Here is a 56694-nt window from a genome sequence, read left to right on the forward strand (position 1 = left end):
TCGTAATGCTCCCGCGCGGCACGGATCGTGGTCGGCAGGGTGCGTTCCTGCAGCGTCACCCGCTTCACCCCCGGCCGTTGCGTGAACGGCCCGAGGACCCGGTCGAACTGCTCGGCCAGGTCGAACCGCTCCGGCAGGTCGTGCATCAGGAACCCCTGCACCTCAAGCTCCGTAATCACGCTCACGGACCGGTCATGCGGGTTGTACGCCGCGGCCGTCCCGTTGCTGTCCCACAGCTGGATCGACGCGCGAGTCCCCGGCAGGTTCAACGTCCCGGTCAGTCGCGGCTGTTCGGGGCGGAAGGTCTGGGTGGTGGCGCCGGCGGTGTGGCGGACCTGCTTCATGAGCCACAGCCCCGCCATCCGTGGGGTGGAGACGCCGTGGATGCTGGTGAGCGCGGTGATCCCAAAAAGTAGGTACAGCGGGGCGCCGTAGAGGAGGCCGAGCGGCCCGAACCGGTTCACGAAGATCAGCACGACGAGGGCGGCGGCGGTGAGGAAGGCGATCTGGGATCCGTCCATGCCCATGACGACGCCTTGCCGGGACCGGCGCGGCAACCGCACCGGACGAAGGTAATCAGGTGTGGTGCTCATGACGGGCTCCCCTCAGCTCGAGGCGGTTGCGGTGACGGTGACGACGGCGGCCTCATCGTCTGAGACCCCTGGGTGGACGGCGTCGACGGCCGGCCACCGCCCGGGGCAGGCGTACGGCCCTGCGCGGGAGCGGCAGCACCCCGGGGCGCGGTCGCCTGCCCGGACCGCGCGGACGCCGGCTTGCCAGCGGGTCCGCTCGACGACGGTCCGGTGCCGGGCGGGCGGATGCCAGATGGGAGGCCCCCGAGGCGGGTGGGGATGGCGGCGACCCCGCGGGCACCGTTCGCGGCCATCCGGCCACCGTGGGAACCGAGCCGGGAGCCGATGCTGTCGGCGGCAGCCGCGCCCGTGAAGCTGAACAGCCCGAAGATCGCGAACGGCGCAAACGCCACCAGCACCAGACCGATCAGCAGCGGCCACGACTGCGGATTCCAGATCGTCTTCACCGACGCAAGACCCTGCACGATGAGCGTGACGAACCCGATCGTGAGCGGCGCGGTCAGCAGCAGCACCATCACCGCGGACAGGTATCCGACGACCCACTGCGGGCCGATGCGGCGCACCGGGAACAGCATCCACGCGACCGGGCCGACCATGATGAGCGCGGCCAGGGCGATGTTGCGGAACGCGAACACCAACATCAGTAAGAACATCCCCAGCATCAGCAGCCCGTGGATCAGGAACGCGAAGAAGTAGTTCGCCTGCCCGCCCGCCCACATCACCGACTGCAACGTCGAATACAACGACGCCGGCCCGTCGCCGTTGAGGATGTACCAGGTCATGTCATCGACCGCGTTCAACAGATGCCCGGTCAGCCACAACGTGAGCGGCACCGCCGGGATCGCGATAAACGTCCGCACCAGCGCGCCAACCAGCTCATCCCGGTCGCCGGAGACGACGGCGGCGGCGATCGCCCACACCATCGCCCCGAACGTGATGATCAGGATCGCCCACTGCCAGAACGACCACTGATCCACCGCCGCCGACCACAACAACGTCGACGTGTCGAACCGCATGTTGTCCGCCACCAGGAACATCACCCCGGTCGCCGTCAACGCCATCCCCCGCCCCGCGTTCTCAAACGTGAGGCACACCGCATCGCCGAGACTGCACCCGTACTTCACGGTGAGCGCTCGGCCGCCGTCTGCCTGGATTGCTTGGATGTGTCCCTCATAAGTTGTGCAGACGGTTGCGCTCGTCCCACTCATCGACACCCCCATGAAGCACTGTTGCGGTGTGACCTCGTTCGGATCCGTGGGAGTGCAGGTGACTTGTCCGCTGGCGGTCTGGCAGTCGACTGGCGCTGCCGGGGCCGACCACGGTTCTCCTGTCACGCTGGCCATCGACACTGGTGCCGCAGCCTCGACCACGGCCGCATTCGCGGCAGTGCCGGATCCGAGCAAGATCGCGAGGCCGGTGACGACGCCGAGACGGAGCACCCACCGGAGGTTCATCAGAATCCGAAGTCGAAGTTCACGAACCAGGCGAACAGCCCAGATGCGGCGCCGAGCACGGCGGCGGCGATGAAGATCCACAGGATGTTCTCGCCCGCCCACGTCCGCACCCGATCGTTCGCCAGGCCGCGGAACGCCAGCGCAGCGCCCGCGATGATCAACATGATCAGCACCACCAGCATCGCGCCGGCCAGGATGTAGGACGCGACGACCTGGAAGCCTTGGAAGAACGGGGCGGAGAAGTCCGGTTGGATGTCGGGAACGTCGACATCACCCGGAACGATATGTGTGCGCATGGGGATACTCCTTGCTAGTTGCTACTTCAGCTGCAGGCCGTGGCCGGCCATGAACGGCTCCGGATCTACCGGAGTTCCGGACTTCTGAACTTCGAAATGCAGATGGCAGCCGAACGACTTGCCGGTGTTGCCCTCCGCCCCCAGCGGTGTCCCCGCGGCGACCTCGTCGCCGACCGACACGCGCAGTGATCCCCATTGCATGTGCCCGTAGAGCGTGACGAGCTCGCCACCGTGATCGATGCGGACCGCGTTCCCGTAGCCCTGCCACGACCCCGCGGTGATCACACGACCTGGTCCTGCCGCGTAGATGGTGGCGCCGCAGCCCTGCGCCATGTCGTAGCCCTGGTGGTTCGTGGAGCAGTAGCTGCAGCCTTGCACCGGGTTGTATCCGAATCCGCGGCCCTTCGAATACCCGCCGGCCAGCGGGAAGCCCCACTCCCCGCTCGCTGCGGGGGCGGCGTCGACCTTCGCCGGGATCGTGGTGGCGGCATTGCCGGCCAGAGCGAAGGGGACCGCAACGAGCGGGGTCAGGAGCAGCACGACGACGACGGTGGTGAGGAGGAGGGCCCCTGTCAGGATCTTCCGGCCAGTCCTCGAGTTGAGGGCGGCGGCGGCGATCACCGGGGCTCCCATGTCAGGGCTCCAACGGCTCCGTGAAGTAGCGGACCACCTTGCAATCGCCCGCCTGCTGCGCGGAATCCGGTGTCGGCACCGACCCCGGACCGCACAGCACCTGCACGCTGACCCGCACCTGCTCTTCGTACGACGTTTCCCCGCCGCTGCCGTCGGATCGGGTGAACGTCAACGTCACATCCGACGTGCCGATCGACATGTCAGCCGACGTGTCGTCCGTCACTGGCACGTACACGACCTCACCCGTGGTCGTTGCGACCACACGCCCGTCTTCACTTGCGAGAGAGCCCCACTCCTCTTCGGGGAGAACCACGCCGGTCCGGAACTCGACTTGGGACGCCTCCATCGCGGCTTGCTGGTCTGCTTCCGAGGTGTAGCGGGTGTCGGGGGTGAACCAGGTGTCGAGGTAGTCGAGCCATTCTTCTCGGGTGCTCTTCGTGGTGTCGAATGTCGCCGCAGCTTCGAGGGCGGCGCGGATGTACAGCTCGCGGTCCGTCGCGATCGGCTCCGGAAGCCAGCCTTGATCCACGACCGACGCGTCGACGACGTCACGCGTCGACGGCGGCGTGGTCGACGTTGGGTCGCTCGACGGGGGTGAGCCGCTTCCGGTCGGACCGGGCGCGGGCTGTGCGAGGAGCGAACTGACAACGATCGCCACGAGACCGGCGATGAGGACGAGGCCGCCGACGATGGCCCACACGAGTCCGCGGCGTCCTGACGTCCGGTTCGTCGTCACCAGTCAGCCCTCCTGATCATTCAGGACGGCAACCGTGCGCGGACGGGACGCGCTGGGGGACGGTCGCCGTGCACGCAGTCTACGCACGACCCCGCTACCGGCGGTCTCCAGAATCAGGAGATTGTGTATAACTCCGCGCATAGATGCACTTGGGGAGGAGTGGGCTCGCAGGGTAGCACCAGCGCCGAATTTTAGACCTGCCATCAGGCCGATGTCTGTCCGCCGTTCGGGGGACACGACGCGTTCAATCGACCGTCTGGCTGATCGAATGGGTGCGTGGTGTCCGAACATGAGCCATACGGTATAACGAGATGGTTTAGAAGTAAACAACTAAACGGGATGGATTGCTGGACCGACACCTGGTCGGCGCGGCACAATGGCGTCATGCCCCGACTCGCGCAACCCGCCGGTTCCGAAGAGGCCGAAGAACCCATCGCGCTCTTGGGCAACCTCGTCAAGGCCGCGATCCTGCGCTATGTGCGTGCCAACCCGGACACCACGATGAAGCCGATCTGCGACGCCCTGGCACTCGGCCCCACCACCATCCATCCCCGGCTTGTCGAGCTGGAGACCGCGGGACTCGTCATCGCCGACCCTCCGATGAGCGAGGGCCAATCTCGCGGTGGAGTGTGGGTGAGGTACCGGGTCAACAACGAAGCGGTCACTGACCTGTACCTTCGTCTGGGGACGGCGATTGGCGAGTTCTAAGACCAAAGCGTGAGGTCGCGAGTTCAGGCCCGCTGCTGTTGCAGACGAAGACCCCGGATTTCCGGGGTCTGTCGTTGGTGGGTGGGGTGCCCAGGCGCGACAGCTTGCGCACTTCGTGCCGTCCTGCGTGCCTCATCGTTGCTCCCGGGCGTATCGAGGCCCTGTCTGCGTGTCTTGGGTCGCACCAGTGAGGGCTGGAGGGTCCGCGTCGCCGGCCCTCCAGTCCTCGTGTGAGCAGTTACGCGCCGTAGATGACGCCGATTGCTGGGCGCTGAGTAGCTCGCCTCCGACAGTGCCGGACGAGGTCACCGTTATCGTGCCGACGGCGAGTGAAGAGACACGCGTGGCGAGTGCGTGGCTCGTGCCCTTGCCCGTTTCGACCGGTCCGGCCGACTTCGACCCAAAGTCCGACTGAATCGTGAGCGTGATCGGCGCCGAGGCTTCGTTCCTCACGGTGACGGTGAGGGTCGCTTTGCCTCCGCCTATGACGATGATGGCACCGGCGATGGAGGGGCGAGGATCTGTGGGGGCAATGGAGGGGGTGTTGGTGACGCCGATGTACCTGCGGCTCGATATCGCGGATCGCGAGATATGGGCGGTCGCGCCGCCGCTTCTCACGATTCAGGATCGATCAGGAGGTTTGTGATTCTCGCGGTCGCGATCCTTCCCGCCTGGCCGTGGGTGATCGCGACCTCAAACGTCGCGATACGGCTGCCCGCGTAAAGGGGGGTGGCGCGTGCGTCAAGTGTTCCGTCACGCGCGCCCCGGTGGTGGGTGATACTCAGATCGACGCCGACGCAGACTTTGCCATACCGGCTCGCGTGGATCATCGCCGCCCAGGAGCCCGTTGCCTCTGCGAGCGCTGCACTGGCACCGCCGTGGAGGCGACCCAGCGACTGCGTGTTGCCAGAGACGGGCATCCTGGTGACAACCTCTTCGAGAGATTGGGACACGACTTCAATCCCGAGTTTCAGGTCGAGTTCACCGAGGGTGATGGTCCAAAGCTGATGGGACATGAGAGCAGACCCTACTGGTCTTCGATCGTCGCAACCTGCGGTTCGCGTATCGCGTGTGCATCGAAGTCCTCGAATATGAGCGAGGTTCTTGACGACTTCACGCCGGGCACACCCTGGACCTGTTCCAGGATGACCCTCCGTAGATCTCGGTTGTCGCGCGCTCGCACGAGCACCATCACATCGAACTCGCCGCCAACGAGGGCGACGTGTTCCACCTCGGGCAGGTCGACCAAACGTCGTCTGATGTCCTGCCATTGCGACTGGTCCACCGAGAGTGCAACGTAGGCCGAGGAATGGTTGCCCTCAAGGACGGGATCAGTGCGCACTCCGTACCCCACGATCACGTGAGCATCAGTCATCCGTTTGACGCGTGCGTACGCACTTGCGCGGGACACGTTGACCTCGTGCGCGAGAGCGGCGATGGAAGTCCTTGCATCTCGCCTCAAGATCAGAAGGATGGCGCGATCGACGGTGTCCAGGCTGATGGACATTTCTTGACCCCTTCGCGTGCGTTGATCTGGACACTATGCCATCTGTTCCGCACTAGTAGCGAGATTTGTCTTGGTTTTCGTCTTCGATAGCAGCGATGGTCTACGTCTCGCGCACGCTGGATGGAGTACGTCTAGCGCAAAAACGGGAGACCAAGTGACGACGATCAACGAAGATCTGCTGCCGCGGGCCACGCCCGTCCAGCTCATCGACGCCAAGGGCAAGAAGAAGGCTGGCCGCGGCTACGCCCTGCCCGACGCGGACGCGCTTGTGGCCGCGTACGGAGAGCTCGTCCGCGGACGCCGCATCAACGAACAGTGCAACGCCCTGGTCCGTCAGGGGCGGCTGGCGGTTTACCCGTCGTCGCACGGTCAGGAAGCCTGTCAGGTCGCTGCTGCTCTCGTCCTCGGAGAAGAGGACTGGCTGTTCCCCACCTATCGCGACTCGGTCACCGTCATCTCGAGGGGCGTTTCTCCGGCCGAGACGCTTGTGCTGCTGAAAGGGGATTGGCATTCGGGGTATGACCCCTACGAGCACAAGGTGGCACCGCAGGCGACACCCTTGGCAACTCAGCTGCTGCACGGGGTCGGCGTGGCTCACGCATCGAAGATGAGGGGCGAGGACGGCATCGTCTTGGCGATGTGTGGCGACGGCGCTACCAGCGAAGGCGACTTCCACGAGGCGCTTAACTTCGCTGCCGTCTTCAAGTTGCCCGTGGTTTTCTTCGTCCAGAACAACGAGTTCGCGATCTCGGTCCCGCTGGCCCGTCAGACCGCCGCTCCGTCGCTTGCGCACAAAGCCATCGGCTACGGCATCCAAGGCGAGCGGGTCGATGGAAACGACCTCGCTGCTCTGCTAGCTGTTCTGGGTGAAGCGGTGCAGCGGGCTCGCAACGGCGAAGGGCCCACGCTCGTCGAGGCACACACGTACCGAATGCAGGCCCACACCAACGCCGACGACGACACTCGGTACCGAGAGCGCGACGAGGTCAAGGCGTGGCTCGCCCGCGACCCCATCCTGCGCATGGAGGCCTACCTGCGTGGCGAGGGTCTTCTGACGGCGGAGGTCGAGGAAGAGTTCACCAAGGTCGCTGAGGAGACGGCGGCCGCACTCCGGGACGCCATGAACGCGGAAAGCATCCCAGACCCCCACGACTTGTTCGAGTACGTATACGCCGAACCGACCCCGCAGCTCGTCGCCCAGCGCCAGATCGTGCTGGACGAGCTTGCCAGACAGGAGGCGTGAGATGACGCTAACCGACACTGCGCCCGCAGAGACGCTGGCCCCGGCCCCCGTGACGATGACCATGGCCGGTGCCCTGAACCGAGCACTCGCCGACGAGCTTGAGCTGGATCCGTCGGTTGTGATCTTCGGCGAGGACGTGGGAGCCCTGGGCGGTGTCTTCCGGATCACCGACGGACTCACAGCCCGATTCGGCGAGGACCGCTGCTTCGACACTCCGCTTGCCGAGTCGGGCATCATCGGGACCGCGGTGGGTATGGCCATGAACGGCATGCGGCCCGTAGTCGAGATGCAGTTCGACGCGTTCGCCTACCCCGCGTTCGAACAGGTAGTCAGCCATGTCGCCAAGCTCGCCAACCGAACGAAGGGTCGCGTCCGCCTGCCTATCGTGATCCGCATCCCGTTCGGAGGTGGAATCGGAGGTGTTGAGCATCACTGCGATTCGTCCGAGGCGTATTACGCACACACTGCCGGGCTGACTGTCGTGGCTCCATCGAACCCTCAGGACGCATACAGCCTGCTGCGTGCTGCCGTCCGGTCCCCTGACCCCGTCGTCTTCCTTGAGCCCAAGAAGCTGTATTGGTCGAAGGGCGAAGTCGACACAACTCGCATCGACGACCTCCGCACCGCGCGGATCGCGCGCCCGGGCACCGACGTCACGATCCTCACCTACGGATCGTCGGTGTCGATTGCCCTCGACGCCGCCGCTGTAGCGGAAGGAGAAGGCAGGAGCGTTCAGGTCGTTGACATCCGCTCGCTCGCACCGTGCGACGACGAGACGATCATGCGCGCCGTGCAGTCGACCGGGAGAGCAGTCGTCGTGTCGGAGGCTCCCGGCTACGTCTCGGTCGCGTCGGAACTCGCCGCGCGAGTGTCCGAGCACTGCTTCGAGTTCCTAGAGGCGCCCGTGCGGCGGGTCACCGGCTTCGACGTGCCTTTCGCCCCGCCGAAGCTCGAGCACTTCTACCTCCCCGACGTCGACAGGATTCTCGACGCGATCGACACGCTCAATTGGGAGGACGACTGATGGCGACCGCTACCGCACGGGTCTTCCGCCTGCCCGACCTCGGTGAGGGACTAACGGAGGCTGAACTCGTTTCGTGGCTCGTGAACGTCGGCGACACAATCGCCCTGGACCAGGCCATCGCCGAGGTGGAAACTGCCAAGAGCGTGGTCGAGCTACCGTCCCCATTCCCCGGGGTTGTCGTCGCGCTCCACGGAGCTCCGGGCGACACCATCGCTGTCGGCCAGCCTGTGATCGAGGTCGACGACGGCTCCGGACCCGCCGCTCCCGCCGCGTCTCAGGGACCCGCAACGACCACGGCTGAGACCGAGCCTGCCGCGAAAGTTGAGATCGAAGCGTATAGGGAAGAGGAGCAGGCCGGCTCCGGCAACGTCCTCATCGGCTACGGCACGTCCGCGGGAGCGGGCGCCGTCCGTCGGCGCGCACGGGCCCCGAAGCACAACGCTCGTCCCGTGAACGGCCAATCGCCTCCTGCGCCAACACCCGTCTCGGAGGAAGCGGCGAAGCTACCCACTGCCAAGCCGCGCATCCCCGTCCGGTCTCCGCTGCTGCGCCGACTGGCTCGCGATCTCGGTGTCGACTTGGGATCCATCGAACCCACGAGCGCCGATGGAGTGCTTACACGCGGCGACATCCTGCGCGTTGCGACGGCTGATGCGCCCGCTCTGAGCAGGGGTGTAGCGCCATCCGCTGCTCGTCAGAGCGCTTCCGAGCCAGCGGTCGGCGAACTGCCCGCTGAAGCGGGGCGGGAACGGATGTCAATGCTTCGACGGGCCGTCAGCGCCAAGATGTCCCGCAGTCGTTCGGAGATTCCCGAAGCCACCGTCTGGGTAGACGTCGACGCAACCGACCTGTGGACGATGCGCGCGCTCATGGTGGGGGAGACGGGCCAGAAGCCACCGTCGTTCACCGCGCTGCTCGCTCGATTCACGCTTCTCGCTCTCGCCGACTACCCGCTGCTCGCATCGCGCCTCACGGAAGATGCCCAGGAGATCATCCGGTACGACGGTGTCAACCTCGGAGTCGCCGCCGACACCGACCGAGGTCTGGTTGTGCCGGTGATCCCGGCAGCTGGCCGCATGACCGTCGCTGAACTCGATGCGCAGCTGAAGGCTCTCGCGGGGGAGGCGAAAGCAGGTCAACTTCCGCCAGAACGGCTCCGCGGCTCCACCTTCACCCTCAACAACTACGGGTCACTGGGTGTGGATGGCTCAGCGGCCGTGATCAACCACCCCGAGGTCGCAATTCTCGGAGTGGGGCGCATGATCGAGCGACCCTGGGTCGTCGACGGAGCGATTGTCGCTCGCCGGATTGTGCAGATCTCGCTGGTGTTCGATCACCGTGTGTGCGACGGCGGCTATGCCGCTGGGTTCATCCGGCACATCGTCAATTCCATCGAGCGGCCAGCCTCGCTCTTCCCCCGCCTTTGAAGGTCTGGCTATTGGACCGCCGCCTTCCGCGCAGGGGGTTAGAGTCCCTGGGGAAGGCTATGCCAGTCGGAGTTGACCCGCGGCAACTGTTCCGCCTGGTCGTACGCGCCGTCGCGCACGCGGTTCGGCTGGCTGGATCAGCGGGCTCGGAGGCCGTCGAGGGCGACCGCAAGAAGGTCATGTGCGAGGCGACCGCTATCGGACGTGCCACCCGGACGGAACCACTCCACCACCGAGTTCAGCATGCCGAATATCAGCCGAGTGGCAGTGGAGGCATCGATGTCCCGGCGCAGGGCGTCTTCGGATTGCGCCGCGGCAACCAGCTCTGTCACGTGGTGGTCGAAGACGCGTCGGCGTTCGAGGGCCTTCAACTCAACGTCGCTGTTGCCCCGGACACGCAGCAACAGCGTCACCTCGGGAAGATGGCTGACCAACACGGCCACAGCTCCCGAGATGACATGACGAAGCCGGTCGTAGGCGGATCCGGAACGGGCGCCATCCTGGTCGAGAACAGCCTCAAGGCTGGTCAGCGCGGAGTCCAGCGCAATCGAGAGCAGCTCCTCCTTCGACGTGAAGTGGTGATACAGCGCCGATTTGGTGAGACCAAGTCGAGACGCGAGATCCGCTACCGAGGTCGCGTCGTATCCGTGCTCATTGAAGAGCGACACCGCGACACGAAGTACCTCGTCGCGGTCATATCCAGGACGACCACGCCGTACCTGCTCGACCGCCTGCGTGCTCGCCTGTTGACTCATCATTCGAGTCTCCCATTTCTCAAGGCCGCTTCAACCCTGCAGCCGACTTGCTCGATCCCGCGCAAGTCTGAGACAATACTGAACGATCGTTTGGGAACTCTGGTCCTGGGCGAGCAGAGAGGATGAAGATGTCCGAGGCGTTTCTCGTCGGTGGCGTGCGTACGCCGGTCGGTCGCTATGGCGGCGCCCTTTCCGCGGTCCGTCCGGATGACCTTGCTGCGCTCGTCGTGCGCGAACTGGTCGAGCGGGCCGGGGTCCCTGCAGAGAAGATCGACGAGATCATCTTCGGTGCGGCGAACCAGGCTGGCGAGGATAACCGGAATGTGGCACGCATGGCTGCGCTGCTCGCGGGCCTTCCGGACACGGTTCCTGGAATCACGGTCAATCGGCTGTGTGCCTCGGGTATGTCCGCAGTCGGCATGGCGGGACAGGCGATTCGTGCCGGCGATGCTGACTTGCTGGTCGCCGGTGGCGTCGAGTCGATGACGAGGGCCCCGTGGGTCCAGGCGAAACCGGAGCGTCCGTGGGCCAAGCCGGGCGAGACCTTCGACACGTCGATCGGTTGGCGATTCCCCAACAAGACCCTCATCGCGCGCGACAAGGCGACTTACTCAATGCCCGAGACCGCCGAAGAGGTTGCGCGTGTTGACGGCGTGACGCGGGAGGATGCCGACAAGTTCGCCATGCAGAGTCATCAGCGCGCGATCGCCGCAATCGACGCAGGCCGATTCGCGCAGGAGATCGTCGTCGTCGACACGCCGAAGGGCGAGGTACACACGGATGAGGGGCCACGCCGCGACACTTCGCTCGAGGTGCTCGCCGGACTGCGGCCTGTCGTCGCCGGCGGTTCGGTAGTGACTGCTGGCAATTCCAGCTCGCTCAACGACGGCGCCTCGGCAGTGGTCGTCGCGAGCGCTTCAGCCGTGGAGGCTTACGGTCTGGTTCCGCGAGCACGCATCGTCACATCCACGTCGGCCGCGCTCGCCCCGGAGATCATGGGACTTGGACCTGTCCCTGCGACCGAGAAGGCATTGGCTAAGGCCGGTCTGAGCATCGGCGATATCGGAGCGGTGGAGCTGAACGAGGCGTTCGCCACACAGTCGCTCGCGTCAATGCGTCGGCTCGGCCTGGACCCGGAAATCGTCAACGTGGATGGCGGCGCGATCGCTCTCGGACATCCGCTGGGCTCGAGTGGTTGCCGCCTGCTGGTGACGCTCCTCGGCCGTATGGAGCGCGAGCACGCGCGCTACGGGCTGGCGACGATGTGCGTGGGCGTGGGCCAGGGCGCAGCAATGATCATCGAGCGCGTCGATGCCTGACTCTTTGCTCGTCGAGCCCTCGCCGGGTCACGTCGTCGCGGTGCTCAACCGCCCGGAGGTGCGCAATGCCATCGACCAGGCGCTAGTGGATCAGCTTCACGAGCTCTGCGCCGACCTGGAAGCCACACCGCGGGTGCTGATCCTCGCAGGCGCGGGCGGGATCTTCGCGTCCGGCGCCGACATCGCGCAGTTGCGTGACCGCACCGCCGAGGACGCCAGACGCGGAATCAACACCACGATCTTCCGCCGCATCCGTCAGCTGCCGATGCCCGTCATCGCAGCTGTCGAAGGGTACGCCCTGGGCGGCGGCGCCGAACTCGCGTACGCCGCGGACATCCGCATCGGTACTCCCTCGACGAAGATCGGGAACCCCGAGACGGGCCTGGGCATCATCGCCGCGGCCGGCGCCACCTGGCGGCTCCCCGAGATCGTCGGCGAAGCGCGCGCCAGTGAATTGCTCTACACCGGCCGAGTGCTCGGTGCGGAAGATGCGCTCGCTTGGGGCCTGCTCTCCGCGATCCACCCGCCCGAAACACTGATGGAGGCGGCAGTGGCCATCGCGGAACGCGTCGCGGCCAACGACACACTGGCGACCATCTACACGAAGCGGGCGCTTCTTGCACCCGCCGGCTCACACCCGGGCATCGAGCTCGAGCTGCAGGCCGAGTTGTTCGAATCGCCCGAGAAGCATCGCCGGATGACGGCGTTCCTGGAACGGAGAAAGTCATGACCGCTCCCGCTTGTGTCGGAGTAATCGGCGGCGGTCGCATGGGCGCTGGGATCGCACACGCTTTCGTGCTCGCGGGATCTCGCGTCACCATTATCGAACGCGATCCAGACTCCGGCCACGCAGCGGGCGAGCGGATCCTCGCCAGCCTGAACCGCACTGTCTCCAAAGGGGCGACCGAGCGCTCGCTTGAATCGCTAGAGGGCGCATTCGCCATCGCCACCGATTACGACGAGGTTGCCAAATCGGACCTGGTCATCGAGGCGGTGTTCGAGGATCGAGAAGTAAAGATCGACGCCCTCCGCCGCGCTGAGGCGGTTCTCGCTCCTGGGGCCGCCCTTGCCAGCAACACCTCCTCCATCTCGATCGACGATCTGGCCACCGCTCTGGCTCGCCCTGACCGGTTCCTCGGACTGCACTTCTTCAACCCTGTGCCGGCCTCCACACTGGTCGAGATCGTGATCGGCTCCGCCACGGCCGACGACCTTGCGCTCGCGGCCCGCGAATGGGTTTCCGCGCTCGGCAAGGCTCCGGTCGTTGTCAACGATTCGCCGGGCTTCGCTTCCAGCAGGCTCGGCGTCGCGCTGGCGCTCGAGGCCATTCGGATGGTGGAGGAGGGTGTCGCCTCTGCCGCAGACATTGACACGGCGATGGAGCGCGGATACCGCCATCCCACCGGACCACTTCGCACCACCGACATCGTCGGTCTGGACGTACGACTCGGCATCGCCGAAGAGCTTCACGCGAAGCTCGGTGAGCGGTTCGCCCCGCCGGAACTGCTTCGGCGCATGGTGGGCGCCGGTCATCTTGGCCGCAAGAGCGGCCGCGGATTCTATGAATGGAGCGACTGATGTCCCACATCCTCCCCAGCTACCTGCAGGAACAGTGGTGGTCGCCGGAAGGTGACGTTCGTGCCAACGAGGTCCGCGACGCATCGACGGGCGAGGTGATCGCCCACGTGAGTTCCGAAGGCATCGATCTCGTCGGCGCGCTCGATTACGCGCGCACAGTCGGCCAGCGCAGCCTTGGTGAGCTCACTTTCCATCAGCGTGCACTGCTGCTCAAGCAGTTCGCTCTCGCGCTGAGCGCCCACAAGGAGGATCTTTACGACCTCTCCAAGCACTCGGGTGCCACGGTTCGTGACTCTCTCAGCGACGTGGATGGTGGGATCGGCGTGCTGTTCACCTACTCCTCTAAAGGGCGTCGGGAGCTTCCCAACTCCCAGGTATATGTGGACGGGACTGCTGAGCCGCTGTCGAAGGACGGTTCCTTCCTCGGGCAGCATGTCTACACGCGGCTGCCCGGTGTCGCAGTGCAGATCAACGCCTTCAACTTCCCGATCTGGGGTGCGTTGGAGAAGTTCGCACCGGCCTTCCTCGCCGGCGTCCCCACCATCGTGAAGCCCGCTACCCCGACGGGGTACATCGCCGAGGCGTGGGTGCGTATCCTGGTGAATTCCGGGCTGCTCCCGGCCGGCTCTCTTCAGTTGGTGTCGGGAAGTCTTCCTGGTCTGTTCGAGAACCTTCGCCTCGGCGATCTTGTTGCTTTCACCGGCAGCGCAAGCACCGCGGTGAAGCTTCAGGCGCAGTGCCCTGACGGGGTCCGCTTCACTCGCGAGACAGATTCGATCAACGCGTCGGTTCTCGGCCCGGACGCCGTGCCCGGCACCCCCGAGTTCGACGCGTACGTGAAGCAGCTGCTGGTGGAACTCACGACCAAAGCCGGGCAGAAGTGCACGGCGATCCGGCGGGCTATCGTGCCCGCGGGGAGCGTGGACGCCCTCGTGGACGCAGTGCGACAGAAGATCGCTGAGCGTGTGGTTCTCGGTGACCCCCACGCAGAGAACGTCACGATGGGGCCTCTGGTCTCCACGGAGCAGCGCGACGAGGTCCTCAGCCAAGTTGCGAAGCTGCAGGCGGCCGGGGGCAAGGTCCTTCTCGGCACCACGGACGCTCCCGAGGTCACCTTGTCGGATGGATCCGTCGGTCTCGCGCCGGCGGGCGCGTTCATCGCACCGCTCCTCATCGGCTTTGATGACCCGCGGACCGAAGCAGTGCACGACGTCGAGGCGTTTGGCCCCGTAGCCAGCGTCCTGGCTTACAACACATTGGATGAAGCGGCAGAGCTGGTTGGTCGTGGCGGCGGTTCTCTGGTGACGAGCGTCGCCACGAACGATCCCCGCGTTGCCGTCGAGCTCATCAACTCGATCGGCGCCTACAACGGCCGCATTCTCTTCCTGAGCCGCGAGAACGCCCGCACCTCGACAGGACACGGCTCGCCCGTGCCGCACCTCGTCCACGGCGGCCCCGGTCGCGCGGGCGGAGGTGAGGAACTGGGCGGAATCCGCGCGGTCCTCCACCACATGCAGCGGACTGCCGTCCAGGGATCCCCCGAAATCCTCACCGCCGTCACCGGCGTCTGGCATTCCGGCGCCGCCACCGATGCTGAGGGTGAGCACCCGTTCCGGAAGTCCCTGGCCGAGTTGCGCATCGGCGACCAGGTGCGATCCGGTCTGCGTGAAGTGACACTCGCCGACATCGAAGAGTTCGCCGAATCCACCGGAGACACGTTCTACGCGCACATGGACGAAGAGGCCGCTACCGCGAACCCCTTCTTCCCCGGCAGAGTCGCTCACGGTTACCTCCTCGTGTCGTGGGCAGCCGGACTGTTTGTCGATCCGGAGCCCGGACCCGTGCTGGCCAACTACGGTCTCGAGAACCTTCGCTTCCTCACGCCCGTCTCACCGGGTGACGACATCCGCGTCACCCTGACTGCGAAGCAGATCACGCCTCGCGAGACCGACGAGTACGGCGAGGTCCGCTGGGACGCCGTCATCCATAACCAGCGAGACGAGATCGTCGCGCAGTATGACGTGCTCACGCTCGTCGCCAAGACGGTCGATGCGCAGACTGACGCTACGTCGAAACTGGTCAGAGCATGACGTCGCCGCGGAGGATGATGACGCGAGACCGTGCGTCCATCGCGATGGGGGTACAGGTCGAGTTGGACGAACCCGGCGAGGCCGTGGTGTCAATGACGATCCGCGAAGACATGACCAACGGATTCGAGATCACGCACGGTGGCTACGTTTTCGCGCTGGCGGACACCGCGTTCGCGATCGCGTGCAATGAGGACGACAGGGTGACCGTCGCCGCGGGCGCGGACATCTCCTTCCTCAAGGCGACCCGCGCCGGACAGGTCCTCACGGCTCACGCGATTCGGAGATTGGTGAACGGCCGCAACGGTCTATATGACGTGACTGTCTCCGACGATCTCGGAGACATCGTCGCTGAGTTCCGTGGCCGCTCACTGATCACTAACCAGGTCATCGATGGCAACGCCACGTCCGCAGGGGGCCGCGGCGACTGACGTTGCGTGTCAACCGGCGCCCAGGGTACACTAACTGAACGAACGGTCTGTAAATGAGGAGTCGATGATGACCGAAGCACCCACGCTCACGACGCTCAATGGCGACGTGGCCGACCAGGAACGATTCGACGCGTTGATTGCCGCTGAGCAGCGGATCGAGCCGCGGGACTGGATGCCAGACGCCTACCGCAAGACGCTGATCAGGCAGATCTCGCAGCACGCGCACTCCGAGATCATCGGCATGCAGCCCGAGGGCAACTGGATCAGCCGCGCTCCGAGCCTCAAGCGCAAGGCGATCCTGATGGCCAAGGTGCAGGATGAGGCCGGCCATGGCCTCTACCTGTACTCCGCCGCGCAGACCCTCGGTATCACCCGTGATGAGATGACGCAGCAGCTCATCGACGGCAAGGCGAAGTACTCGTCGATCTTCAACTACCCGACGCCGACGTGGGCCGACATGGGCGCGATCGGCTGGCTCGTGGACGGCGCCGCAATCTGCAACCAGGTGCCGCTGTGCCGCGCGTCCTACGGTCCGTACGGGCGCGCGATGGTGCGCGTGTGCAAAGAGGAGTCGTTCCACCAGCGGCAGGGCTTCGAGATCCTGCTGTCGCTCATGAAGGGCACGCCTGCGCAGCGGGAGATGGCGCAGGATGCCGTGAACCGGTGGTACTGGCCGTCGCTCATGATGTTCGGGCCGCCTGACGACGAGTCGCCGAACTCGGCGCAGTCGATGGCGTGGAAGATCAAGCGCTTCTCGAACGATGAGCTTCGGCAGCGGTTCGTCGGGATGCTGGTGCCCCAGGCAGAGGTGCTCGGTGTCACGCTGCCGGATCCGAACCTTCGTTGGAACGAGGAGACCAAGCAGTACGACTTCAGTGAGATCGACTGGACTGAGTTCTTCGAGGTTCTTGCTGGGCGCGGTCCGATGAATGCGGAGCGTCTTCGGAACCGCCGCAACGCCCACGAGGAGGGCGCCTGGGTGCGCGAGGCGGCGGCGGAGTACGCCCGCAAGCAGAGCCTGAAGGCGGTAGCAGCATGACCACTCCCGGCGCTTCCGAGCGTGAGTCCTGGCCGCTGTGGGAGGTTTTCGTGCGCGCGAGCCGCGGGCTCAGCCACGTGCACGCAGGCTCGTTGCACGCCCCCGACGCCGAGTTCGCCCTGCGCAACGCACGCGACCTCTACACCCGGCGCGGCGAGGGCACGAGCGTGTGGGTCGTGCCCGCGGACGCGATCACCACGAGCGACCCCGACTCAAAGGGCGCGTTCTTCGAGAGCCCCGCCGGCAAGAATTACCGCCACGCCGTCTACTACACGGCATCTGAGGGGGTGCCTCACCTATGAGTGTCGACACCGACTTCGATCCTCATGGCGATGTCACCGTCGATTCGGTGCAGCTCTCCGCTGAACTCGCGGGTGCCGGCGGTGCCGCCGCATCTGCCGACGTCGCGGAGTACGCGCTGTGGCTCGGCGACGACGCGCTGATCCTGTCGCAGCAGCTCGGCGGATGGATCGCGCGCGCGCCCGAACTTGAGGAAGACGTCGCGCTCGGGAACATCGCACTGGACATCCTCGGTCATGCCCGCTCGCTTCTTCACTACGCCGGCTCAGCCGATGGCCGCTCCGAAGACGACCTCGCCTACTTGCGCGATGAGCCGGAGTTCCGCAGTGCGTGGCTGTTTGAGCAGCCGAACGGCGATTTCGCGCAGACGATCGCACGACAACTGGTTGCCTCCGTCTACCAGTACGAGCTGTACACCGCGCTTCAGCACTCATCCGACGAGACGCTCGCCGCGATCGCCGCGAAGTCCGTCAAGGAAGTTGAATACCACCGGGATCACGCTGTCCAGTGGACGCTTCGCCTTGCTGGTGGCACCGACGAATCGCGCCGACGCATCATCCGAGCATTCGGTGAGGTGTGGCCGTATGTTGATGAAGTCTTTCGCGACGATCCTCTGATCGACAAGCTTGATGGCGTCGCCGTGCGGCCGTCGTCGTTGCGCGCCGGGTTCGACGACGTCATCGCGGCCGTGTTCGCCGAAGCGGAGCTCGACCTTCCTGTCGTTCAACCCTCGATGGCTGGGGGACGCCACGGTAAGCATTTCGCGACCCTCGGCTACATCCTCGCCGAGATGCAGAGTCTTGCCCGTGCGCACCCAGGTGCGACATGGTGACGGTCGCGGATGCCTCGCAGCGGGCGTGGGAGATCGCCGCCGCGGTGTGCGACCCGGAGGTTCCTGTCTTAACGATTGAGGACCTAGGTATCCTCCGCGACGTCGCGGTGCAGGATGACCACGTTGTCGTCACCATCACCCCGACCTACTCCGGGTGTCCCGCGATGGGCACCATTCGTGACGATGTCACGCTCGCCCTCACTGCCGCCGGCTACGACGACGTCGACGTCCACATGACGCTGAGTCCGGCATGGACGACCGACTGGATGAGCGAGGACGGCAAGCGGAAGCTGATCGAGTACGGGATCGCTCCGCCGACGGGCTCGCGCCCCGTTGGACCTATCAAGTTGGAGCTCGGCGTCCGCTGTCCGCGATGCGGATCGCTCAATACTCGCGAAGTTTCCCGCTTTGGCTCGACATCCTGCAAGGCGCTGTACGAGTGCCGCGCCTGTCTCGAGCCCTTCGATCATTTCAAGGTGCATTGATGCCCGCAACGAACATCGGCTCGTCGGCCACCTCGGAGACCGCTGAGGAGATCGCGGAGGCGTTCCTCAATAGTGCTGTAGGCGGGCCGACCGCGAAGGCGCGCAAGCGCGCCAGATTCCACCCACTGAAGGTCTCCGAAGTACGTCCACTCACCGCGGACTCCGTCGAAGTGACCTTCCAGGTTCCAGCCAAACTGCACGAGGACTATCACTACCTTCCCGGCCAATACGTTGCGCTTCGCGCGCGGTTGGACGGGAAGGAGATTCGCCGCTCGTATTCGCTGTGCCGTCCCCCAGCACCAGGTTCCATCAGCGTTGCTATCAAGCGAGATCTCGGAGGAATGTTCTCCACGTGGGCGCAGACTGAACTGCAGGTCGGGGAAACGCTCGATGTGATGAGTCCGCAGGGGACTTTCACCTCGTCTCTCGATGCGCTTGACGATGCGCACGTCGTCGGTATCGCGGCAGGTTCTGGGATCACGCCGATGATGGCGCTGGCCTCGACGGTTCTGGCCCGGTCGGCCAGTTCGCGGTTCACTCTCGTCTATACCAACCGGTCGACCCTCGATGTCATGTTCCTGGACGACCTTTCCGATCTGAAAGATCGGTACCCCACCCGAATCGCAGTACACCACGTGCTTTCGCGCGAGCAACGATCTGCGCCGGTTCTCTCTGGACGGATCGACGAGGAGAAACTCCGGACCATTCTCGAGCATCTTGTGCTTCCGGAGACGGTGGACGAGTGGTTCCTCTGCGGTCCGTTCGACCTCGTCCAACTCTGTCGAGACACGCTCGAAGACATCGGCATCGCCAGGGAGCATGTCCGCTACGAGCTGTTCACCACGGGCGAGAACAACCGGCCGGAAGGTAACGACGGCCGCCCCGTCGTGGTCCGCGCGGACGAGCCGGTGTTCACCATCGACTTCACGCTGGACGGTCAGTCGGGCAGCGTGCAAAGTCCGGTGAGTGCACGCGAGTCGATCCTGAACGCCGCACTCCGTGTGCGACCCGATGTCCCCTTCGCTTGCGCCGGCGGCGTCTGCGGAACCTGTCGCGCCCGCGTTGTAGCCGGATCGGTGAACATGACCGAGAACTACGCTCTCGAACCGGACGAACTCGAGCGCGGCTACGTGCTCACCTGCCAGTCACACCCCACCTCTGACAAGGTCACCGTCGACTACGACGTCTAGGAGAAACCGTGATCGACCTGCTGATCGACGACGATGGTGTTGCCCACGTCACGCTCAACAACCCGCAGAAGCTCAACGCGCTGGACGAGAGCGCGTTGAAAGAACTGGGCTCCGCCTACGCCGAAGCCGCGAGTGCGCAGGCGCGCGCGCTCGTTCTCCGCGGAGAAGGCCGCGCGTTCTGCGCCGGCAGAGACATCTCGGGAGTCGACCCTCAGGACGACGACGTGCTCGCCTATCTCGGAGGACTGGTCACCCCCCTGCTCAAGCAGATGTCCGAGTTCCCGGCGCCGACCTTCGCATCCGCGCACGGAGCATGCCTTGGCGTGGGACTTGGCCTGCTCATCGCAAGCGACGTCGTCTATGTCGCCGAGTCCGCAAAGATCGGGTCACCGTTCGCCGCGCTGGGCGCCACCCTGGACTCTGGTGGGCACGCGCTCTTCTTCGAGCGGCTGGGCCCCCACAAGACACTCGACCTGATCTACACCGGCCGGCTCATGTCCGGCACCGAAGCAGTTCAGAGCGGACTCTTCTCGCGAGTCCTGCCGGACGAGGAGCTCGCTGCGGCAACAGTTGACGCAGCGCGGCGGGCCGCCGCCGGCGCGACAGCTGCATTCCGCGCCAGCAAGACCCTCGTTGCGGCGCTGCGCGATCGGCGGCTCGGCTTGTGGGCATCGATGGAAGATGAGAATGCCGCGCAAGCGGCCTTGTGTGACACAGATGACTACCGCGAAGGGTTCGCCGCGTTCCAGAGCAAGCGGACCCCGACATTCACCGGCCGATGACGATGAGCGACTCCAGCACGTTCGGGCGAGAACGAGTTGGCCCCGACGCGTCCACGCTCCGCATCCTCGCGTCCCCTCAGGACACCGCCCTCGACGGTAGGTCCGTAGCTCCCGGCCGCATCCTCGAGTGGATCGACAAGGTCGGGTACGCATGCGCCGTCGGCTGGGCGGGCGGTTACTGCGTGACGGCCTACGTCGGCAATGTGCGGTTCGCCCGCCCGGTCGCGCCGGGGCAGCTGGTCCAGCTAACCGCGCAGGTCATCCACACGGGGCGCACCAGCATGCAGGTGCTGGTGACGGTCGCATCCGCGGACCTCACCGACGGCGTCTACCGGCCGGCGCTGGACTGCTTGCTCGTCTTCGTCGCACTCGATGAGAGCCGCCGTCCGCGCGCGATCCCGCAGTGGACGCCGCACGACGAGCGGGAGCGCCTGCTCAATGAGGGTGCCCGAGATCGGCTCGAAGCGCGCCGCGTGATTCGAGACGCCATGCTCGCTCAGAACTACTCGGACCGAGGGACCACACCCCGCTCGCGCCTTCGTTTCCTCGCGACACCCAGCGACGCCAACTGGGGCGGGAATGCGCACGGTGGGACGGTGATGAAGTGGATCGACGAGGCCGCATTCACAGTGGCGGCTCGTTGGTCGTCCACCTCGGCGTCGGCGGTCTACTCGGGCGGCATCCACTTCCTCCGGCCCATACGGATCGGCCACGTCGTGGAACTCGATGCGCGTCTGTTGCATGTAGACGCGGAAGGTGGCATGCACATAGCAACCCGTGTCTCATCTGCACCGGCAGAGTCGCCAGACCACCTCGAGCTCACCACCGTCTGCATGAGCATTTTCAATTCTCGTGCGGAGCACCAGGGCGCCGATCAGCCACGCCCGCTGGACCTGCGCAGCGACGAAGACATGCGACTTGACGCTCATGCGCGAGACCTGATCGATATGCGCCGCCAGCTCAGCGACCTGCCGGTCTGAGCCACGTCAGAGATGCCCACACCCAAGCACGGGAGCCTCACCATGCCTCATTACGACGTCGCCATCCTCGGCGCGGGGCCCGGCGGCTACGTCGCAGCCGTCCGCGCTTCGCAGCTCGGCCTCAAGGTCGCCATCATCGAAGAGAAGTACTGGGGCGGTGTGTGCCTCAACGTCGGCTGCATCCCCTCGAAGGCTCTCCTCAAGAACGCCGACCTCGCGCACCAGTTCCACCACAAGGCCGACCTGTTCGGCATCTCGGGTGACGTCCACTTCGACTTCGGAGTCGCGTGGGACCGCAGCCGCAAGGTGGCGGAGACCCACGTCAAGGGCATCCACTACCTGATGAAGAAGAACAAGGTCGACGAGTACGAAGGTCGCGGGTCGTTCGTCGACGCGAACACGATCGACGTCAAGAAGGCCGACGGCACGACCGAGCGCGTCACCTTCGACAACGCGATCATCTCGACCGGCTCGAAGGTGCGTCTGCTCCCGGGCGTGCAGCTCGGCGGCAACGTCGTGACGTACGAAGAGCAGATCCTCGCCCGCGACCTGCCCCAGTCGATCGTCATCGTCGGCGCCGGCGCCATCGGCATGGAGTTCGCCTTCGTGATGGTGAACTACGGCGTCAAGGTCACGATCATCGAGTTCCTCGACCGCGCACTGCCGAACGAGGACGCGGACGTCTCGAAGGAGATCGCCCGCCAGTACAAGAACTACGGCGTCGACATCCTCACCTCGACCAAGGTCGAGACGGTCACCGACCAGGGCGACAAGGTCACCGTGACCTACACCGCCAAGGACGGCACCCAGGGCTCGATCGACGCCGACAAGGTCATGATGTCGATCGGCTTCGCCGCCAACGTCGAGGGCTTCGGTCTCGAGAACACCGGCGTGAAGCTGACCGACCGCGGTGCCATCGACATCGACGACCACATGCGCACCAACGTGCCGCACATCTACGCGATCGGCGACGTCACCGCGAAGCTGCAGCTCGCGCACGTGGCCGAGGCGCAGGGCGTCGTCGCCGCCGAGACCATCGGCAAGGCCGAGACCATGACGCTCGGCGACTACCGCATGATGCCGCGCGCGACGTTCTGCTCGCCGCAGGTGGCCTCGTTCGGCCTGACCGAGCAGCAGGCTCGCGACGCCGGCTACGACGTGAAGGTCGCGAAGTTCCCGTTCTCGGCGAACGGCAAGGCGAACGGCCTGGGCGAGCCCATCGGCTTCGTCAAGCTCATCGCCGACGGCGAGCACCTCGAGCTGCTCGGCGGCCACCTCATCGGCCCGGACGTCTCGGAGCTTCTGCCCGAGCTCACGCTCGCGCAGAAGTGGGACCTCACCGCTCTCGAGGCGGCGCGCAACGTCCACACGCACCCGACGCTGTCGGAGGCCGTGCAGGAGGCCTTCCACGGCCTCGCCGGCCACATGATCAACCTCTGACCCGCCGACGCGCCTGCCGAGGCCGCCGTGCTCGAGTCTTTCGCTTCGAGACGAAGTCAGTTCCCAAGCTCGATGACGACGGGCATGTGGCCAGCCGGCTCCTTTGCCTCGAGGTCGGCGAAGGACATCACGACGACAAGGTCGTCCAGTTGGACGAGGCGCGCTCCCGCTCCGTTGACCTGGATCGTCATCGACCCTCGTTCTCCCGCGATCGCGTACGCGTCGAAACGCGCTCCGTTGTCACGAGGTAGGCCATGCGAGGAGGTGGTCTCTGGTGACCTTCGAGGTTGAGACCGCTCGACGGTGTACTTGTCCTCGGCAAGACGTGCCTCAGAGCGACCAGGCAGTCGTATTTGCGCGGCTGCATGTACTCCTGACAGAATAACTGATTAATCGGTAAGTAATGCGGCGACGCTGCGGTCGCGAACACGAAAGCCTCGCTTTCGCCAGCTTTCGCTGAACGCGGGTCGGCTGCGAGGCCCTGACTTGCGTCGTGAGCAGGATCCTGCGACCTCAATGGAGATGATGATGTCCACTTTGCCTTCGTCGGAGGATGTGCTCGGGAGCTTGCGCGGTGCCCTCGGTGATCGGGTAGACACTTCGCCGACATCGCTCGCACATGCCCGTGCTGACATGTCAGGCTTTGTGGCGAGCGCCGCGCCGCTCGCCGTCGTACATGCAAGGTCCATCGGCGACGTGCAGGAGACCTTGCGGATCGCAAACGAGACGCGTACGCCCGTCGTCACCCGCGGTGCTGGAACTGGACTCGCGGGTGGCGCCAACGCGGGAGAAGGAGAGATCGCCCTCTCGGTGCGGGCGATGAACCGAATCCTTGAGGTGCGGCCAGACGACCTACTCGCGGTCGTCGAGCCGGGCGTCATCAACGCTGACCTTAACGATGCGCTGTCACCGCTTGGTCTGTGGTGGGCCCCCGATCCCGCGAGCCGGGCTATCTCGACGATCGGCGGCAACATCGCGACTGGCGCGGGCGGACTCCTTTGCGCGAAGTACGGCGTTGTCCGCGACGCTGTGCTCGGCGTCGATCTCGTGCTCGCTGATGGCACCCTGCTGAAACTCGGTCACCGCACGGTGAAGGGGGTGACCGGTCTCGATCTCACGGCGCTGGTCATCGGCTCCGAGGGGACTCTGGGCGTTGTCGTCGGGGCGACGCTGAAGCTAAGGCGTCTGGTGCCGGGCAACGCGTGCACGATCTCGGCGACCTTCGCCGACGTGCGCACCGCCGCGGAAGCTTCGGCAGCGGTCACGGCGTCGGGGGTGCAGCCAGCGATCATGGAGTTGATGGACTCGGTGTCACTCTCTGCGGTGCATCGACTGCTCGCCTTGACACCGCCCGCCGCGGGTGCATCGCAATTGACCATCCAGACCGATGGATCTGCTGCCGAGGCAGAGGCGAATGCTATCGCCCAGGTATTGCAGGCAGCGGGCGGCTCAGTCTTGGTCACCGCCGACCCGATCGAGGGTGAACGACTGCTTGCGCTCCGTCGCTCGATGCAACCAGCTCTCCAGCAACTCGGCACGACACTAATCGAGGATGTCTCCGTTCCTCGGAGCGCGCTGCCAGACATGTTTGACGAGATTGCGCGGGTCGAGCGGGAACACCACGTCTCCATTCCCACGGTCGCCCACGCTGGCGACGGGAATCTGCATCCGACGTTCATCTTCGACGCGGAGCCTGACGAGTTCGGTGTGGTCGAAGCGCCAGCGCACATCTGGGCTGCCGCTGACGATCTGTTCCGGGCGGCACTCCGTCTCGGCGGAACTCTAACGGGCGAGCACGGCGTCGGCGTGCTCAAGCGTCGGTGGCTGACGGACGAACTCGGTGAAGACCAATGGCGGCTTCAGCGTGAGATCACCCGCGTCTTCGACCCGAACGGGATCCTCAACCCTGGCAAGGTGTTCACCCGCTGAAGGTGTGCTCTTCGGGTGTCTCACCGCCACAACGGAGAGCGCGTCGAGTCGGATGAAGTCCGTTTAGCGGGCCTCAACGCCTGGTGAAGACCTGTGTTCGCTTCGCCTGGCGAGGTCCTCGAGGAACTCGACGTCCTGTGGGCGGCGCAGCGCGGCCCGGGTCGGAGCGCTGCACCCGGAGCCATCGTTCTAGTTGCGGCGCGGAGGCGACCAGCGCCGCCACGGCCGGCGACGCTGTGCGATTGCGCTGTCCGCAGGTCGTGGACAGCGCCGTTGAGACAAGTTCGCGACCGCACCCTTGACAGCTTGTCAACTCGTGTAGATACTGGATCTACACGAGTTGATTGGGGACGAGATGGGGACAGAGAAGTCCCGGCGCGTAGTCGTCGTTGGTTCGGCCAACTATGACGCCATCGTGCGAGTGAGTTGCATCCCGGTTCCCGGCGAAACGATCCTCGCATCGGCGTTGACCGAGTCTCTTGGCGGAAAGGGAGCGAACCAGGCGGCGGCGGCCGCGCGGGCGGGTGCGCGAACAGTCTTCGTGAGCGCCGTTGGCAATGATGCGGCCGGCGACTTGGTCCTCGCTGACCTATCTGCGTGGGGCGTGAGTCTGGAACATGTACGCCGCGTTGACCAGCCGACAGGTCGTGCGACGGTGATCGTCGACGACGACGGGCGCAACGCCATCGTCGTTGTCGCAGGGGCCGGCACCCAGGTCGGGATCGATGCAAGTCTCCACATCGACCGAGACGACATCATTGTGCTGCAGTGCGAGATCGCCTCCGACGCGGTCATCGCGGTCGTGGATGCGGCGACGCGTGCACGGGCCACAATCGTCCTCAATCTCGCGCCGTTCGTCCGGCTCCCCTCCGAGACGATCTCGGCCGTCGACCTTCTCATCGTCAACGAGACCGAGGCCCGGATGCTGACCGGCCGCGACCACCTGGACGCTCCGGCGCTCGCTCACGCCGTCAGCTCCCTGACGGGCACAACGTCCATCGTGACCCTCGGAGAGCACGGGTCGGTCCTGGCTGAACCGGCAGGAGTCGTTCGACACGTCTCCGCATCGGCTGTCGACGACGTGGTGGACACCACGGGCGCCGGTGATGTGTACGTCGGAACCCTCGCGGCTTTCCTCGCCGCGAGATCAGATATCGAGGCCGCTATGCAGTCGGCCTCCGAAGCAGCGGCCCGAGCGGTCGCATACATCGGTGCCCAGCCAACCCGGTCGGGCCACCGCGCGGTTGCTCGCTGAGCGTCGCCCCCGCAATTCACGCAGTGCACTCAAAGGAGAGAAGAACATGATCAAGAAGAAGCGCTCGCTCTACCTGACCGCCGGGTTGCTGGCCGTCGGATCCATCGCCCTGGCGGGGTGCGGATCCTCTGCAGACGAAACCGTCAGCGAAGAGGTCGACGGTTCCATCACCTACAGTTTCTGGGGGCCGCCCACCCGCGCCGAGAAGGTCGACGCCGTCATCGACATCTTCGAAGCCGGCCATCCCGATGCGACCGTCGAAGGCGTGTCGGCCGAGTATGCCGCATATGTCGAGCGGATGACCGTCCGAGCTGCCGCCGGTGACCTGGACTGCGCGACTGCTGTGCAGGACACCTTCTACGCGCCGTACGCAGAGGGCGGTGTGTTCCGTGCACTCGACGACCTCATCGAGTCCGGCTCGATCGGGGTGGACGACATCGACCCCGGCGTCCTCGAGCTCGGTCAGATCGACGGAGAGCAGTTCATGATCCCCACCGGCGCGTTCGTTCGCGTGCTCGGATACAACGAGTCGCTCGTCGCGAGCTCTGGCGCCGAGGCGCCGTCCAGCGACTTCACCTGGGATGAGTACGGCGATTGGCTTCGTACGGTGCAGGAGGGACTGCCCGACGGCGTCTACGCGGGTGAGAACGAGGGCGGCCTCATGTTCACGCTGCAGTCCTGGGTGCTGGGACACGGCGAGACGATGTACGGAGAAGATGGGATCGCCTTCGACGAGGAGCTGCTCGCCGAGTATTTCCAGTTCTGGCTCGACCTGACTGAAGAAGGAGTCGTCGTTCCAGGCGACGTGATCCCTGAACAGTACCTCGGCATCAACGAGCGTCCCCTGGGTACGGGCAAGGCGGCCAGCGCTTCGAAGGATATCCCGCAGCTCTATCTCACCGAGCAGGCGCTTGCGGCGGCGGGGACGGCATCCGCGGTCCCTGCGGTGTCGATGCCGGCGGAATCGGAGGAGTTGTCAGGGAACGTTCTCGGCGCGAATGGCATCTCGATCCCGACCGAGTGCGACAACATCGGCACCACGGCCGCATTCGTGGATGACTTCACGAACAATGTCGATGCGGCCATCGCGTTCCAGTCCGACAACGGCATCGTCACGAGCGCTGCTGCGCAGGAAGCGCTGCTGTCGGACAGCGCGACTCCCGAAAGCGTGAAGAAGTCGATCACGCTCTTCCAGGAGTTGGCGGAGGCCGGTGACTTTGCGTCGTCCCCCACGCCCGGCGGCACCGGTGCGCTGACTGCCGAGCTGCGGCGCACGTACGAGGCGTTGGTGTTCGGTCAGACGACCGTCGACCAGGCCGTGGACACTTTCGTATCTGCCGCACAGGCCGCGGCGAAGTGAAACCGACGGCGATAGGAGGATCGCGGTGAACAGCACAGTCGACCGAGTCGACACGATCGCCATCATCCAGCCGTCTCGAGGGCGCCGAAGGATAAGTCGCGGCCGACGCGACAATCTGGCCGGATACGCCTTCATGACTCCGTGGTTCCTCGGATTCCTCGCCATCATCGGTGGGCCTGTAGTCGTATCGCTCTACCTGTCATTCACCGACTACTCGCTGCTAGGCGATCCGGAGTGGGTCGGCCCAGAGAACTACGTCCGCATGTTCACCGACGATCCACGGTTCTGGGCGTCACTGGCGGTCACGGTGACGTACCTCCTGGTGTCTGTGCCGCTCGTGCAGGTCTTCGCCCTGTTCCTGGCGAACATCCTGAACAAGGGCGTCCGCGGGCTCACTGTCTACCGAGCGGTCTTTTACATTCCCTCGCTCATCGGTGGCAGTGTCGCGATCGCCATCCTCTGGAGGTTCCTGTTTTCCGGTGATGGGCTGGTGAACCAGGTGCTGAGGGTGTTCGGCGTGGACGCGACGACATCGTGGATCGGGACGCCGTCCACGGCGCTGAGCACGTTGATCATCCTGAACGTCTGGCAGTTCGGCGCCGCGATGATCATCTACCTTGCGGGCATCCGGGGCATTCCGGCCGAACTGTACGAAGCGGCGACGATGGACGGCGCCAACGGGATCCGCAAGTTCTTCTCGATCACGCTCCCGATGCTCAGCCCGGTCATCTTCTTCAACGTCCTCATGAACATCGTGGCGGCGTTCCAAGCGTTCAACAGCGCTTACATCGTCAGCAACGGCACAGGAGGACCGGCCGACTCGACGCTCTTCTACACCCTCTACCTCTATCAGCGCGGCTTCGTCGACTTCGACATGGGATACGCCTCGGCCCTCGGATGGTTCCTTCTCATCCTGAGCGCCGCGGTCGCTGCCCTCCTGTTCGGTCTCAGCCGGCGCGTCGTTCACTACGGAGACGAATGATGACAACGCTCAACACGTCGGTCCCCAGGCCGCTCCAGGAGCTGCTTCCCGACAGCACCTCAGGCGGCGACCGGCGCAGGAAGCTGACTGCGGCGGGAGGGAAGCAGTTCGCTCGTCACCTGCTGCTTATCGCGATGGCATCGATGATGTTCTACCCCCTCGCATGGATGGTCGGGGCATCCTTCCGGGACGACAGCCAGATCACGGATCCGGGACTCTGGCCCGGCGAGTACTTCACCCTGGACGGCTACGTTGACGGATGGGCCGGCATCGGCGACGTGGGATTCTGGCGATTCATCCTGAACTCGACGCTCATCGCCGTCGCGTGCGTCGCCGCGAACCTCATCGCCTGCTCGCTGACGGCCTACGCCTTCGCGCGCATCAACTTCCGGTTCAAGCGGTTCTGGTTCGCAATCATGCTCGGGACGCTGATGCTGCCCACTCACGTGGTCCTCATCCCGCAGTACATCCTCTTTCGGGAACTGGACTGGATCAACACCTACCTGCCGTTCATCGTGCCGAAGATTCTGGCCACTGACGCGTTCTTCGTGTTCCTGCTCGTCCAATTCTTCCGCGCAATCCCCCGCGAACTCGATGAGGCTGCGCGGATCGACGGGTGTGGACATCTGCGCATCTTCTTTCAGATCATCCTGCCGCTCGCCAAGCCGGCGCTCGCGACAACCGCGATCTTCACGTTCATCTACAGCTGGAACGACTTCTTCACGCCTTTGATCTACCTCACGAACACCGAGCTCTACACCGTGCCGCTTGCGTTGCGCGCTTTCATCGACACGAGTGCGACCTCCGCCTTCGGGGCGCTGTTCGCGATGTCGGTGATTTCACTACTACCGGTGCTCGGCATATTCATCTCCTTCCAGAGACTGCTCGTCGAAGGAATCGCCACATCAGGACTGAAGGGATAGGCGAATGCGCATCGCACTCTCGAACGACCACGCGGGGTTTGCACTGAAGCCATTCGTGGCAGAACTCCTGCGACGGCTGGGTCACGACGTCATTGACGTCGGCACCGTCGATGACAGCCCCGTCGACTTCCCCCTCATGACGCAGTCAGTCACCGACCTCGTCGTCGCCGGCGAAGCGGACCGGGGCGTGCTCGTCTGCGGCACGGGTGTCGGAGCGGCCATCGCGGCCAACAAGGTGCCGGGCGTCCGCGCCGCCGTCATCCACGACACGTATGTGGCGCGACAGGGTGTCGAACACGATGACGTGAACGTGGCCTGCCTCGGAGCATGGATCGTGGGCCAGAAGATCGCCGAGGAGGTTCTGCTCGCATTCCTGTCGGCCACCTTCAGCACTGACCCCGACTTCCGCCGGCGTGTGGCTCAGCTGTCCGACATGGAGCGCGCAGCGGCAGAGACCTTGTCCGCCGACACAATCCTCAAGTGAAAGGGAAGAACATGACGCTCTCGAGCGCACGCAAGACCGAGATCCTCGAGACGGTCTCGCATCTCAGAGTCACGGACATCCGTGACGGACTCGACTGGATGGGCTACCACCACGTTGGCACGGTGTCGCCGGACATCCGGCCACTGTGGCGGACGAAGGCCGCTGGCTTCGCCGTGACTTCGCGGCACATCCCGACGCAGCAACGTGTCCCGTATACGACGCCCGAGGAGTACACCAAGTGGGCATACGAGTACTGGTACCAGACCGTATGGGCTCGCGACTACGGCGATCAGATCGATGAGACGAGCTTTCTCGCGATCGATACCAGCGGCACACCCACTCCAGCGATCGGCTCGGCCGACTCCATGATCTGGGCGGCGCGCGGCGCCCTGGGCTGCGTGACCAACGGAGGCGTTCGCGATTCGGACGAGAACCTTGAGTCGAGGCACCTGCCGATCTGGTCACGATGGGTCGTTCAGCCGATGTATCAGGGCCGCGTCGAGTGGGGCGGGCACAGCATGCCAGTAGAGATCGGGGGGCAGCTCATCCGCCCGAACGACCTCGTCGTCGCGGACGGAGACGGCGTCGTGGTCGTCCCTCAGGAGATCATCGACGGCGTGCTCAGATACGCGATCCAGGAGTCCGAGAATGACAAGAGAGCGCGCGCCATCTTGTTCGATCGGTTGGGCATTCCGCGGGATGCCAGCACAACGCCCGTCTTCGACGTCGAGCCCCACCCATACGCCATCACCGAGGCCGATATCGATCGACGTCTCGGCCGCATCTGAGAGTGAGATCGGTGTGCGCGCACGATAAATCGGCGGAGCATACGGGGACAGATGTCGATCACACGCAACGACGTGGCGCGCCTTGCCGGCGTGTCACCCGCCGTGGTGTCGTACGTGCTCAACGACGGCCCGCGCCCTGTCTCGGACAGGGCGCGGGCTCGCGTGCTCGAGGCCGTGGGAACACTCGGATACACTCCCGACGCGGGGGCACGATCTCTGCGAATGGGGAGCAGTCGGACTCTCGGTCTGGTCATCCCCGACAGCTCCAACCCCTTCTTCGCCGAGCTCTCGCGTGCCGTCGAGAACGCGGCCTTCGAACGCGACTATGCAGTCCTCGTATGCAACAGCGCCGACAGTAAGAAGCGTGAGCATGCCTACGTCACGAGCTTGGCTCGGCGCCGCATCGACGGGCTCATCCTCGTGTCAGCGAGCACCGAACCAGACCTCAGCAATCTGGTGACCCTGAGGATTCCCGTGGTTGCGCTGGATCGCACTCCAGACGATTCGCCCGTTTCCACTCTTCACACCGACATGCGCGACTCGGCCCGTTCGGCCACGGAGCATCTTCTCCTCCACGGGCACCGTCGGATCGGGTTCATCGGTGGGCCCGAGTCCACCTTCCTCGATGAACGCAGACTGGGTTGGTACGACGCCGTGACCGCGGCGGGAATCGCGGGGCCGAGAAGCTGGTCGGCACCATTCAGTTATTCTGGCGGGGCAGCCGTTGCGGATTCCGTGGATTGCACAGCCCTGGTCGTGTCCTCGGACGTACAGGCGGCCGGGCTAATCAGCGGATTGCATCGTCGCGGCGTGTCATGCCCGAGCGATATCGCCATCGTGTCGCTCGACGGAACTGACCTCTCCGAATACATCGTGCCCGCACTGGCGGCCGTCACTCAGCCGCTGAAGCAAATGGCTACCGAAGCGGTCCGACTCTTGGTGGAGCAACCGCTCGACGTGGTCCACGCCACTTTGACGGCGGCGCTGACGCCTCGTGCCAGCTGCGGATGCTGACGTCATTCGTTGGGCTTAGCGGAGTGGGGACCGCAGGACTCTCGAATGACGAGCTCGAAGTTGTCGTCGCTCAGCCGCTTGACGAGTCCATGTGAGGTATCCAACGCGTCACGCACTGCGCGCTCCGCGATCTGCGCGATCGGGTGGCGGAGCGAAGTGATGCTCGGGAACGAAGAATCCACTATTGACGAGCCTTCGTAGCTGACGACTGCTATCTGGGACGGTACGACAATGTCGCGAAGGTGAGCAGAACGCAAGAACGCCAGTGCAACCATGTCGTGCTCAAAGAAGAGCGCGTCCACGTCGAGATCGCCGGCGGCGATGGCCGATGCAGCGTGGTCGGCGGCCTGATGAACCGGCAGGCCGCGGATCACATTTTCGGGTTTGGGCTCGAGACCGAGTTCGCGAAGTCGCGTGCGCCACGCGGTGAGACGGCGATCCGACGCACTGACACCGCTCGCCGCGCCGACAAAACCGATGCGGCTACGTCCGTCGGCGGCGAGGTGCTCGATACACGCTGAGGTGCCCGCTGCAGCCACCTGTGGTCTGTCAATCACCGTGACGGGTACACCCGAATCGTGAAGGACGTCGAAATCCTGCGTGGGGTCGACACTCATCAGGACTATTCCCGCGACTCGACTGTCCAGTAGGTGGCTGATCTCCTCGCGCTCACGATCCAGCGACCATCTACTGCTTGCCACGACGACCCGTATTCCCGCCGCTCCAGCTGCGACGGTCAGGTTCTGGGTGAGCGCGGCCGCATACGGCGAGGTCAGGTCAGGGACGACGAATCCGATGATGTCGGGTCGTCCCCGGCGGAGGTTGCGAGCGTTGCCGTCAGGTCGCCACCCCAGCTCCGCGATTGCGCTGAGCACGCGATCCCGCGTCTTGGGTGCGACGCCGCGCGGACCGTCGTTGATGACGTAGGACACGACCGCGGGTGACACGCCCGCGACCCTCGCAACGTCGTCGCGCGTGACCGCCATTCCCCAGTTCTATCAGATCTCAGGCGGCTGCCAGACTGCCGGTCGCGGGCGGACGCGAGCTCCCAGGTGGCGACGTTCCCGAAAGTGTTCTCGGCACTCTCCTTGTCCTTCAGTTTCCTCACTCGCCCCGCTTCGGTGGCCTGGGATGAGGAACATCCCGAGCTGGTCACCGGACTACGCGCGAATCGCGTTCGTGGAGTCCCCCGTCGGCGAGGCGACACCGGCACGACCGAAGCCGGGATCCTCTGGTATGGCGAGGATCCTGGCTCAAGCCCTCATCGGCGGTTCAGTACCGTCATAGCGACGTCCCCGACATTCGCTCCACGCCCAGCAAGAGCGCGCTGTGGTCCAACTGGCCGTCCCCTTGCGCTCGCGCCGACGCCATGAGCACACTCACGAGCGCGCCGACTGGTGTTGCGACACCGACTGCTCGCGCGGATTCGAGTACGATGCCCAGGTCCTTGTGATGCAGATCGATGCGGAATCCGGGCCGGAAGTCACGGGCGAGCATCGCCGCCCCTTTCCGATCGAGAACCGCATTTCCGGCAAGGCCTGCGGACAGCACCTCTACAGCTCGCGCTTCGTCGACCCCGTACGCGCTCGCGAGGACGAGAGCCTCCGAGACGGCCTGGATGACAGCCGCGACGATGAGCTGATTCGCTGCCTTAACGGTTTGGCCGGCTCCCGAGGGACCGACGTGCACGATGGTCTTGCCAAGGACTTCGAGAATTGGCTTCGCTCGTTCGAAGTCCGAGGACTCGCCGCCCACCATGATCGACAGGGTTGCGTCGATGGCAGCCTGCTCTCCTCCGCTCACGGGGGCGTCGAGCGCTGCGACTCCTCGTTGCGCCGTTGCGACCGAAACCTGTCGGGCGGCGTCCGGGCGGATCGAACTCATGTCGATGAGCAGTGTGCCCGCCGCCACGTGATCTAGCAATCCATCCGGCGTGAGGATGGCATCCAGCACGTCGGGCGAGTCGGGCAGCATTGTGATGACGACTTCGGCATGACGCGCGGCTTCTTCGAGAGAACTCGCTTCCCGTCCACCCGCGGCCACAAGGTCAGCGGCTTTGCCTGGCGAGCGGTTGAAACCGATGACCTCGTGGCCCGAGCGTGCGAGATTGCATGCCATCGGGGAACCCATCACCCCGAGCCCGATGAAGGCGACGGCGGTCACCGGAGGACTCCCTGCAACTCAAGGCCAGGATCGCCTACCGGAGCGTACTCGAGGGCGGTCTCGCCCCTGTAGCCGAGCCCGGACAGCTGTGCCAGCCACGAGCCGAGCGGAAGACCTCCCGTGCCCGGGGCCCCTCTGCCCGGAGCGTCAGCGATCTGCACGTGCGCGATCAGATCGTAGGACCCATCGATCACTTGACCCACATCGTCGCCGTTCGAGCTCAGGTGGTACACATCCAGGAGTAGGCCGAGGGCTCCTCCTGCCAGCGGGCCTGTCGTTTCGATGATGTTCACGACATCGGCAGCGGACTTCAGTGGATAAGCGTCGACTCCACTCAGTGGCTCGAGCACGATGGTTCCACCGACAGGACCGAGCTCCGCGACCGCCCATCGGAGGTTCGCGGTAGCTTGCGCGTCCTGCGCATCCGTCGAAAAGCGCGCGTCGCGCAGCCCATACAGCGCATTGAAGATCGCGCAGCCCGTTGCTACTGCGATCTGTCGCGCGACGGAGACGCTCTGGCGAAACTCGTGAGCCCGATCAGGGTGACTCAGCACTCCGCGTTCGCCTCGCGACATGTCGCCGGCGAACAGATTCAGCCCGACCAATTCGACGCCTGCACCGTCAATCGCCTGCAGGAATCGGTCGACTTCGGACGACTCTGGGTCCGCCGTCGGGAACGGCCACCAGTACTCCACCTTGTGAAATCCCGCTGCCCGGACGGCGCGGAGCGCGTCGTCCCACGTTGCGGTTCCGAACACGATCGAACAGTTGATCGCGAGCGAATTGCGCACGATCGGGGCAAGGTCATCTACGGGCATCTTCGCTCCACTGGTTGAACCACCTGACCTGTCGAGTATCACGACTTCATGCGTTGGTCGTCAAGCGCCAGCGTCGGATTAGGCTGATAGGTGCCGGAAATACAGGGAGAATGAGGCTGGCGCCCCAAGGTCTTGACACAGTTACGGAGGGCGCTTAGATTCACATAGCGGCCAATTGGTCGTACCGATTCTTGATCAGAGACGATCGAACCCTCGATGACTGATCAGCTGCGTGGAGGATTCAATGATGAAATCTGGCCGCATTGGTGGGCTGGCAGTAGGGCTCGCCGTCGTTGCACTAACGCTGACGGCGTGCACCGGTGGGTCGCCGAACGGCGAACCGTCGACGGATTCCGGCGATTCGAGTGGGGAGTTCGACATCTCCGAGGCGAACCGCGACGGGACGCTTGTCTTCGGAGCGAATCTCACGGACCGCACGCTCGATCCGGGCGATGCCACAAGCTCGCTCTATCTGACGCCGCTGGCGCCAATCTACGACACGTTGCTTCGCCGAACCCCTGACGGGACGATCGAACCGGGGCTTGCCTCCGAGTACACCGTGGTCGACGGACAGACGATCGATCTCGTTCTCCAACCCGATGCCACATTCTCCGACGGTGCGCCGGTGGATGGTGAAGCCGTTCGCGCAAATCTGCTCCGGATGCGTGATCTGAACTCCGGGGAGCTCAACGCGGTGCTTCGCGATCTCACCGACGTGGTCGTCGACAGCGATACGGAGGTGACCATTCAACTCGCGCGACCCGTCGCGGCAGAGTTCGTTCGGGCACTCTATGGAGCAGAAGGGATGATCGCGTCGCCCGCGCAGTTCGGAGCTCGAGAGACCGAACTCGACACCGCACCGATTGGAGCAGGGCCGTACCGGGTGGTCGACTACGTCCCCAACCAGCGTCTCGAGCTCGAGCGCATCGAGGACCACTGGGACGTCGAGAGTTGGCCGATCAAGAATCTCGTGTTCCAGCAGGTTCTCGACGGGCCGGCCATGGTGACGGCCCTCTCGGCAGGCGACATCGACATGTCACGCAGTGCGGACGGCACCGTACTCGCGAGCTTCGAGCCCAACCCGAAGATCGGTGTCGCGACGACCGCCAGCGATGTCATCTGGTACATCAATTACTGCAAGGCACGGGCGCCATTCGACGAAGTCGATGTGCGCAAGGCGGTGGCCCAGGGAATCGATCGCGAAGAGATCATTCAAGCGGTGGCTCCGGGCGGCGTACCCGCGTACCAGGTGTTCCCGGAGGGATCTCCGAACTTCAATCCGGATGCGGTCACACCCTACGACCCCGAGGCGGCGGCAGCGACCGCGGAGGAATCGCCGATCGAATTCGGGCTCCGGTGGAACAATGCACTCAGCGGCGGCGAGCGAGCCGCCGAGGTCATCCAGGCACAGCTGGCCGAGGTCGGCATCGAGATGACTCCTCAGGTCGGTGAGAACGCGGAACAGCTCTACGGACCGCAGACGGATGCCGTCATGACCGGCAGCTCCCTTCTCGGCATCCAGCGCGTCGCCCGCCAACTCGGACCCGATGCCGTGCCGAATATCTGCGCATACGAAAACGCCGAGTTCAACGAGCTCACGGCGCAGCTCGCCGCGATCGATCCGGAGAGCGCGGAGGCGACGGAGATCTGGCAGCAGCTCGCCACGCTTATCAATGACGACGAACTGTTCACTCCGCTCTACTTCGCGGTCAGCATCGCGGCGTTTGACGCGGAGAAGGTGAACTCGATGGCGTTCAAGCCACTCTCTACCGACTTCCGCTTCGTCTACGTGAAATAGGAGATCACCTGTGAGCAGCTGGTACGACGAGCCCATGAGATGGCTTCAGATCAACCTCGTCGAGGATGACCCGAAGTCGGCTGACGTGGATGAATGGAGGCGGTTCTTCGGGCGCGCGCGCCTGGATGGCATCACTCTGAGCGCCGCGGGTGCCGTGTCGTACTACCCCACCGAGCTGCCCTACTTCCAAAGGTCGAAGTTCCTCGAGGGTAGGGACTTCTTCGGCGAGCTCGTGGACGCTGCTAAGTCCGAGGGCATGCGAGTGCTCGCGCGATTCGAGCCGATGTTCCTGGACGAGTCGATCTATCTTGCCCACCCGGACTGGTTCCGTACCGGTCCGGGTGGGCAGCCACAGACGGTGCGCGAGCTGTCCGCACAGGCCTTGGCGCCGGCAATTCGAGCCGGCGTCCCGGGGCTAGGCGAGGCATCCACCCGACACACCGTCATCGGGCCCACCTACATGCCCTGCTGGACCGGCCCGTTCTACTGGGAGTGCATTCCGCAAGGCATGCGTGAACTGGCTGCCAAGTACAACATCGACGGCTTCTTCGCCAACGGCTGGCCGCAACCGGCCGGGATGTCCTGGATGCCCGGAGCCGATGTCGCTTGCTACTGCCCGACGTGTCTCGCATCCTGGCGGAAGTACTCGGGGGCAGACTCATACCCCGCGGCAGGGGTAGATGACGACGCACTCTTCCGCGAGTTCATCCAGTCGGGGGTGGAGGAACTCCATCGCCACCTGCAGCAGACGGCGAAGGCAATCGACCCTGCCTACAGCTTCGTTGCGTGCACTGTGGGGACACTCACCTCGGGCGTCCGCTGGTCCAGATTCGGACCGATGGATGTCGTCGCGAACGACGGTCAAGGTCGGGGATTGCTCGGTGCGAAGGGCGCCGGCACGGCCGCAAATGCGCTCTGGCTGGCCGGGCGTCAGTCGAAGATGTTGCGCTCGGTAGCCAAGGGCGCGCCGATGTTTCAGATCGTCGGAGCGTGGCAGGCCGGGGGGCCTTTCCGCCCTCCGTTGCGCAGAATCGCGATGGCGCCAGTAGAGATCACCGCGATGCTCGCGCAGGCGACTGCAAAGGGGCTGCGGCCTTGGGTGAACGTCGGCGGTGCGACGATCTACGACCGGCGTTGGGTCGAGCCGGTCACGCAGTTCTACGAGTGGCATGCTCAGGCAGAGCCTTATTTGCGCAACCGGACATCGCTGGCCCGAGTCGCCGTGGTCTGGAGCGCGGCCAGCTGCTCTCCCTCGACCCATGGCTCCGGACCGTCGACGGTTGACGCCATCAACGGCTGGTATCTCGCGCTGCTGCGCGCTCGCATCCCGTTCGAGCTCATTGCCGATGAGCTCCTCGACGACGACGCCATCGCCGGCTACGACGTGGTCATCGTTCCGAGCGGAACGTCCCTCAGCGAGGGAGCGACGGACGCCATCGAAGAGCGACTCCGTACAGGCGGCGTAATCGTGGGGGCGGGCGTGGCACCCGCACGCCCGTGGAATTCTCCGTTGCCTTTTGGACCGGTGTCCGGACCGTTCCCTCCCGGTTACCTGTTCGTCGAGGATTGGAACCATCCGCTTGTGCGCGGGATCGAGGGATCGACGTATGTCCCTTCCGGATCATGGCGCTCGACCGGCACGGCCGCTGTCTCCGGCGTCGGAAGCGCCATCAAGGAACTGCCGTTCCTCGCCGACAAGGCTTACCTCGAAGACCCGGTGGACTACGCGCCTCTCCTGATCTCGGATGGCCGTTCGGTCCACCTGGGCTCGGACATCGACTCGTTCTACGGCGTCACCCAGCTTCTGGATCCGGCCGCGGTCATGGTCAACGCCGTCGCCTCGGCGGCCGGCACGCGGTGCCCCTCCGCGGTGAGCGTGTCGGGTGTGGGTTTCGTCGACGTCGAGGCGTGGCGTGGCGACCTCGGCTACACCGTGCATCTGGTCAACTACAGTTCGCCCGATGTGTATGGGGGTCCATTGCAGGAGATCGTCCGCGTCGGTCCGTTGCGGATCGAACTGAGTCTCGAGGGCGATGCGCAGATCACCGCTGTGCGGCGACTCAGCGACCGGTCCGAGCTGAAGTGGAGCGCTGCACCCGGTCTCGTCGTGGTCGAACTGCCGAGCCTCGACGCGCACGAAGTGGTCGCTGTCGAGACCGCCGTCTCAACTGAAGCAGGCACCCGATGACCGCTGCCGTTCAGATCGCAGCTGCGTCGTTCCTCGAGGGCCCCGCGGCATCCGACGATGGTCAGGTCTTCTTCTCAGACATCCTGGCGAATCGCATCTACTCCTGGACCCAGGCCCGCGGGGTCGAGGTGTTCCGTGAGGCTGCGGGTCGGCCGAACGGGAATGTGCTCACGAGCGACGGCTACCTCTACACGTGCGAGGGCGGCGAGTTCGGTCCAGGCGGTGGACGTCGCATCGTTCGCAGCTCGATCGCGGGCGGAGACATCGAGGTCGTAACGGATCGCTTCGAGGGTATGCGGTACAACAGCCCGAACGACCTGACAATCGACGCTGCCGGGACTGTGTACTTCACCGACCCGCGCTACGGGTCGGACCGCTCGGACATGGAGATGACGGTGGAGGGCGTGTACCGCGTCGATCGCTCGGGACGCGTGACGCGGCTGCTCGATCAGTCGCATGTGCAGCGACCCAACGGCATCGCGGTCTCCCCGGACGGCGGCACGCTGTATGTCGTCGACTCGCATCCCCGGGTCGGCGGCGCACGGCGGGTCCTCGCGTTCGAGGTCTCCACTCAGGGTGCGGTGGGTTCACGCAGGGTGGTGTTCGATTTCGGAAACGCCCGTGGTGGTGACGGGATGAAGGTGGATGCCGCCGGCCGGCTCTATGTCTGTGCGGGCATTCTGCGATCGCGGTCGGACGGCGAGACGACCGAGCGCCCGCCCGGCGTCTATGTGATGGACGATGGAGGCACGCTGATCGACTTCATCGACGTACCTCACGACCTGATCACGAATTGCTGCTTCGGCGGATCCGAGTCCGCAACGCTGTACATCACGGCGGGTACGCACCTGCTGACAACCTCCATCGAACCCGCCGGGCCGCGGCCCTAGCCCAGACACATTCAAGGACGAAAAGTGTCACTACTACTGATTCGCAGACTCGCGGTGCTCCCCGTCATCATCATCGGGGTGACGGTTCTCATGCAGCTGCTCTACCTCCTACTGCCGGGCGATCCGGCAGTTGCGCTCGCCGGTGGTGAGAACGCCTCCCTCACCGAAGTCGAGCGCATCCGCGATGAGCTGAATCTCGACGAGCCGTTCTTCGTCCAGTACTGGCAGTGGCTCATGAGCGCCGTGCGACTGGATCTGGGTACATCGCTAGTGAACAGAGACCAGTCGGTCATCGAAGAGATCGCTCGGAGGCTTCCCGCGACACTGAGCCTTGGGCTCGCGGCCTTCGCGATCGCGATCCCGCTCGGCATTGCCGGAGGCGTCGTAGCCGCGCGGCGGCGCGGGGGCATCGTGGACCGCTGCCTCCTCGCAGTGACCAGCGCCGGTATGGCGGTGCCCGCGTTCGTCATCGCGATCGTTCTGATCCTGGTGTTCTCGATCCAGCTCGGCATCGCTCCTGCGATCGGCTACGTGCCCTTCACCGAATCACCACTCGGATGGCTGGAACATATCCTCCTCCCGGCGATCGCCGTCGCGATCGCGCCGGCAGCTCGGATCGCTCGGACGCTTCGCGGCTCGCTCGTCCAGGCGATGGACAGTCCGTATGTCCTTACGGCGTGGTCGAAAGGTCACGGGCCGAACGGCGTGCTCATCCGGCACGCACTCAAGAACTCGCTCATACCGGCCGTCACCGTCTTGGGGCTCCAGGTGGAAGTTCTCATCGGAGGTTCGCTGATCGTGGAGAATCTGTTCTCGATCCCGGGTGTGGGCGCGTACGTCGCCAACGCCGCCACGAACGGCGACCTGCCGGTCATCCAGGGGACTGCCGTGGTCTTCGCCATAGCGACGGTTCTCGCGAGCCTCGTCGTGGACGTCGCCTATGGCCTCCTCAATCCGAAGGTGCGGGTGTCGTCATGACCATGGACACAGTCAACATCGCGATCAAGCACGGAAAGCGGAAGCGCTCGCGTTCACGTCGCTTCCTCAAGTGGGTGCGGCACGAACCATTCGTCGCGGTCATGGCCGCGTTCCTGCTCGTCATGATCCTGGTGGCGATCCTCGCGCCGCTGATCGCTCCGTACAGCCCTTTGGAGCAGGACATCGCGAACTCGCTCGCGGGTCCATCTGCCGAGCATTGGCTCGGCACGGATGACCTGGGGCGCGACCAGCTCACCCGGCTCATGTACGGCGCACAGATCTCCCTCAGCGCCGCGTTCATCGCGGTCGGCTTCTCCGTAGTCATCGCTGTGCCGTGGGGTCTGGTCGCCGGCTACTTCGGAGGACGGGTCGACTCCGTCCTCATGCGACTTGTCGACATTCAGATGGCTCTGCCCGGCCTGGTGCTTATCATCGCGGTGGCTGTGGCGCTCGGTGGCGGCATCTTCAACACGATGATCGCACTATCGATCGCATTCGTGCCGTCTCTCGCGCGCATCGTGAGGGCCGAGACTCTTGCGGTCCGCCAAGAGGTGTACATCGAGGCATCGCGCTCGATCGGAACCTCGTCCATCGCGATCATGTGGCGTCGCATTCTGCGCAACATCGCGCCGCCGCTGCTTGTCCAGGCTGCGATCACCTGCGGCTACGCAATGGGGCTCGAGGCCGCGCTGAGCTTCATCGGGCTGGGCGCGCAGGCCCCCCAGGCCAGCTGGGGCTCCATCCTCCGACGCTCATACGACTACATCTTCGTAGCTCCCGCGGCGGTGCTCGTGCCTGCGCTTCTCATCACCCTCACTGCGTGGGCCTTCAACACCGTCGGCGACGGTCTGAGCGACATCGTCACATCGCGAGGAACACAGCCCAAGGGAACGCCGCAGGCGATGACCCGGTCCGAGTCGACGGGTACGCGGGACACCACCCGTCCAGAAGAGGGCGTGCTCGATGCCACGGGGCTCACCGTGGAAGTGGAGTCCGAGAGCGGCAGGCTGAAGCTGATCAACGATGTCGCAGTGCGAGCGAGGGCCGGCCGCGTCGTCGGCGTCGTCGGCGAGAGCGGATCCGGTAAGACGGTGACTGCCCTCACACTCACCCGACTGTTCCCGTCGCCGCCGGGCGTCGTCACAGGCGGGTCCGTCTACATCGACGGCAAGGACGTCATGCGGATTCAGGCAAACGAGCTTCGAGAGCTGCGACGCCATCGTGTGTCCATGATCTTCCAGAATCCGAAGGCGAGCCTGAACCCCTCGTTGACGATCGGGCAGCAGATCCGCGAGGTGCTGAATTGGAATGGGAGCGATGGCTCCCCATCGACGACGGTCGGAGACGCTCTCAGTCGGGTGGGCATTGCGCCGGAGCGAGCCAACGCGTATCCCCATCAGCTGTCGGGCGGCATGTGCCAGCGCGTGATGATCGCGATGGCTCTGGCATCGCAGCCGACGCTCCTGATCGCAGACGAGCCGACCAGCGCGTTGGACGTCACTGTCCAGGCTGAGATCCTTGACCTTCTTCATGACCTGAAGCGAGACGGTCTCTCGATCATCATCATCACCCATGATCTCGGCGTCGTCGCCGACATCTGCGACGACGTCGTCGTGATGTATGCAGGTGAGATCGTCGAGGAGGGGTCGGTCGAGAGCGTGCTGGGCGCCCCGGCGCATCCGTATACCCGCGCGCTATTGGGCGCCCTTCCGGACGCTGTGCCGAGGGGGGCAAGACTGGCCGCGATCGAGGGTCGCGTTCCGCCTGCGGGAGCGGTGATCGTGGGCTGCAGGTTCGCGGACCGATGCAGCTTCGCGGTGAACGAATGCCGGTCCGGGCCGATCGAACTCGCGAAGGTCGGCGCTGAACCGCGCGCTGCGCGCTGCATCCGTGCCGCCGAAGTGGTGGGCATGGCAAAAACGCCGTCGAAGCAGAAGGTTCAACTATGACATCCGGTACTGATTCGTCTCGATCGCCGATCATCGAACTGAACGATGTCTCGGTCAGCTTCAAGAGCGGCGCCGGCGTCCGCAAGACGCAGGTTCACGCCGTCAAGTCGATCAGCCTTTCTTTGCTGCCCGGCGAAACGTACGGCCTGCTCGGCGAGTCCGGTTCCGGCAAGTCGACTCTCGGTAGAACGTTCGTGCAGCTGCAGCGACCAGATTCCGGCTCAGTGCTGCTGGACGGCGCCGATGTATGGAGGCTTCCCCGATCCGAGCGCAAGGCTGCCCGCCGCCGGCTGCAGATGGTGTTCCAGGATCCATTCTCATCGTTCGATCCGAGCGTCCCACTTCGCCACAGCCTGCGAGAGCCTCTCCGCGTGCACGAGGGAGCCTCGAATGCAGCGATCGATCGGGTGATCGATGAGGTCGTAGAAATGGTCGGACTCACGACCCTGCATCTGACCCGCCGCCCGCGCCAACTGTCGGGCGGCCAACTCCAGCGACTCGCGATTGCGCGTGCTCTGACCCTCGCGCCCGACGTCATCGTCCTGGACGAACCCGTGTCCGCGCTGGACATGTCGACGCAGGCGCAGATCCTCAACCTGCTCGTCGACGTCCAGCGCGACCGCGGAATCGCGTACGTCTTCATCTCCCACAACCCCGGAGTCGTTCACCACATCAGCGACCGGATCGGCGTCATGTACTTGGGGGATATCGTCGAGGAGGGCCTCGCTGACGAGGTCACCCTACGACCGACCCACGAGTACACCCGGCGGCTGATGGCGTCTCAGCTCACAGGGGATCCCGCGAATCCCCGGTATCAGAGCTCACGTGCGCGAGCGGAGGCAGCGCGTTGAGAGTCCTCGTAGCGCCAGACTCCTTCAAGGGGACGCTAACAGCACCTGAGGTCGCGGCCGCGATCGCTCGCGGCTGGGGGCAGATCCGGCCTGAGGATTCCATCACATGCGTGCCCTTCTCCGACGGCGGCGATGGACTCGTCGAGGTGATCAGGACGGTGCCCGGCGCGACCGAACACTCCGCGGTCGTCTTGGATCCGCGAGGGCGCAAGGTGCATGCGACGTGGGTCGCCCTAGGAACTCTGGGAGTGGTCGAGACGGCCCAGGCGTGCGGGCTGCACCTCGTCACGAAGCGGGAACGCCGCCCCGGGCAGCTCTCCACGGCTGGAGTCGGCGATCTCGTTCGCCACGTGTCCGCTTCAGTCGACCGGATTGTCGCGGGGCTCGGTGGCAGCGCGACGATGGATGGCGGGGCGGGAATGCTCTTCGCCCTCGGCGCGCGCGCCGTCGACCGACACGGTCATGCCATCACGCCGCTCTTGCCGACGCGCCTCGCGGAGGTGGCTTCAATCACTCCCCCCGATTCGCTCAGCACCTGGCGGAGCCGAGACATCGCCGCCATCTCGGACACCGACGCCACCCTCGTCGAGTGCATCGACCTGTTCGGACCTCAGAAGGGGATGCGCAGCGGTGACGCCCCCGCATTCCGGGTCGCGCTCACCGCCTGGGCGGACGCTATCGAGCACTCGTTCGGACTGCCCGGCCTACGCGACGCGCCGGGGACCGGGGCTGCAGGCGGTTTGGGTTTCGCCTTCGCTGCACTCGGTGCGCGAATTGAGCACGGAGCGACGTGGGTGGCCGACGTTGTGGCCCTCGACGCAGCGATTCGGAAAGCGGATGTGGTGATTATCGGCGAAGGCCAACTGGACGCGAGCTCGTTCCGTGGCAAAGCGACCGCCGCAGTCATGGAGCGTGCGCGCGACCACGGGGTTCCGGTCGCCGCCCTTGTTGGTCGCAGCAAGGTCTCGCGTGGACCGCTCATCGCCATCGAGGAGGCCTCCCACGGCGGTCCGGGGCCTGATCCGGGGTCCGACGTCATTCAGGCCGCGCGGCGCCTTGCCGGGCGCGTGCAGATCGATGCGGGGTGGAGGTCGATGACGTGATGACGAGTACTATTGACCGCCGCTTCGACAGAGCGTCATCTCTGTCCGCGACATCCCGATGGAGAGGAGACCGCCATCACTGAGAACGCGCACGTCTTTCAGACGGTGGAGCGCTCGCGCGTCTACGCCGCTGTCTTTGATCAGATCGTGGAGGCGATCCGCACCGGGAGCTTCCCCGAGGGAGCCGCGTTGCCGTCCGAGCGCGCCCTCGCGAGCCAGTTCGGCGTAAGCCGTGGATCGCTGCGCGAGGCGCTGAGGCTCCTCGAGCATGCCGGGGCGCTCGAGGCTCGTCCGGGCAGCGGCACGTACGTCGTCGACGGAGGGGGCACGCAGGCCTCTCTCCTGCGGGCCAGGGCGGCGGCTGTGGGCGAGCATAGCCCCTTGGATCTGATCGTTGCGCGAGCGGCGGTGGAACCCATCTGCGCGGAGCACGCGGCCCGGTCCAGATCGGAGGCGGACCTCCTCTCTATCCGAGGTCATTACGAAGAGCAGCGCGCCCGCACGGAGGCCGGGCTGGACGCGACTCAATCCGACAACGAGTTCCATCTCGCCGTCGCCACCGCGAGCCACAACGGCGTTCTGCTGGGGCTTGAGGAGCAACTGATCTCGTTGATGCATGAGCACACGTGGAGCGATCTCAAGAAGCGGTCACGCGAGCATTGGGGCAGGGAGTTTCTGGATCAGCATCGCTTGATTCTGCGCGCGATCGAGGATGCCGACGGAAGACGTGCGAATCAACTGATGCTCATGCATATCAGTTCGATCGAAACCGCACTCATCTCCGAACTCGACGAGCGCTAGCCACTCGAGCGCGCATGCGTTCAATTGGGCGGCCGATGTAAACGTTGCATGTCCCTCAGCCGCCCTCTTCGACCGGATACTCGACGAACGCAATCCGATCGCCCTCAGGCGCCCAGCTCGGCACGTTGATGGTGCCTTGCCCGCCGAACAAGCGACGCAGGTCCCTCACATTCGTACCGTCCGCGTCACAGATTCGCACAATGACGTCGCGATCTGCGGGGTGGCCCTCGGTGCCGGCAGGAAAACTCACGTACGCGAGCCGTGCGCCGTCCGGAGACGGATGCGGGAACCAGTTCACGCGTTCGTCGTATGTCAGCTGCTGCTGATCCGTCCCGTCGGGTCGCATCCGGAAGAGTTGGGCGTGACCCGCTCCCGTGCCGGCTCGCTCGGAGTTGAAGTAGATCCATTTCCCGTCGGGGGAGTACTCCGAACCGTCGTCGGGGAATTCGTCATCGGTGAGCTGGATGTCCGGGCCGCCGGCAGCAGGAATGGTGAAGATGTTCGCAGCAGCCGACGACCCGTCCTCCCGGACCACGAGGCCGACGTAGGCGAGGGTCGCGCCATCCGGGCTCACGCCATGCAGAAAGTGCAAGCGCCCGTCTTCGTTGTCGTTGGTGACGCGTACGGCCTCGCCGCCTACCAGAGGCGCTCGGTAGATGTGCCAGTCGTTCGCCGAGACGAAGATGTGAATTCCGTCCGGATCCAGGACGTGATCGTTGTTCAATTCGGGCAGATCGCCGAAGTCGATGCGTCGCGGGGTGTCACCATCGAGGTTCAGCCGGTAGAGGTGTCCGCCACCGTTCACGTAGAGGGCGGAGCCGTCCAAGGCCCAGTTGGGCGCCTCGTAGAGGATCTCGCTGGATTCGTGGATCACGGTGAACTCACCGGTGTTCACATCGAGAGTCACGATGCGTGAGCGCTGGCCGGGAGAGAGCTTGCGTGCCATTCGAATGTCCTTCTGATGGTGTCCGGGGGCGGCTGCTGAGCCGCCGCCCCCGGAGGTCTAGCTCGGTGCGCCGGCGGAGGGAGCCGCGCTCGCAGTAACAGCGCCGTTGCGCACTGGTCGAGGCCGACTGAGTTGAGGCATCGACTACGGCTCAGTCGGCGACTGAAGCGTCTGACGCCATGGATCCCAGTCCTCTGAGAGTGGGGGAACGGCATCGAATCGACTCGCGATCTCTACGAAAGAGCCGGCCGCGGCCGACTCGTCGATCGAGATCAACGAGTCGAGCACATGGAAGCCCAGGGCGCCCGACGCTCGGTGAGGAGTCTCATCCCTCAGCGACCTCGCTAGGTCGAGGACACCAACGCCCCGAGTCGCAGTCCACTCTCCTGTCGGAATGCGAGTCCAGTCGGATGCCTCCGGCTGCGCACCTTTCCTTCGGAGCTGCTCCTCGAACTCGGGAAACCTCATGGGATGAATGAGAACGTCGCCATCGAAGTAGTTCGGATCCGGGATGATCATCGTCCCCTCTGTGCCGCTCACTTCAAACCAATGCTTGCGCATCACGGCCGACTCGAAGCTGTAGGTGCTCTGGGCGATCACGCCGGTGTCGAACTCTGTGAGAACCGCGACGTTGGTGTCGACCTCGACGTTGAACTCTTCGCCGGCACGGTCACCGGCGCGAATCGTCCGCTTCGAGAACGCGCGCGTACCCAAACTTGCGATGCGCTTCGCAGGTCCGAACAGTAGGGCCAGTGCGGTGAGGTAATAAGGGCCCCGATCCCACAGCGGCCCAGCACCTTCCGCGTAGAGGAATCTCGGACTCGGATGCCAGGCCTCCGGGCCGGGGTCCTGCATCATGGTGATAGCGGAGATCGGCTCGCCGATCGCTCCGTCGAGAATGAGTCGTTGTGCGGCCTGGAAGCCCCTGCCGAGGAAGGTGTCAGTCGCGCAACCAACTCGTAGTCCGCGAGTATCCGCGAGCTCGAGCACGCTCCTCGCCGAAGATCGGTCCACCGAGAGCGGCTTCTCGGTCCACAGATGCTTGCCGGCTTCGAGGATTGTCGTCGACACCTCCGCGTGAACGGCCGGAATGGTGAGATTGACGACGATCTCTACGTCCGGATGGCCAAGCGCGATGTCCGGCGTGCCGCTTAGCGGCACGCCAAAGTCATCGGCCTTCTGTGTAGCTCGCTCCGGAATCACGTCCGTGACTGCGATGACTTCAACGTCCGGAAATCCAGTCAAGTTCGTCAGGTATTGCGTGCTGATGTTCCCGGCGCCAATGATTGCGACGCCGACGCGGCCGGTGTGACTCGTCATTTCAGTTAGCTCCACTGTCTCGTGAGGGGAATCGATGCTCGATCGGTATCGGCGCGAACGTGTCAGTGCCGCCAATCCGTCGCCATGGCACGCGTCCGCCGCGCGTCGACGGCGAACAGTGTCAACGCGTCGAGTGACTCGCTGCCGCTCGTGGTCAATGATCGAAATGTCGTGCGGTGGGCCGACTCGTAAGACGTCGGAGTCTGCTCACCGCGAGCAGGTTCGTAGGTCCTGACTTCGGCCGGGCGAGCTGTCCCGGCATCGTAGAGGACGACTTCTTCGATCCAATCCGACGCGTACACCACCGCGGTGAAACGCGGGGTGGCTGTCGCCCGCGTGACGGTTGCGTGCAGTGAGACCGATGACGTGCCACGACGCGCGGACGCGGCGAACATGGCCGCGGCATCCGTTCGGTTGCAGTCTTGGAAAACGATGTCATCCAGTCCCAGAGCCCGGGCGATCCGGAGCGCGCCGAGGAGCAGTTCGTGAGGGTCCTGGTCGTCGACGCCGATCAGTCGGATGTCGGTGGCGTCGTCCCGAATCGCCTCAGTGGCAGCGGTCAGGGCGACGTTGCCAGCGAAACGTTCGCTGAGTACGACGATGGCGCCTGCGCGTCGCGCTTCTTCGGCGAGGGATTCGATGTCATCGGGATCGGCCAGATTCGGCTCGAGGACGACGACCGTGCGAGCACCCAACGCGACATGATCTCGCGCGCGTGCGGGCCACTCGGCACGACCGCCCACAACCACGACGTCCGGCTCCGCATCACGAGCGTGCGCAAACGAAAGTGGGAGTGACGCCAGCACCGCCGCCACGGTCGTCTCGAGTCCTTCATCGGCCCGCACCGAACGCGCTTGCACGGTCATGCTGCGTCTCCTCTGACGATCGCCGCCGCACCTTCGGCGAGAGCTACTGCGAAGCGCAGGTCTTCGATCTGCTGGTCGAGCGAGGGGAGATTCCGCAGGTCACCGTTTACGATCTGCCGCAGGACCTCCCACTCGTTCTCGTAGCCGTTGTGCGCGAATCGGTGGATCGTCGTCACATCCGGCTTGGTGATGGTGGCGACTGCCGACCCGGCGTGCACGAAGGACGGTGTGAAGTCGAGGTGCACGATGCTCTCGCCGGTGACCGCCTCCAGCTCCCAGCGCGGCTGCCACTGCTGATTGATGAACCCGAAGATCTCGATCAGCACGTCGTCCGCGACCGCGTCGACGGCGTACCCGAAGGGGCGCACCGCGCGTGCGGAAGTCACTCGAGGGATCGCCCCGTCGGGCAGTAGGGCACGCACGAGCGGGAGGTCGTGAATCGCGAGCCCGAACACCGCGATGGCAAGGAACTTCGCTTCGGCCTCGGCGTCCATGTCGCCCAGTGTGCGGGAGGTGTCACGCGGAGCGAACTCCGTCGCAAAGTCTTCGAACCGGCTGTTGGCCGGAATCACGATGCTAGTGCGAATTGTTCGAACTCCCGATCTCACCTCGGCGAGTTCCTCGTCGACGACGGCGGACCAACCGGGGTCGAAGGCGTGCATAGCGCCGACGACGAGCGGAACACCAGTGCGGATGGCCGCTTCACGAATTCGCTCGACTTCTTCTTCGGTGTTTGCCAGGGGCTTCTCACAGAAGACGGCCTTCTTGCCCGCCTCCATCGCTGCGATCACTTGATCGGCGTGCAAGAACGGCGGGGTGCAGATCGCGACGATCTCCACCTCTGGATCGTCTAGGAGAGCCTGATACTCGGTCAGGGCGCGCGCACCCACCCGCGCGGAGACCTCCTCAGCGACGTCCGCGGCCACATCGACGACCGCGCGCACGTCGTACTGATCTCCGAGGCGCGCCAGAGTCGGCAGATGGATCGACTGCACGACGGGACCTGCGCCCACGAAGCCGATCTTGGCTCTCCTGCTCATCGACGTGCTCCGTCGGGGCCGGCGGGCGCAGCATCCAGATGTTCGAACGTCGCTCTGACGTCGCCGAGCACCTCCCGCGAACGCTGCCATGGATCGCCGTCGTGGCCCTCCCACTCGATGCTGACGTCGCCGCGGTAGCCGGCGTCCGAAACGATGCGAAGAGCGCGCGGGACATCGAGAAGCGGCGTCCCATCCGCGCGCGGGTCGTACGCCTTCGCGTGGACGAGCGAAGCGCGAGACGCGATTCTCGCGATGCGCTCGTAGAGGTCGTCGGTGTCTGCAGAATCATCCGACGGGGTGCCGAAGAAACGCGACCTCGAGATCGAGATCGTCGGTTCGAAGTTGCCGATATCGAGAAGGAGGCCCAGGCGTGTGGAACCGACCGCTTCCTGCAATCGGAACAAGAATTCGGGATCCGACGTCGCGCCGCCGTGATTCTCGATGAGAAGCCGAAGCCCACGCTGCTCAGCGGCATCGGCGAGCAGGAGGAACGGCTCGGTCAGAGCGCCCACCACATCGTCGTAGGACGCGGCGACCTGGACCGTTCCCACGCGCACCCGCACGTAGGTCGCCTCGAGCTCGGCCGCGATGTCGAACCACTCGATCATCGTGGCGACGTCATCGCGCCAATAGCCGGTGCTAACGGAGGTGCCGAGATCACCCGTGTCGACGGGCACGGTCAGCAGCTTCACGTCGGCGAGCGTCAGTGCTTCGCGAAGCGCGGCGACGCGTTCGGGTGAGGCATCCCACACGTGCCCCTGACAGATCTCCACAGCGTGGAGACCGGTCTCGTCGGGGGTTCGGGCGATGAACTCCTCCAGTGTGATCACCGCGGGCCGGTCGAACGAGCGATACTGCACCTCGCCGGCGGCATCGCGGCTCTCCTGCTTCAGCGGCCCGAGCCGACTGTGCAGGCTGAAGGTAGACAACGCGATCGTGCTCATGGTTTTCCTTCCTTGGGCACCGACGTGAAGGCGCCATCGTGGGTATGGACTGACATCGCGTGCGGTGAGGTCGCTCGGACACCCGATTCGGATCCGGTCGGGCGTACACCATGAGCCGGGGGAGACGATCCCTCACGTCGGCAATGCCGACTATCTGGTCGAATTGTGGCCCCGCCGCGCGCCCGCCAACGGACCGGGACGCACTTCGCGATGCCCCAATGCTCGTGCACTTCGTCCGCGCGAGGCGCGGGGTGTGAGAGGTGCTCCCGCGGCGGGGCTGCAGGGAACGGTTCGTGTGACGCGGGCAACGATGCTCCTGGGCTCTACCTGTCGATTCGAGCACGTCGACTGTGCATCGATTCGTCCAAGGTATCGAGTCCCTTGCCTAAAATCAACCAAGTGGACTAGATTGACGCACGAAGGACACCACGGCAACGGGTGTGCATGCCGGCAGAGCGGACGGTTCGCATGCGAGCTGCGAGCTGCGAGCTGCGAGCTGCGAGCGCGATTCTCGAGGGTCACCTTCACCGATCGACGTAGTTGTTCCTCGGCAGATCGGTCGAGTCGGCGTCGATCTCTCGCTCCACGCGCACAAGGGAAGGTCGCATGGCTCGGCAGAGGGATACTTGCTCGCATCGGGCGCGAGGGCGCCACGCGTCCCCTTGCGCCGCGGATCAGAGCCAGGCTTCCTTCGATGTGCCTCGCGTCGACCGCGAGGAGGGGCCATGAACGATCCGGCGCACTCGGACCAGCAGGTGGGCGCGCGGCGAGGGCCGTACGCGAAGAGTGCTCGACGGCGTCGCGAAATCATCGAAGCCGGGGTCGAGGTGTTCGCCGTTGGTGGGTATCGGAACAGTTCGATCCGCGAGATCGCTGACCGCGTCGGCATGAGCACCTCCGGGGTGCTGCACCACTTCAGCAGCAAGGCCGAGCTGCTCAAGGAGATCCTCGCGATGCGTGATCACGCCTCGCGAAGGCAGGTGTACAGCGGCACTGGCGAAGAAGTCATCCGTGCTGTGGTGCAACGCGTTCGCTTCAATTCCTCGGTCCCCGGACTTGTCGCCCTCTACGCCCTGCTGTCTGCGGAGTCCATCGAACCCGATCATCTCGCCCACGCCTACTTCGTCGAGCGCTACAGCATCACCGTGCAGAAACTCGCGGACGCGTTCGCGACCATGAAGGAGCGGGGCACCGTGCGCGCAGATGCGGACCCGATGAGCGAAGCGAAGTCTCTCGTCGCGCTCCTCGATGGACTGCAGATCCAGTGGCTACTCGACCCGGACTCAATCGACATGGTTGAGCGAGTGAGGTGTCATCTTCTTCGCGTAACGACCATCGATCTATGACGAGAGACTGTTCACTCAAAAACGGACTGAGTGGCATGAGTTGGTGGAGGTTGTCTCCGCCCTGCCGCCGCGCCGGGGTGGCACGAGGCGGCGAGCTGTTGCGGCAGTAGCCGAATCAGCAGGCCACTCACCGCGGAAGTTAGAGCAGATGAGCCTTCCGCGCGCCTCGCTGCGCGATCACGCGCGAGAAATGGAGCAGTTTCAACCAAAAGCGTTGACATGGTTGATTTTCGTTTGTACTCTTCTGCATAGCTCGCCGCTGAGCGGGCTAACACACAGTGGAAGGACAAAGATGTTCCGTCATTACAAGTCCGTCGCGGCCCTTGCCGTGGCCGCGTTACTCCTGACGGGCTGCGCTGCTGGGAGTTCCGACCAGTCTGACTCGACTGAGTCGGGCGGCACTCTCACCCTGGGGACCATTCGCGAGCCGTCCAGCTGGGCCGCCGCCAACATGAACGGAGCGAACTCGATCGCGTACGGCCAGGCGGTCTACGACACGTTGCTGAGTGTCGAGCCTGACGGAACGATCGTCCCGAACGTTGCTACCGAGTGGGAGTGGGACGAGTCACGCACCACACTCGCCGTGACGATCCGGGACGACATCACATTCATCGATGACACTCCGCTCGACGCGGACGCTGTGGCGCAGAATATCCTGCGCTACCGCGACGGCACCGGACAGGACGCAGCATGGCTGAGCCGCGTGACCGACGTGACCGTTGTCGACGACACTCACCTCGAAATCTTGCTGAGCAGTCCTGACCCGGCGCTCACGTGGTACCTCGCTCAGCAGGCCGGCTACATCGAGAGCCCCGCCGCGTTCGACAACCCGGACGTCGACACGAATCCTGTCGGCTCGGGCCCATACATCCTCGACGTGGACGCATCCGTTCCCGGCAGCAGTTCCGTGTTCAACAAGAACGAGAATTACTGGAATCCGGATGTTCAGCACTACGACAAGGTGGTGATGAACCTCTACTCGGATCCCACCAGCCTGTTGAACGCCATCCAGGGCGGTCAGCTCGACGTCTCGACGACGCTGGACAACACATCGCTCCCGCAGATCGAAAGCGCCGGTTACGCGCTGCACCCCATGTACTTCACCTGGCAGGGAATGCTGCTGCTGGATCGCGATGGGACCATGAATCCCGCCCTGGGCGACGTTCGGGTGCGTCAGGCCATCAACTACGCATTCGATCGGGACGCCCTCGTGACGGCGCTCACCGCCGGATACGGCAAGGCGACGACGCAGGTCTTCTCAGACCAGTCAGACGCTTATGACGCAGCGTTGGAGGAGCGCTATCCCTACGACCCGGAGAAGGCGAAGCAGCTCCTCGCGGACGCGGGCTACCCCGACGGCTTCACACTGCGCGGGCCGCGGTTCACCTCAGTCGATCCTGCGATCTACACCCTCCTGGAGCAGCAGCTTTCGGACATTGGGATCACCTCTGAGTTTGTGGACCAGACCTCGGGTGAGTTCATCACCGGAATCCTGACGCCCAACTGGGCGGGTCCGTGGATGCAGCTGCAGTCCGACCCGACCGATTGGATGCTCGCGCAGTTCATGCTCGCTCCGGATGCGACGTGGAACCCCTTCCACACGCAGACGCCCGAGGTCGACGCGATGCTTTCAGCGATCCAGACCGGCTCCGAGGATGAGGCGGCCGCAGCTGCCAAGGACCTCAACGAATACGTCGTGGATCAGGCATGGTTCGCGCCGTGGTATCACAACCAGCTGACGATCGTGTCGAACCCGACGACCGATGTCGAGCTCACGATTGGCTGGTCCTACCCCAGCCTCTTCGAAATCACCCCTAAGGGCTGAGGAAGCATTCCAGCCCCGGTGAGCGGAGTGCATCGGTGCTCCGCTCACCGGAATCAGTCACGAAAGTGAGTGAATCATGATCAAATTCTCGACACGCCGAATCCTGAGCGGATTGGTCCTGTTGTTCGCTGTGACCACGCTCGGCTTTCTGCTCCTCAATCTCGGCGCCGGAGATGTGGGTCGAGAGATTCTCGGCGCAACGGCCACTCAAGAGGTCGTCAACCTCAAGAACGCGGAACTCGGCCTCGACCAGCCGCTGTTGACGCGCTACGTTCTCTGGCTGGGCGCGGCTGTAGGTGGCGACCTTGGTTCGTCGTGGTTCACTTCGCAGCCCGTGTCGCAGGCCATCAGCTCTCGATTCTTCGTGACACTGTCGCTGGCACTGGGAGCCAGCCTTATCAGCGCGGTCATCGCCGTGTGCCTCGGGACCTTTGCGGCGGTCCGTGGCCGGACTGCCGACAAGGTGGTGCAGATCGTGGCAGTGCTGGGCTTCGCAGTTCCGAGCTTCCTGGTCGCGGTGTTCCTGGTGCAAGTGTTCGCGATCCAGTTGAAGTGGTTTAAGCCGACCGGCTTCGTATCGTTCGTCTCGTCCCCTGCGGGATGGGCAGCGAGCGTGGCGCTACCTGTGATCGCGCTCTCGATCGGTGTGATCGCAGCCGTTGCCGCGCAAATCCGCGGTTCGATCATCGACGTCCTTCGTCAGGACTGGGTTCGCACACTCAGAAGCCGCGGAATCCCCGAATCCCGAGTCATATACAAGCACGTGCTTCGCACAGCAGCCGTGCCCGCGCTCGCCGTGTTCGCTGTGCAGTTCGTCGCTCTCCTGGGCGGCGCAGTGATCATCGAGCAGATCTTTGCGATCCCGGGCCTCGGTCAGATATCCGTCCAGGCGACCAGTCGTGGCGACGTGCCCGTCGTCATGGGCTTGATCGTCGCGGTCGCCATCATCGCCGTCGTCGTCAACCTCGTCGTCGATCTCATCCAAGGCTGGCTCAACCCGAAGGCACGAATCCAATGAGTCTCTCGAACCCGACCGGCACAGTCGCCACGCCGCCGGACACCGTCGCACTCGCAACGGCATCCGCACCGCGACGCACCCCACTCTTCATACGCATCTTGAAGAACCCGCTCGGCGCCGCGTCGGTAATCGCGCTCACCATCGTGGCCCTCATCGCGGTGTTCGCCCCGCTCCTGACCTCAATCGACCCGAACGAGGCTTCGCTCTCGGATGTTCTGTTGCCCCCCTCGGCGGAGCATCTGCTGGGCACAGACGGCTCTGGGCGCGACGTATGGTCTCGACTCATTTACGGCGCACGATTCACCCTTCTTGGTGCGCTACTGGCCACGAGTGTGGCCGCCGTGATCGGAGTCGTCGGCGGCCTGATCGCCGGGTACTACGGGAAATGGTGGGAAACGGCCGGTTCCTGGCTGACGAGCCTGCTGATGGCGCTCCCTGGAATCGTGGTCTTGCTGGCGGCCCGCGCTGTCCTCGGGCCCTCGATGTGGCTCGCGATGGCAATGTTCGGCGTCATCATGTCCCCGGGCTTCTTCCGCCTGACGTATTCCGCTGTGTCGTCCGTGCGCAACGAACTGTACGTGGATGCTGCGCGCGTCTCGGGTGTCGGCGATCTCAGCATCATCGGGCGCCACATCCTTGCAGTCGTCCGCGGACCACTCATCATCCAGGCCGCCACAGTGACCTGTATCGCAATCGCGATCCAGGCTGGCTTGAACTTCCTGGGTCTCGGAGATCCCACCGTGCCCAACTGGGGCAGCATGCTGGGCGACGCGTTCTCGCGGATCTACCTCGCACCGCTCCTGATCGTGTGGCCCGCACTCGCCATCGGAATCGTCTGCATCGCGCTCACTCTGCTCGCCAATGCCACGCGCGACGAACTCGAACTCAGCGTGCGCCCGCCGCGCCGTCGTCGCCGGCCCAGCGTCGTAAGACCTGCCAATCGCGCGGGCGAAGACACCGAAACGATCGTGCACCCTGACAAAGCGGGTACAGCTTCCGAGGTGCTGGTGTCCATCCGAGATCTACATGTGGGATACCGTCAGCCCAACGGCGGCGCGATCGAAGTTGTCCACGGCGTGTCCCTCGAGGTTCGCAGGGGAGAAGTCCACGGACTCGTCGGTGAATCCGGCTCGGGAAAGACTCAGACTGCGTGGTCCGTCCTGCAACTGCTGCCCACTGGCGGAGAGATCACCGAAGGCTCGATCATGTTCGACGGTATCGATCTGGCCACATTCAGCCCTACCGAGATGACTCGGCTTCGAGGGCGGCGAATTGCCTACATCCCCCAAGAGCCCATGAGCAACCTGGACCCCGCATTCACGATCGGGAGTCAGCTGGTGGAACCGATGCGTCTGGTTCTCGGCCTATCGAAACGGGAGGCGAAGAAGCGGGCGCTGTCGTTGCTCGAAAGAGTGGGCATCGTCGACCCCCTTCGGACATTCAATTCGTTTCCGCATCAAGTCTCCGGGGGAATGGCACAGCGCGTGCTCATCGCCGGTGCTGTGTCGTGCGAGCCATCGCTGATCATCGCGGATGAACCCACCACGGCACTGGATGTCACGGTTCAAGCCGAGATCCTGGACCTGCTTCGCGATCTGCAGCGCGAGCTCCATATGGCGATACTGCTCGTCACCCACAACTTCGGCGTTGTCGCGGATCTGTGCGATCGGGTGTCGGTGATGCGCGCGGGGCGCATCGTCGAATCCGGGCCGGTGGAGGACATCTTCGATTCCCCCCAGCATCCATACACCCAGTCGCTGTTCGACGCGATCCTCGACGACAACGCTCCCCGCGGACAGTTTCAGACCGAAAAGGCATCCACATGAACCTCCTCGACGTCCGCGATCTCATCGTGGAGTATCCCGTCAAGGGCTTCCGCAAGCCCCCCGCCAGGATTCTCAAAGAAGTCTCGATCGATATCCGTCCCGGCGAGACAGTCGGACTGGTCGGCGAATCCGGGTCGGGCAAGACGACCCTCGGGCGGGCGGTCCTGGGACTTGCGCCGGTGACGGGCGGCGCCATCGAGTTCGAAGGTCGTGACATCGCCAACGTCTCGGTCGCCGAGCGGCGGCGTCTTGCGCGAGACATTCAGGTGGTCTTCCAAGACCCGTACTCATCGCTCAATCCGTCGCTCACCATTGCAGAGACGCTCTCGGAACCCCTGCGAGTGCAGAAGGTCGCCGCTCGAGAGGCCGCTGGCAGGGTGAAGAGTCTTCTCGACCGCGTCGGGCTGCCCAGCGACGCCGGACAGAGATTGCCACGCGAGTTCAGTGGCG

The 56694-nt window shown here is 64.7% G+C and carries 55 protein-coding genes (1 of these 55 only partly in view); 38 read left to right on the plus strand and 17 right to left on the minus strand.

Annotated features, from left to right (window positions below; all coding sequences use genetic code 11):
* From AC3A46_RS09340 to AC3A46_RS09360, 5 genes are all read right to left on the minus strand, one after another.
* Positions 1 to 593 (minus strand): SCO6880 family protein (locus AC3A46_RS09340; RefSeq protein ID WP_487664925.1); only part of this gene is annotated, 593 nt, incomplete at its 3' end.
* Entirely contained in the window at positions 590 to 2032 is a 1443-nt protein-coding gene (locus AC3A46_RS09345) for a hypothetical protein (RefSeq protein ID WP_487664926.1), read from the minus strand. The genes AC3A46_RS09345 and AC3A46_RS09340, both read right to left, overlap by 4 nt.
* 14 nt (positions 2033 to 2046) lie before the next feature.
* Positions 2047 to 2343 (minus strand): hypothetical protein, encoded by a 297-nt coding sequence (locus AC3A46_RS09350; protein WP_487664215.1) that lies wholly within the window; start codon positions 2341 to 2343, stop codon positions 2047 to 2049.
* 21 nt (positions 2344 to 2364) lie between these two features.
* Positions 2365 to 2976 (minus strand): M23 family metallopeptidase, encoded by a 612-nt coding sequence (locus AC3A46_RS09355; protein ID WP_487664927.1) that lies wholly within the window; start codon positions 2974 to 2976, stop codon positions 2365 to 2367.
* Position 2977: 1 nt separating this feature from the next.
* Positions 2978 to 3712 (minus strand): hypothetical protein, encoded by a 735-nt coding sequence (locus AC3A46_RS09360; protein ID WP_487664928.1) that lies wholly within the window; start codon positions 3710 to 3712, stop codon positions 2978 to 2980.
* A gap of 384 nt (positions 3713 to 4096) precedes the next feature.
* Here AC3A46_RS09360 and AC3A46_RS09365 point away from each other — a divergent pair, with 384 nt between their 5' ends.
* Positions 4097 to 4420: a winged helix-turn-helix transcriptional regulator gene (locus tag AC3A46_RS09365; RefSeq protein ID WP_487664929.1), complete on the plus strand. Its 324-nt coding sequence runs from the start codon at positions 4097 to 4099 to the stop codon at positions 4418 to 4420.
* Between the two features lie 614 nt (positions 4421 to 5034).
* On the opposite strand, the gene AC3A46_RS09370 is transcribed toward AC3A46_RS09365, so the two are convergent.
* Positions 5035 to 5436 (minus strand): PaaI family thioesterase, encoded by a 402-nt coding sequence (locus AC3A46_RS09370; RefSeq protein WP_487664930.1) that lies wholly within the window; start codon positions 5434 to 5436, stop codon positions 5035 to 5037.
* A gap of 11 nt (positions 5437 to 5447) precedes the next feature.
* Positions 5448 to 5927 (minus strand): Lrp/AsnC family transcriptional regulator, encoded by a 480-nt coding sequence (locus tag AC3A46_RS09375; protein ID WP_487664931.1) that lies wholly within the window; start codon positions 5925 to 5927, stop codon positions 5448 to 5450.
* A 154-nt stretch (positions 5928 to 6081) separates the two neighbouring features.
* Here AC3A46_RS09375 and pdhA point away from each other — a divergent pair, with 154 nt between their 5' ends.
* Genes pdhA through AC3A46_RS09390 form a run of 3 tightly spaced genes read left to right on the plus strand, consistent with a single transcriptional unit; the run spans position 6082 to position 9621 of the window.
* The gene (gene pdhA / locus AC3A46_RS09380) at positions 6082 to 7170 is read left to right on the plus strand and encodes a pyruvate dehydrogenase (acetyl-transferring) E1 component subunit alpha (RefSeq protein WP_487664932.1); all 1089 of its coding nucleotides are present in this window, start codon (positions 6082 to 6084) and stop codon (positions 7168 to 7170) included.
* 1 nt (position 7171) lies between these two features.
* Positions 7172 to 8194, plus strand: a complete 1023-nt coding sequence (locus tag AC3A46_RS09385; protein ID WP_487664933.1) for an alpha-ketoacid dehydrogenase subunit beta — start codon at positions 7172 to 7174, stop codon at positions 8192 to 8194.
* Entirely contained in the window at positions 8194 to 9621 is a 1428-nt protein-coding gene (locus AC3A46_RS09390) for a dihydrolipoamide acetyltransferase family protein (protein WP_487664934.1), read from the plus strand. The genes AC3A46_RS09385 and AC3A46_RS09390 overlap by 1 nt, the downstream gene beginning before the upstream one ends.
* A gap of 137 nt (positions 9622 to 9758) precedes the next feature.
* On the opposite strand, the gene AC3A46_RS09395 is transcribed toward AC3A46_RS09390, so the two are convergent.
* Positions 9759 to 10376 (minus strand): TetR/AcrR family transcriptional regulator, encoded by a 618-nt coding sequence (locus tag AC3A46_RS09395; protein ID WP_487664935.1) that lies wholly within the window; start codon positions 10374 to 10376, stop codon positions 9759 to 9761.
* 128 nt (positions 10377 to 10504) lie between these two features.
* On the opposite strand from AC3A46_RS09395, the gene AC3A46_RS09400 reads away from it, so the two are divergent.
* From AC3A46_RS09400 to lpdA, 13 genes are all read left to right on the plus strand, one after another.
* The gene (locus AC3A46_RS09400) at positions 10505 to 11695 is read left to right on the plus strand and encodes a thiolase family protein (protein ID WP_487665027.1); all 1191 of its coding nucleotides are present in this window, start codon (positions 10505 to 10507) and stop codon (positions 11693 to 11695) included.
* Complete coding sequence (locus AC3A46_RS09405) at positions 11688 to 12425, plus strand: enoyl-CoA hydratase/isomerase family protein (protein WP_487664936.1); 738 nt, start codon at positions 11688 to 11690, stop codon at positions 12423 to 12425. Before AC3A46_RS09400 ends, AC3A46_RS09405 begins: the two co-directional genes overlap by 8 nt.
* Complete coding sequence (locus tag AC3A46_RS09410) at positions 12422 to 13273, plus strand: 3-hydroxyacyl-CoA dehydrogenase family protein (protein ID WP_487664937.1); 852 nt, start codon at positions 12422 to 12424, stop codon at positions 13271 to 13273. The genes AC3A46_RS09405 and AC3A46_RS09410 overlap by 4 nt, the downstream gene beginning before the upstream one ends.
* On the plus strand, positions 13273 to 15363 hold the full coding sequence (gene paaZ / locus AC3A46_RS09415; RefSeq protein ID WP_487664938.1) for a phenylacetic acid degradation bifunctional protein PaaZ: 2091 nt from the start codon (positions 13273 to 13275) through the stop codon (positions 15361 to 15363). Before AC3A46_RS09410 ends, paaZ begins: the two co-directional genes overlap by 1 nt.
* A 17-nt stretch (positions 15364 to 15380) precedes the next feature.
* On the plus strand, positions 15381 to 15791 hold the full coding sequence (gene paaI, locus AC3A46_RS09420) for a hydroxyphenylacetyl-CoA thioesterase PaaI (RefSeq protein ID WP_487664939.1): 411 nt from the start codon (positions 15381 to 15383) through the stop codon (positions 15789 to 15791).
* Positions 15792 to 15858: 67 nt separating this feature from the next.
* Positions 15859 to 16830 carry a 1,2-phenylacetyl-CoA epoxidase subunit PaaA gene (gene paaA, locus AC3A46_RS09425; protein WP_487664940.1) on the plus strand — a complete coding sequence of 324 codons (972 nt, stop codon included), beginning with the start codon at positions 15859 to 15861 and terminating at the stop codon, positions 16828 to 16830.
* Positions 16827 to 17132, plus strand: coding sequence for a 1,2-phenylacetyl-CoA epoxidase subunit PaaB (paaB, locus tag AC3A46_RS09430; protein ID WP_487664941.1), 306 nt, complete (start codon positions 16827 to 16829; stop codon positions 17130 to 17132). Before paaA ends, paaB begins: the two co-directional genes overlap by 4 nt.
* Positions 17129 to 17962 (plus strand): 1,2-phenylacetyl-CoA epoxidase subunit PaaC, encoded by an 834-nt coding sequence (gene paaC / locus AC3A46_RS09435; protein ID WP_487664942.1) that lies wholly within the window; start codon positions 17129 to 17131, stop codon positions 17960 to 17962. Before paaB ends, paaC begins: the two co-directional genes overlap by 4 nt.
* Entirely contained in the window at positions 17956 to 18447 is a 492-nt protein-coding gene (gene paaD / locus AC3A46_RS09440; RefSeq protein ID WP_487664943.1) for a 1,2-phenylacetyl-CoA epoxidase subunit PaaD, read from the plus strand. Before paaC ends, paaD begins: the two co-directional genes overlap by 7 nt.
* Positions 18447 to 19637, plus strand: a complete 1191-nt coding sequence (gene paaE, locus AC3A46_RS09445) for a 1,2-phenylacetyl-CoA epoxidase subunit PaaE (RefSeq protein ID WP_487664944.1) — start codon at positions 18447 to 18449, stop codon at positions 19635 to 19637. Before paaD ends, paaE begins: the two co-directional genes overlap by 1 nt.
* Before the next feature lie 8 nt (positions 19638 to 19645).
* Positions 19646 to 20419, plus strand: a complete 774-nt coding sequence (locus AC3A46_RS09450) for an enoyl-CoA hydratase/isomerase family protein (RefSeq protein WP_487664945.1) — start codon at positions 19646 to 19648, stop codon at positions 20417 to 20419.
* Positions 20416 to 21399 carry an acyl-CoA thioesterase gene (locus AC3A46_RS09455; RefSeq protein WP_487664946.1) on the plus strand — a complete coding sequence of 328 codons (984 nt, stop codon included), beginning with the start codon at positions 20416 to 20418 and terminating at the stop codon, positions 21397 to 21399. The genes AC3A46_RS09450 and AC3A46_RS09455 overlap by 4 nt, the downstream gene beginning before the upstream one ends.
* A 42-nt stretch (positions 21400 to 21441) precedes the next feature.
* Positions 21442 to 22839 carry a dihydrolipoyl dehydrogenase gene (gene lpdA, locus AC3A46_RS09460; RefSeq protein WP_311294288.1) on the plus strand — a complete coding sequence of 466 codons (1398 nt, stop codon included), beginning with the start codon at positions 21442 to 21444 and terminating at the stop codon, positions 22837 to 22839.
* Positions 22840 to 22895: 56 nt separating this feature from the next.
* On the opposite strand, the gene AC3A46_RS09465 is transcribed toward lpdA, so the two are convergent.
* Positions 22896 to 23222, minus strand: a complete 327-nt coding sequence (locus AC3A46_RS09465; RefSeq protein ID WP_487665028.1) for an aspartate 1-decarboxylase — start codon at positions 23220 to 23222, stop codon at positions 22896 to 22898.
* 133 nt (positions 23223 to 23355) lie between these two features.
* On the opposite strand from AC3A46_RS09465, the gene AC3A46_RS09470 reads away from it, so the two are divergent.
* From AC3A46_RS09470 to AC3A46_RS09505, 8 genes are all read left to right on the plus strand, one after another.
* Entirely contained in the window at positions 23356 to 24768 is a 1413-nt protein-coding gene (locus tag AC3A46_RS09470) for an FAD-binding oxidoreductase (RefSeq protein WP_487664947.1), read from the plus strand.
* A gap of 355 nt (positions 24769 to 25123) precedes the next feature.
* Positions 25124 to 26023, plus strand: coding sequence for a PfkB family carbohydrate kinase (locus AC3A46_RS09475; RefSeq protein WP_487664948.1), 900 nt, complete (start codon positions 25124 to 25126; stop codon positions 26021 to 26023).
* 46 nt (positions 26024 to 26069) lie between these two features.
* Entirely contained in the window at positions 26070 to 27383 is a 1314-nt protein-coding gene (locus AC3A46_RS09480) for an ABC transporter substrate-binding protein (RefSeq protein ID WP_487664949.1), read from the plus strand.
* 133 nt (positions 27384 to 27516) lie between these two features.
* Complete coding sequence (locus AC3A46_RS09485; RefSeq protein WP_487664950.1) at positions 27517 to 28365, plus strand: carbohydrate ABC transporter permease; 849 nt, start codon at positions 27517 to 27519, stop codon at positions 28363 to 28365.
* Positions 28365 to 29288, plus strand: a complete 924-nt coding sequence (locus AC3A46_RS09490; protein WP_487664951.1) for a carbohydrate ABC transporter permease — start codon at positions 28365 to 28367, stop codon at positions 29286 to 29288. Before AC3A46_RS09485 ends, AC3A46_RS09490 begins: the two co-directional genes overlap by 1 nt.
* A 4-nt stretch (positions 29289 to 29292) precedes the next feature.
* Positions 29293 to 29772: an RpiB/LacA/LacB family sugar-phosphate isomerase gene (locus tag AC3A46_RS09495; RefSeq protein ID WP_487664952.1), complete on the plus strand. Its 480-nt coding sequence runs from the start codon at positions 29293 to 29295 to the stop codon at positions 29770 to 29772.
* An 11-nt stretch (positions 29773 to 29783) separates the two neighbouring features.
* Positions 29784 to 30560, plus strand: a complete 777-nt coding sequence (locus AC3A46_RS09500; RefSeq protein ID WP_487664953.1) for an RraA family protein — start codon at positions 29784 to 29786, stop codon at positions 30558 to 30560.
* 51 nt (positions 30561 to 30611) lie between these two features.
* Positions 30612 to 31574, plus strand: a complete 963-nt coding sequence (locus tag AC3A46_RS09505) for a LacI family DNA-binding transcriptional regulator (protein WP_487664954.1) — start codon at positions 30612 to 30614, stop codon at positions 31572 to 31574.
* A gap of 2 nt (positions 31575 to 31576) precedes the next feature.
* On the opposite strand, the gene AC3A46_RS09510 is transcribed toward AC3A46_RS09505, so the two are convergent.
* The 3 genes from AC3A46_RS09510 to AC3A46_RS09520 all read right to left on the minus strand — a co-directional run bounded on the left by AC3A46_RS09510 (position 31577) and on the right by AC3A46_RS09520 (position 34555).
* Entirely contained in the window at positions 31577 to 32560 is a 984-nt protein-coding gene (locus AC3A46_RS09510) for a LacI family DNA-binding transcriptional regulator (RefSeq protein ID WP_487664955.1), read from the minus strand.
* Positions 32561 to 32855: 295 nt separating this feature from the next.
* Entirely contained in the window at positions 32856 to 33737 is an 882-nt protein-coding gene (locus tag AC3A46_RS09515) for a 2-hydroxy-3-oxopropionate reductase (RefSeq protein WP_487664956.1), read from the minus strand.
* Positions 33734 to 34555: a TIM barrel protein gene (locus tag AC3A46_RS09520; RefSeq protein ID WP_487664957.1), complete on the minus strand. Its 822-nt coding sequence runs from the start codon at positions 34553 to 34555 to the stop codon at positions 33734 to 33736. Before AC3A46_RS09520 ends, AC3A46_RS09515 begins: the two co-directional genes overlap by 4 nt.
* 247 nt (positions 34556 to 34802) lie before the next feature.
* Here AC3A46_RS09520 and AC3A46_RS09525 point away from each other — a divergent pair, with 247 nt between their 5' ends.
* From AC3A46_RS09525 to AC3A46_RS09560, 8 genes are read left to right on the plus strand one after another with little or no spacing between them, the layout of a single operon-like run.
* Positions 34803 to 36353 (plus strand): ABC transporter substrate-binding protein, encoded by a 1551-nt coding sequence (locus AC3A46_RS09525; protein WP_487664958.1) that lies wholly within the window; start codon positions 34803 to 34805, stop codon positions 36351 to 36353.
* 10 nt (positions 36354 to 36363) lie between these two features.
* Positions 36364 to 38541, plus strand: a complete 2178-nt coding sequence (locus AC3A46_RS09530) for an alpha-amylase family protein (RefSeq protein ID WP_487664959.1) — start codon at positions 36364 to 36366, stop codon at positions 38539 to 38541.
* Complete coding sequence (locus AC3A46_RS09535) at positions 38538 to 39431, plus strand: SMP-30/gluconolactonase/LRE family protein (protein WP_487664960.1); 894 nt, start codon at positions 38538 to 38540, stop codon at positions 39429 to 39431. Before AC3A46_RS09530 ends, AC3A46_RS09535 begins: the two co-directional genes overlap by 4 nt.
* 24 nt (positions 39432 to 39455) lie before the next feature.
* Complete coding sequence (locus tag AC3A46_RS09540) at positions 39456 to 40409, plus strand: ABC transporter permease (protein ID WP_487664961.1); 954 nt, start codon at positions 39456 to 39458, stop codon at positions 40407 to 40409.
* Positions 40406 to 42358, plus strand: coding sequence for a dipeptide/oligopeptide/nickel ABC transporter permease/ATP-binding protein (locus AC3A46_RS09545; RefSeq protein WP_487664962.1), 1953 nt, complete (start codon positions 40406 to 40408; stop codon positions 42356 to 42358). The genes AC3A46_RS09540 and AC3A46_RS09545 overlap by 4 nt, the downstream gene beginning before the upstream one ends.
* On the plus strand, positions 42355 to 43209 hold the full coding sequence (locus AC3A46_RS09550; protein WP_487664963.1) for an ATP-binding cassette domain-containing protein: 855 nt from the start codon (positions 42355 to 42357) through the stop codon (positions 43207 to 43209). Before AC3A46_RS09545 ends, AC3A46_RS09550 begins: the two co-directional genes overlap by 4 nt.
* Complete coding sequence (locus AC3A46_RS09555) at positions 43206 to 44312, plus strand: glycerate kinase (RefSeq protein WP_487664964.1); 1107 nt, start codon at positions 43206 to 43208, stop codon at positions 44310 to 44312. Before AC3A46_RS09550 ends, AC3A46_RS09555 begins: the two co-directional genes overlap by 4 nt.
* 12 nt (positions 44313 to 44324) lie before the next feature.
* On the plus strand, positions 44325 to 45113 hold the full coding sequence (locus AC3A46_RS09560) for a FadR/GntR family transcriptional regulator (RefSeq protein ID WP_487664965.1): 789 nt from the start codon (positions 44325 to 44327) through the stop codon (positions 45111 to 45113).
* A gap of 55 nt (positions 45114 to 45168) precedes the next feature.
* Here the strand turns inward: AC3A46_RS09560 and AC3A46_RS09565 are convergent, their stop codons facing one another.
* The 5 genes from AC3A46_RS09565 to AC3A46_RS09585 all read right to left on the minus strand — a co-directional run bounded on the left by AC3A46_RS09565 (position 45169) and on the right by AC3A46_RS09585 (position 50229).
* Positions 45169 to 46059 (minus strand): TolB family protein, encoded by an 891-nt coding sequence (locus tag AC3A46_RS09565; protein WP_487664966.1) that lies wholly within the window; start codon positions 46057 to 46059, stop codon positions 45169 to 45171.
* 144 nt (positions 46060 to 46203) lie between these two features.
* Positions 46204 to 47379: a Gfo/Idh/MocA family protein gene (locus AC3A46_RS09570; protein ID WP_487664967.1), complete on the minus strand. Its 1176-nt coding sequence runs from the start codon at positions 47377 to 47379 to the stop codon at positions 46204 to 46206.
* A gap of 62 nt (positions 47380 to 47441) precedes the next feature.
* Positions 47442 to 48245, minus strand: coding sequence for a hypothetical protein (locus AC3A46_RS09575; protein WP_487664968.1), 804 nt, complete (start codon positions 48243 to 48245; stop codon positions 47442 to 47444).
* Complete coding sequence (locus tag AC3A46_RS09580; protein WP_487664969.1) at positions 48242 to 49285, minus strand: Gfo/Idh/MocA family protein; 1044 nt, start codon at positions 49283 to 49285, stop codon at positions 48242 to 48244. The genes AC3A46_RS09575 and AC3A46_RS09580 overlap by 4 nt, the downstream gene beginning before the upstream one ends.
* Positions 49282 to 50229: a sugar phosphate isomerase/epimerase family protein gene (locus AC3A46_RS09585; RefSeq protein WP_487664970.1), complete on the minus strand. Its 948-nt coding sequence runs from the start codon at positions 50227 to 50229 to the stop codon at positions 49282 to 49284. The genes AC3A46_RS09580 and AC3A46_RS09585 overlap by 4 nt, the downstream gene beginning before the upstream one ends.
* A gap of 725 nt (positions 50230 to 50954) precedes the next feature.
* Between AC3A46_RS09585 and AC3A46_RS09590 the strand changes: the two genes are divergently transcribed.
* The 5 genes from AC3A46_RS09590 to AC3A46_RS09610 form a co-directional block, all read left to right on the plus strand.
* Positions 50955 to 51575, plus strand: coding sequence for a TetR/AcrR family transcriptional regulator (locus tag AC3A46_RS09590; protein ID WP_487664971.1), 621 nt, complete (start codon positions 50955 to 50957; stop codon positions 51573 to 51575).
* A 292-nt stretch (positions 51576 to 51867) separates the two neighbouring features.
* Positions 51868 to 53400, plus strand: a complete 1533-nt coding sequence (locus tag AC3A46_RS09595; protein WP_487664972.1) for an ABC transporter substrate-binding protein — start codon at positions 51868 to 51870, stop codon at positions 53398 to 53400.
* 76 nt (positions 53401 to 53476) lie between these two features.
* Positions 53477 to 54418, plus strand: coding sequence for an ABC transporter permease (locus tag AC3A46_RS09600; RefSeq protein WP_487664973.1), 942 nt, complete (start codon positions 53477 to 53479; stop codon positions 54416 to 54418).
* Positions 54415 to 56244, plus strand: a complete 1830-nt coding sequence (locus AC3A46_RS09605) for a dipeptide/oligopeptide/nickel ABC transporter permease/ATP-binding protein (protein WP_487664974.1) — start codon at positions 54415 to 54417, stop codon at positions 56242 to 56244. The genes AC3A46_RS09600 and AC3A46_RS09605 overlap by 4 nt, the downstream gene beginning before the upstream one ends.
* Positions 56241 to 56694 carry the 5' portion of an ATP-binding cassette domain-containing protein gene (locus AC3A46_RS09610; protein ID WP_487664975.1) on the plus strand. Its footprint extends 389 nt past the window's final position, so the window shows 454 of its 843 coding nt (coding positions 1-454); its start codon is at positions 56241 to 56243; its stop codon lies off the right edge, out of view. The genes AC3A46_RS09605 and AC3A46_RS09610 overlap by 4 nt, the downstream gene beginning before the upstream one ends.

Source organism: Microbacterium sp. Soil_C_42, from assembly GCF_057656735.1.

What these genes read in the sequence shown, in the direction of transcription:
- AC3A46_RS09350 (WP_487664215.1), bottom strand. Translation starts at nt 2,343, where the DNA reads ATGCGCACACATATCGTTCCGGGTGATGTCGACGTTCCCGACATCCAA.
- AC3A46_RS09355 (WP_487664927.1), bottom strand. Translation starts at nt 2,976, where the DNA reads ATGGGAGCCCCGGTGATCGCCGCCGCCGCCCTCAACTCGAGGACTGGC.
- AC3A46_RS09365 (WP_487664929.1), top strand. Translation starts at nt 4,097, where the DNA reads ATGCCCCGACTCGCGCAACCCGCCGGTTCCGAAGAGGCCGAAGAACCC.
- AC3A46_RS09370 (WP_487664930.1), bottom strand. Translation starts at nt 5,436, where the DNA reads ATGTCCCATCAGCTTTGGACCATCACCCTCGGTGAACTCGACCTGAAA.
- AC3A46_RS09375 (WP_487664931.1), bottom strand. Translation starts at nt 5,927, where the DNA reads ATGTCCATCAGCCTGGACACCGTCGATCGCGCCATCCTTCTGATCTTG.
- AC3A46_RS09385 (WP_487664933.1), top strand. Translation starts at nt 7,172, where the DNA reads ATGACGCTAACCGACACTGCGCCCGCAGAGACGCTGGCCCCGGCCCCC.
- AC3A46_RS09390 (WP_487664934.1), top strand. Translation starts at nt 8,194, where the DNA reads ATGGCGACCGCTACCGCACGGGTCTTCCGCCTGCCCGACCTCGGTGAG.
- AC3A46_RS09395 (WP_487664935.1), bottom strand. Translation starts at nt 10,376, where the DNA reads ATGAGTCAACAGGCGAGCACGCAGGCGGTCGAGCAGGTACGGCGTGGT.
- AC3A46_RS09400 (WP_487665027.1), top strand. Translation starts at nt 10,505, where the DNA reads ATGTCCGAGGCGTTTCTCGTCGGTGGCGTGCGTACGCCGGTCGGTCGC.
- AC3A46_RS09405 (WP_487664936.1), top strand. Translation starts at nt 11,688, where the DNA reads ATGCCTGACTCTTTGCTCGTCGAGCCCTCGCCGGGTCACGTCGTCGCG.
- AC3A46_RS09410 (WP_487664937.1), top strand. Translation starts at nt 12,422, where the DNA reads ATGACCGCTCCCGCTTGTGTCGGAGTAATCGGCGGCGGTCGCATGGGC.
- paaZ (WP_487664938.1), top strand. Translation starts at nt 13,273, where the DNA reads ATGTCCCACATCCTCCCCAGCTACCTGCAGGAACAGTGGTGGTCGCCG.
- paaI (WP_487664939.1), top strand. Translation starts at nt 15,381, where the DNA reads ATGACGCGAGACCGTGCGTCCATCGCGATGGGGGTACAGGTCGAGTTG.
- paaA (WP_487664940.1), top strand. Translation starts at nt 15,859, where the DNA reads ATGACCGAAGCACCCACGCTCACGACGCTCAATGGCGACGTGGCCGAC.
- paaB (WP_487664941.1), top strand. Translation starts at nt 16,827, where the DNA reads ATGACCACTCCCGGCGCTTCCGAGCGTGAGTCCTGGCCGCTGTGGGAG.
- paaC (WP_487664942.1), top strand. Translation starts at nt 17,129, where the DNA reads ATGAGTGTCGACACCGACTTCGATCCTCATGGCGATGTCACCGTCGAT.
- paaD (WP_487664943.1), top strand. Translation starts at nt 17,956, where the DNA reads ATGGTGACGGTCGCGGATGCCTCGCAGCGGGCGTGGGAGATCGCCGCC.
- paaE (WP_487664944.1), top strand. Translation starts at nt 18,447, where the DNA reads ATGCCCGCAACGAACATCGGCTCGTCGGCCACCTCGGAGACCGCTGAG.
- AC3A46_RS09455 (WP_487664946.1), top strand. Translation starts at nt 20,416, where the DNA reads ATGACGATGAGCGACTCCAGCACGTTCGGGCGAGAACGAGTTGGCCCC.
- lpdA (WP_311294288.1), top strand. Translation starts at nt 21,442, where the DNA reads ATGCCTCATTACGACGTCGCCATCCTCGGCGCGGGGCCCGGCGGCTAC.
- AC3A46_RS09470 (WP_487664947.1), top strand. Translation starts at nt 23,356, where the DNA reads ATGGAGATGATGATGTCCACTTTGCCTTCGTCGGAGGATGTGCTCGGG.
- AC3A46_RS09475 (WP_487664948.1), top strand. Translation starts at nt 25,124, where the DNA reads ATGGGGACAGAGAAGTCCCGGCGCGTAGTCGTCGTTGGTTCGGCCAAC.
- AC3A46_RS09480 (WP_487664949.1), top strand. Translation starts at nt 26,070, where the DNA reads ATGATCAAGAAGAAGCGCTCGCTCTACCTGACCGCCGGGTTGCTGGCC.
- AC3A46_RS09485 (WP_487664950.1), top strand. Translation starts at nt 27,517, where the DNA reads ATGACTCCGTGGTTCCTCGGATTCCTCGCCATCATCGGTGGGCCTGTA.
- AC3A46_RS09490 (WP_487664951.1), top strand. Translation starts at nt 28,365, where the DNA reads ATGACAACGCTCAACACGTCGGTCCCCAGGCCGCTCCAGGAGCTGCTT.
- AC3A46_RS09495 (WP_487664952.1), top strand. Translation starts at nt 29,293, where the DNA reads ATGCGCATCGCACTCTCGAACGACCACGCGGGGTTTGCACTGAAGCCA.
- AC3A46_RS09500 (WP_487664953.1), top strand. Translation starts at nt 29,784, where the DNA reads ATGACGCTCTCGAGCGCACGCAAGACCGAGATCCTCGAGACGGTCTCG.
- AC3A46_RS09505 (WP_487664954.1), top strand. Translation starts at nt 30,612, where the DNA reads ATGTCGATCACACGCAACGACGTGGCGCGCCTTGCCGGCGTGTCACCC.
- AC3A46_RS09510 (WP_487664955.1), bottom strand. Translation starts at nt 32,560, where the DNA reads ATGGCGGTCACGCGCGACGACGTTGCGAGGGTCGCGGGCGTGTCACCC.
- AC3A46_RS09520 (WP_487664957.1), bottom strand. Translation starts at nt 34,555, where the DNA reads ATGCCCGTAGATGACCTTGCCCCGATCGTGCGCAATTCGCTCGCGATC.
- AC3A46_RS09525 (WP_487664958.1), top strand. Translation starts at nt 34,803, where the DNA reads ATGAAATCTGGCCGCATTGGTGGGCTGGCAGTAGGGCTCGCCGTCGTT.
- AC3A46_RS09535 (WP_487664960.1), top strand. Translation starts at nt 38,538, where the DNA reads ATGACCGCTGCCGTTCAGATCGCAGCTGCGTCGTTCCTCGAGGGCCCC.
- AC3A46_RS09545 (WP_487664962.1), top strand. Translation starts at nt 40,406, where the DNA reads ATGACCATGGACACAGTCAACATCGCGATCAAGCACGGAAAGCGGAAG.
- AC3A46_RS09550 (WP_487664963.1), top strand. Translation starts at nt 42,355, where the DNA reads ATGACATCCGGTACTGATTCGTCTCGATCGCCGATCATCGAACTGAAC.
- AC3A46_RS09565 (WP_487664966.1), bottom strand. Translation starts at nt 46,059, where the DNA reads ATGGCACGCAAGCTCTCTCCCGGCCAGCGCTCACGCATCGTGACTCTC.
- AC3A46_RS09570 (WP_487664967.1), bottom strand. Translation starts at nt 47,379, where the DNA reads ATGACGAGTCACACCGGCCGCGTCGGCGTCGCAATCATTGGCGCCGGG.
- AC3A46_RS09575 (WP_487664968.1), bottom strand. Translation starts at nt 48,245, where the DNA reads ATGACCGTGCAAGCGCGTTCGGTGCGGGCCGATGAAGGACTCGAGACG.
- AC3A46_RS09580 (WP_487664969.1), bottom strand. Translation starts at nt 49,285, where the DNA reads ATGAGCAGGAGAGCCAAGATCGGCTTCGTGGGCGCAGGTCCCGTCGTG.
- AC3A46_RS09585 (WP_487664970.1), bottom strand. Translation starts at nt 50,229, where the DNA reads ATGAGCACGATCGCGTTGTCTACCTTCAGCCTGCACAGTCGGCTCGGG.
- AC3A46_RS09590 (WP_487664971.1), top strand. Translation starts at nt 50,955, where the DNA reads ATGAACGATCCGGCGCACTCGGACCAGCAGGTGGGCGCGCGGCGAGGG.
- AC3A46_RS09595 (WP_487664972.1), top strand. Translation starts at nt 51,868, where the DNA reads ATGTTCCGTCATTACAAGTCCGTCGCGGCCCTTGCCGTGGCCGCGTTA.
- AC3A46_RS09600 (WP_487664973.1), top strand. Translation starts at nt 53,477, where the DNA reads ATGATCAAATTCTCGACACGCCGAATCCTGAGCGGATTGGTCCTGTTG.
- AC3A46_RS09605 (WP_487664974.1), top strand. Translation starts at nt 54,415, where the DNA reads ATGAGTCTCTCGAACCCGACCGGCACAGTCGCCACGCCGCCGGACACC.